Below are 57,671 nucleotides of genomic sequence, written 5' to 3'. Positions count from 1 at the left end.
GGATCTGGCGCAGCTGATCTTTGACCTGAAGCAGGTCAACCCAAACGCGCTGGTGTCGGTAAAACTGGTTTCCGAGCCAGGTGTTGGCACCATCGCCACCGGTGTAGCCAAAGCTTATGCCGATCTGATCACCATCTCCGGTTATGACGGTGGTACGGCCGCCAGCCCACTGACGTCGGTCAAATATGCCGGCTGCCCGTGGGAACTGGGACTGGCGGAAACACAACAGGCGTTAGTCGCCAATGGCCTGCGGCACAAAATCCGCCTGCAAGTCGACGGCGGCTTAAAAACCGGGCTGGATGTAGTCAAAGCCGCCATTCTTGGCGCAGAAAGCTTTGGCTTTGGTACCGCTCCGATGGTGGCGATCGGCTGTAAGTTCCTGCGCATCTGTCACTTAAACAATTGTGCTACCGGCGTGGCAACCCAAGATGAAACGCTGCGCAAAGAATACTTCAAAGGCCTGCCAGAGATGGTGGTCAACTACTTCACCGGCTTAGCGCAGGAAGTTCGCGAGCTGTTGGCGTTGCTGGGAGTGGAGAAACTGACTGACCTTATCGGCCGGACCGATTTACTGGATACCGTCGCCGGGCTCACTGCAAAGCAGACTAAACTTGATCTGTCCGGCATTCTGGAAGCACCGCTCTCCCCCCAAGGGCATCCGCTCTACTGGACCGAGCCTAATGCCCCCTTTGACAAAGCCGTACTAAACCAGAAGATGGTAGAAGACGCCAGCGATGCGATTACGCAGCGCCAGTCTGCCAGCTTCTTCTACAACGTGATCAACACCGATCGTTCCGTAGGCGCCCGCCTCTCAGGAGAAATTGCCCAGCGCTATGGCAATCAGGGCATGGCTGGCACACCAATCAAGGTGCATTTGACCGGCACTGCCGGCCAGTCGTTTGGCGTGTGGAACGCGGGCGGGGTTGAACTATACCTCACCGGGGATGCCAACGATTACGTCGGGAAGGGCATGGCTGGTGGTAAGCTGGTACTCAAACCACACCAGGGCACCGCCTTTAGATGTAATGAGGCGACGATTATCGGTAACACCTGTTTGTACGGCGCAACCGGCGGCAAACTGTTTGCCGCTGGTACGGCCGGCGAGCGCTTTGCTGTACGCAACTCAGGTACCATCGCAGTGATAGAAGGTGCCGGTGATAACGCCTGTGAGTACATGACCGGTGGTATCGTGGCCATTCTTGGTGCAACCGGGGTCAACTTTGGCGCCGGAATGACCGGTGGTTTCGCCTACGTGCTGGATGCAAATCACGACTTCCAGGGACGAGTCAATAATGAATCTGTCGAGGCGATTGCCCTGTCGGATCTCTATATCCATCAAGAACATTTGCGCGGCCTGATCGCCGAGCATCTTGAAGAGACCGGCTCAGTGCATGCAGAAAACATCCTGGCAAACTTTGATGAATGGATTCCAAAATTTTATTTGGTGAAACCACTATCGGCCGATTTGAATACACTGCTGGGTCACCAGAGTCGCAGCTCAGCGGAACTGCGCGTTCAAGCCCAGTAAATCATGGAGGATGTTTGAATCATGAGTCAGAACGTTTACCAATTTATCGATGTTCAACGTGTTGATCCGGCGAAAAAACCGCTCAAAATACGGAAAATTGAGTTCGTTGAAATCTACGAACCTTTTACCCAGCAACAGGCCACGGCACAGGCGGATCGCTGCCTCGATTGCGGCAATCCTTATTGTGAATGGAAGTGCCCGGTGCACAACTACATTCCCCAGTGGCTCAAACTGGCCAACGAAGGACGTATTCTGGAAGCGGTGGAACTGTCACACCAAACCAACAGCCTGCCCGAAGTGTGTGGCCGGGTATGTCCGCAAGATCGTCTGTGCGAAGGCTCGTGCACCCTAAACGATGACTTTGGTGCTGTGACCATTGGTAATATAGAAAAATACATCACTGACAAAGCCTTTGAAATGGGCTGGAAACCGGATATGTCTCAGGTCGATTGGACCGATAAAAAAGTCGCCATCATCGGCGCGGGCCCCGCCGGCCTAGCTGCGGCTGACATTCTGGTTCGCAACGGGGTAAAACCCGTGGTGTTTGACCGCTACCCGGAAATTGGTGGCCTGCTGACCTTCGGTATCCCTTCTTTTAAACTGGAAAAAGGCGTGATGGAAAACCGCCGCCGGGTGTTCAGCGAGATGGGCATAGAATTCCGCTTAAATGTCGAGGTGGGGCAAGACATTAGCATGCAACAGTTGATCGATGACTACGACGCCGTATTCTTAGGGGTCGGCACCTACAAAAACATGCGTGCCGGACTGGAAAATGAAGACGCGCCAGGGGTATTTGATGCCTTGCCGTTTCTGATTTCCAATACCTATCAGGTAATGGGACTTGAACACGATAATCCCTTTATCGATATGTCCGGAAAACGTGTGGTGGTCCTCGGTGGCGGTGATACCGCGATGGACTGTGTGCGCACCTCCATTCGCCAAAACGCCGCCAGTGTGGTCTGCGCTTATCGCCGTGATGAAGAGAACATGCCGGGTTCACGCCGCGAAGTGAAAAATGCCCGGGAAGAAGGGGTCGAGTTTATGTTCAACCTGCAGCCTCTGGGTATCGAGACCGATGCCTCTGGCCAGGTCTGCGGTGTCAAAGTGGTCAAAACCGCATTAGGAGAGCCGGACGAAGCAGGCCGTCGCCGCCCTCAACCAGTAGAAGGCAGTGAACACGTACTGCCGGCAGATGCGGTGATCATGGCATTTGGTTTCCAGCCTCACGCGATGGAATGGCTGACACCGTTTAACGTTAAACTGGATCAGTGGGGCCGGATCAAGGCGCCTGCCGATCAAGCTTTTCAGTATCAAACCAGCAATGAAAAGATCTTTGCCGGCGGGGATGCCGTGCGTGGTTCTGACTTGGTGGTAACGGCCATCGATGAGGGCCGCAAAGCCGCCGAGGGCATTCTTGATTACCTTCAGGTATAGTCTCTTCATAAAAAAGGATCCAGGGAATGGATCCTTTTTTCTTTTATTACATATAATTAGATTCCAAACATAAGGAATAAAATCATGAAGAATGCTGCTCTCCTGATCGTGTTCGGCTTAACTGCATGCAGCCAAGGAGTGACTGAGATGACCGACCGCAGCCAGATCCCGTGTGGTGAAAAACCCAACTGTGTCTCAACCCAAGACCAACGTGACAAATTTCATTTAGCACCATTTAATTTAACCCAGCAGGCAACACTCGACGCCATTGCACAAGCCGCCCTGCAACTGCCCGGCGCCAAGCTCGCCAGCCGTGATGACCCGTACTTAAGAATTGAGTGCACCTCAAAAATCATGCGCTTTGTCGATGATCTGGAACTGAAAATCATCGATCAACAGTTAGCCGTACGCTCAGAGTCCCGGGTCGGTTACTCGGATTTTGGGGTCAACCGCAAACGGGTGGAGCAGTTGCGTACATTACTGACAGATGCCGGGCTCATTAAATAGCCGACACACCAAAGCAGGGAATGGTATACTCTCGCCCATTCAATTGATTGCTAAAAAGAGAGAGCTATGAAAGTTGGTATCATCGGCGCGATGGAACAAGAAGTGACCATTCTGAAACAGGCAATGGCAAACTGCCAAACTGTCAGTAAAGCTGGTTGTACGTTTTATTCTGGTCAAATTAACGATGTAGAAGTCGTGCTGCTTCAATCTGGTATCGGCAAAGTTGCCGCCGCAGTTGGTACGACGATTTTACTTGATGAGTACCAGCCAGAAGTAGTGATCAATACGGGTTCAGCCGGCGGTTTTGATTCCAGCCTCAACCTCGGTGATGTGGTGATTTCTACAGAAGTTCGTCACCACGATGCAGATGTAACGGCATTTGGCTATGAGATGGGCCAGATGGCTGGGCAACCAGCAGCGTTCAAAGCAGATGAAAAACTGATCGACCTGGCAGAGCAAGCGTTGGCTCAGATGGACAACACCCACGCGGTTCGTGGCCTGATCTGCACCGGTGATGCCTTTGTCTGCACCGCGGAACGTCAGGCATTTATCCGTCAGCACTTCCCATCGGTTGTCGCAGTAGAGATGGAAGCGTCAGCGATCGCGCAGACTTGCCACCAGTTCAATACACCATTTGTAGTGGTGCGTGCCATTTCTGACGTCGCGGACAAAGAGTCGCCAATGAGCTTTGAAGAGTTCCTGCCACTCGCAGCGAAAAGCTCTTCTGAGATGGTATTTAAGATGCTGGAGCTGACCAAGTAAGATCTTAAGTCATGCAAGAACTCTTTCAGCAGTTTTATGCCAATGGTGCGCTCCTCGTGATGTGGGGCGCCCTGTTATTTCATTTACTCCTGCCTATTCCTCGGGCGGCGCATCCTGTCACGCTCTGGCACCAATTAGCCAAGCAGCTCGCCGATAAAGTCAATAATAATCACAGCTACTCACAAAGTATTCTATCCGGCAGCCTCGCGTTGTTGTTAATGTTGCTGCCGTGCCTGATATCACTGCTCGCAATGCAACCACTGGTCTGGCAGGCACCTCTGTTTGAACTGGCGCTGCTGCTTATCGCGCTGGACTGGCGCAACAATGAAACGCTGGCAAAACAGCTGATCACCGCCATGTCGAGCGAAGACAAAGTCCGTTGTCGAGACCTGCTCACGCCTTACCTTAACCGTGATACGGATACCTTATCTCTGTTAGGGATTGGTAAAGCCGGGGCTGAAACCCTCATTATGGGTTACGGGCGCAATGTCGTGTGTGTCCTGTTCTGGTATGGATTAGCCGGGGGAATAGGTGCCATCCTATACCGTTTGGCTGCGGAGCTGGCGCGGGTATGGTCGCCGAGTCGGTGTCAATATTCCCCGTTTGGCCGGCCAGCAGTTCAGCTTGTCGCTGCGCTTGAACTGATACCATTACGCCTGTTTGCCCTATTAATCGCACTCGGCAACAACCTGACCACCGTCAGCACAGGGATTCGCCAACAAGCAAAATCCTGGCCCTTACCCGGCCCTGCCTGGTTGTTATGCGCCGTCGGCAATAAATTACAACTTTCTCTCGGTGGTCCGGCACTCTATCACGGCCAACGAACAGAACGCGCCAAAATTGGTGGACGCATCGCCCCTGCGGCGATCCATCTGGCGCAGATTCAAACCTTACTGGTTTGGCGCATCTTTGCCTGGCTGGTTACCCAAAGCCTTATGCTCGGACTGATTTATCAAGGATTCTGATGAACAAACTTTGCTACGCCGTGCCATTTTTTCTTTCGCTTACCGCACTCGCCAACGAACCGGTTCAGCGTGTGATCAGCTTAGCGCCACATGCAACAGAAATCGCCTTTGCTGCCGGTCTTGGCGAACAACTGATTGCGGTCAGCGAAATGAGCGACTACCCGGATCAAGCCAAAACACTTGAGCGCGTAGCCAATTATCAAGGCATCAAACTGGAGCGAATTATTGCGCTGCAACCCGATCTAATCATTGCCTGGCCCGCCGGGAACCCGGCCAAAGAACTGGAAAAACTCAAACAGTTCGGCTTACCCATCTATGAGTCCAGCACTGACTCTCTGGAAGATATTGCCCGCAATATTGAGCAGCTCAGCCGGTACAGCGCAACGCCAGAGGTCGGCCAGCAAGCCGCAGACAAGTTCCGGGCCCAGCTCAAAGCCCTGCAAAGTAAATACCGCACCCAGGACAAAGTCCGTTACTTTTACCAGTTAAGTGATGACCCCATCATCACCGTGGCCGGAGGCAACTGGCCCAGTGAGGTGTTCAGCTTTTGCGGCGGAGAAAACATCTTTGCCCGTGCCAGCGCCCCCTACCCGCAGGTCAGTATTGAGCAAGTGGTGATCCGCCAGCCGGAAGTCTTGTTCACCTCACCTCACGCCACCCAAGAGGACAACCTCTGGTCAAACTGGCACCATGAACTGCCGGCGGTAAAAAAAGGCCAGGTGTGGTCGTTAAATGCAGACTGGATCAATCGCCCGACGCCAAGGACAATAAACGCTCTCACCGAGGTGTGTGAACACTTTGACAGCGTTCGGCAAAAACGCTAACGTTTTCGTTGAAAATACCGTACAATTCTCCACCCATTTCTGTTAGCCACAATTTGTGAAAAGGTACCAAGTAACATGGATTCCATGCTGCTTTATATGATCGATTTATTCGGTACTGCTGTGTTTGCGATTTCCGGCGTATTACTTGCGGGCCGGCTGAAAATGGATCCCTTCGGTGTGACCGTGCTCGGGAGCGTGACGGCCATTGGTGGCGGTACCATTCGTGACATGGCGCTTGGCGCAACCCCGGTATTTTGGATCACGGATACCACTTACCTTTGGGTCATTTTTATCACCTGCCTGTTGACCATGCTGCTGGTTCGTCGCCCGACGCGTCTTCCATGGTGGGTACTGCCGGTATGCGATGCCATTGGTCTGGCGGTATTTGTTGGTATTGGTGTCGAAAAAGCCCTGGCTTACCAGGCTTCGGGCATGGTCGCGGTGATCATGGGGGTAATAACCGGTTGTGGCGGGGGCATCATCCGCGATGTACTCGCACGTGAAGTGCCCATGGTACTTCGCAGCGAAGTGTATGCCACGGCGTGTATTGTTGGCGGTATTTTTCACACCACCGCACTCAGTCTGGGCTACGAGCATTCTACCGCGTTGCTGGCGGGGGTGCTCTCAACCTTGCTTATCCGTTTAGGCGCAATACGCTGGCACCTGTCCCTGCCCACATTTGCTCTTTCCCGCTAACCAGTTCAACATGGCCACCGATGCAAACGTCTGTGGCCATTTTTTGCTCCGCCAGTAGCCAGCCACGCCCAGTCAAGTTACATTAGCTACTCCTATTCCAAATATTCAAGGATTGATATGTTACTTGAAGGTATCGAAACCCTGTTGGTGCTGAGCAAAGAGAAGACCATGAGCCGCACCGGCAGTCAGCTTTACATTAGCCAGTCAGCGGTGAGTAAAAGGATTGCCAATCTGGAAAAGAGACTGGGAAAGAAGCTGATCGAGCCGCATGGCCGGCACATCAGGCTGACCTCCGAAGCACAAGCGCTGATCAATACCATTGAGCCCAGCTTCAACGAGTTGAGAGGACAGATTTACGACCAGCAAGAGCTAGAGGACACCTCCTTGTTGAGGTTAGATTGTTCTGAAACCTTGGTGGCCGGCTACCTGAGCCTGATCATGGAAGAAGTTTTTGCGCAAGATCCCTACTTACGCCTGTCGACCAACCACACGCCGCGAATTATTGAAAATGTCAAATCGGGTAAAACGACCCTGGGAGTATGCGCAGGTTATTTGCCGTCACATCATGGCCTGATGAGTTTACATCTTTGCGATGAACCGTTTTCGATAGTAAGTAAGTATCCACTTACGTCACTTCCGGACAGGATTTTAACCAATGATCTAAGTAACCCGGCCAACACGTATCAGCACGCAATTTTATCTAAATATCGCATCCAGCCCCTGATGGAGATGGACTCCTACACTGCGGCAGCACAGCTGGCGTTAAGGGGAATGGCGCCCGCCCTGATCCCGAAATCGATCATCAATACACTCAACATCAGCGCAAAATATTGCTTTAATTTTGCCGAACTGACTCCGCTAATCAGACCAATCCACATCTGTCTGCGGCACAATAGCTACCGGAGTGAGCGAGTTAAAACAGTGATAGCAGCCATTGCTGATGTTGTTGCCAAAGAAGTTTTGTCGCCATCAACATAGACATCGTTATGACTAAAGGTCGAATCCACTTCTGGCCTTTGGTCACCACCACTTTGGCCCCTAACTGGGCACCAATAAACCCGCCAACCGCCATGGTCAAACCGATTTCCCATACCGGCAAACCAGCGAGAATAAAGAACAACAACGCAGCAATATTTGAAGTGAAATTGAGGATCTTAGTGCGAGCAGTCGCATCCACCAGAGAGAAGTGGCCGAGCGCGACAAAACAGACGGTAAAGATTGAACCGGTCCCCGGTCCGAAGAAGCCATCATAAAAACCGACCCCACCACCGATACACAGCGCAAACATCGCCTCAGACAATTTCGGCTCGCCATGTGCTTTCTTCGTGGTTGGAGCCAGAAGAAAATAAACAGAAATCGCGATAAGCAGCACAGGAATAAGACTGGTCAATATACCCGCATCAATAAACTGTACGGCTTCAGCACCAATTGCGGCCCCGATAAAGGTACAGACGATGGCAACGCGCATCTCTTTGAGACTGACAATGCCATTGCGAACAAAGAACAAGCTGGCAGAAAAACTGCCGAACGAGCTTTGCAGTTTGTTGGTCGCCAAGGCTTGGGTCGGGCTCAGGCCTGCCGCCAACAGAGCCGGAAGGGTTAGCAAGCCCCCACCACCAGCCATCGCATCAATAAACCCAGCCGCTGAGGCGACAAAAAACAGTGCCATTAAAATCTCAAAAGTGATGTCCACCTAACCTTCCTTGTAAAACCGATAGCAAAGAGAAAACAACGGTAGCACTAATAGACATAAGCACAAAAGGAAACGCAAGATATCAACCTATTCCGGCTTTTCATCAATAATCTCAAGTAAAAAAAAGCCCGCTCAAATGAGCGGGCAATGAGGTTGTCATATAAGCCCTATTTACCGGGCTTACTGATTGTTATCTATTACACTTCTAGGCTGGCTTTCACTTTTGCGTGCAGCTCTTGAACCGAAGTTACTGACGCTTTCGCATCAGCAGTGTGAGACATACACGTTGCAAACGCAGCGTTTAGCGTTGTCGTGTAGTTCACTTTCTCTGCCAGTGCACCGCGGCGTAGAACTTTCGAATCTTCAATCGCCTGACGGCCAGCTGCGGTGTTCACGATGTAGGTGTATTCATTGTTCTTGATCCGGTCAAGAATGTGAGGACGACCTTCATGTACCTTGTTAACCAGGCGAGGGTTAATGCCCGCTTCGCCAAGGATAACCGCAGTACCGTGTGTTGCATCCAGTTGGTAGCCAAGCTTGATAAGCTTAGACGCCAGATCTACAACACGTTGCTTGTCGCCTTCACGCACAGACAGCAGTGCACGACCACCTTCAGGGTATACGCTGCCACAACCTAGTTCTGCTTTCGCATACGCTTCTGCGAACGTCGCACCAACCCCCATCACCTCACCGGTTGAGCGCATTTCTGGGCCCAATAGTGGGTCAACACCAGGGAACTTGTTGAACGGTAGTACCACCTCTTTCACTGAGTAGTAAGGTGGAATGATCTCTTTAGTAAAGCCTTGCGACTCCAGAGATTGACCCGCCATTACCCGTGCCGCGATTTTCGCTAGTGGGGCGCCAGTTGCTTTCGATACGAATGGCACGGTACGTGCGGCACGTGGGTTTACTTCGATGAGGTAAACCTCGTTATCTTTCACCGCAAACTGGGTGTTCATCAGGCCGCGTACACCAAGCTCGAATGCCAGTTTCTCTACTTGCTCACGCATCTTGTCCTGGATTTCCTGGCTTAGCGTGTAGGCAGGCAGTGAACAGGCTGAGTCACCTGAGTGAACACCGGCTTGCTCGATGTGCTCCATGATACCGCCAATCACCACGCGCTCACCGTCACAGATAGCATCAATATCGACTTCGGTTGCGTCATCCAGGAAGCGGTCGAGGAGAACCGGAGATTCGTTCGATACGCTTACGGCTTCGTTGAAGTAGCGGCGTAGGTCTTGCTCGTCGTAAACGATTTCCATCGCACGACCACCCAGTACGTAGGATGGACGAACCACTAGCGGGAAGCCGATTTCACGAGATTTTTCAACCGCTTGCTCCATAGCTGTTACGGTCGCGTTTTGTGGCTGTAGCAAGCCTAGACGCTCTACCGCAGCCTGGAAACGCTCACGGTCTTCTGCACGGTCGATTGCATCCGGGCTGGTACCAATGATTGGCACGCCAGCCGCTTCCAGTGCGCGAGCCAGTTTCAGTGGCGTTTGACCACCGTACTGAACGATAACACCTTTTGGTTTTTCAACGCGCGCGATAGACAGGACATCTTCCAGAGTAACCGGCTCGAAGTACAGACGGTCAGAGGTGTCGTAGTCGGTTGATACTGTCTCTGGGTTACAGTTCACCATGATGGTCTCATAGCCGTCTTCACGGAGTGCCAGAGAAGCGTGGACACAGCAGTAGTCAAACTCGATACCTTGACCGATACGGTTAGGACCACCGCCCAGAACCATGATCTTGTCTTTGTCTGTAGGCTGTGCTTCACACTCGTCATCGTAAGATGAGTACATGTAAGCCGTGTCAGACGAGAACTCCGCTGCACACGTATCGACGCGTTTGTAAACTGGGTGGATGTCGAACTGGTCACGCAGGCGGCGGATTTCGCTTTCTGCTACACCGAGCAGTTTAGACAGGCGCGCATCAGAGAAGCCTTTGCGTTTCATTTGACGCAGCACGGCTTGAGTCAGACCTGCAAAACCACCCGCTTTCACTTGTTCTTCCAGTTTCACCAGTTCTTCGATTTGAACCAGGAACCAACGGTCAATTTGGGTTAGGTTGAACACGCCGTCAACTGACATGCCTGCACGGAATGCGTCCGCGATGTACCAAATACGTTCAGCACCCGCTTCTTTCAGCTCGTGACGAATCTTAGTCAGTGCATCCGGCGCATCCAGATCCACCATCTCATCAAAGCCTGTCGCGCCCACTTCCAGACCGCGAAGTGCTTTGTGCAGCGATTCTTGTTGGTTACGACCAATTGCCATCACCTCACCAACAGACTTCATCTGCGTTGTCAGACGGTCGTTAGCACCGGCAAATTTCTCGAAGTTAAAGCGAGGAATCTTAGTGACGACGTAGTCGATGGTTGGCTCGAATGATGCGGGCGTTGCGCCACCAGTGATATCGTTTTGTAGCTCGTCCAGCGTGAAGCCAACTGCCAGCTTCGCGGCAATCTTCGCGATTGGGAAACCTGTTGCTTTCGAAGCCAGCGCCGAAGAGCGAGATACACGTGGGTTCATCTCGATGATAACCATACGGCCATCTTTCGGGTTGATACCAAACTGTACGTTTGAGCCACCCGTTTCAACACCGATTTCACGCAGAACCGCTAAGGATGCATTACGCATTAGCTGGTACTCTTTGTCCGTCAGCGTTTGTGCTGGCGCAACAGTGATCGAGTCACCGGTGTGGATGCCCATTGGGTCGAAGTTTTCGATTGAACAGACGATGATACAGTTGTCCGCTTTGTCACGAACCACTTCCATTTCGTACTCTTTCCAACCGATCAATGATTCATCGATAAGCAGTTCGTTGGTTGGCGACAGATCCAGACCGCGACGACAAATCTCTTCGAACTCTTCTTTGTTGTAAGCGATACCGCCACCAGTACCACCCATGGTAAAAGATGGACGAATGATACACGGGAAGCCAACCATATCTAGTACTTTGTAAGCTTCTTCCATGCTCTTCGCCGTATCTGCGCGAGGACACTCAAGACCGATAGACTTCATAGCTTTATCGAAGCGAGAACGGTCTTCCGCCTTGTCGATGGCGTCTGCTGTTGCACCAATCATTTCTACGCCGAACTCTTCCAGTACGCCGTGTTTTTCCAGGTCCAGAGCACAGTTAAGCGCTGTCTGACCACCCATGGTAGGCAGTACCGCATCTGGACGCTCTTTTTCAATGATCTTGCGCACCACTTCCCACTGGATTGGCTCGATGTAAGTCGCATCCGCCATCTCAGGGTCAGTCATGATGGTCGCAGGGTTAGAGTTTACCAGAATAACCCGGTAACCCTCTTCACGCAGTGCTTTACACGCTTGTGCGCCAGAGTAGTCAAACTCACATGCCTGACCGATAACAATCGGACCAGCACCAAGAATAAGAATACTTTGAATGTCAGTACGTTTTGGCATTATCTACTACTCCGAAATTAAGCGCTGTGTTGTTTAATTAGTTCGATAAAGTGGTCAAATAGCGGTGCCGCGTCGTGTGGACCCGGGCTCGCTTCAGGGTGACCCTGGAAGCTAAATGCTGGCTTGTCTGTGCGGTGAATACCTTGCAGAGAGCCGTCAAATAGCGATACGTGAGTAGCACGTAGATTCTCTGGTAGCGTTGCTTCGTCTGCGGCAAAACCGTGGTTTTGCGAAGTGATCATCACAACATTACGGTCCAAATCTTTTACCGGGTGGTTGGCACCATGGTGGCCAAACTTCATTTTCACGGTTTGCGCCCCCGATGCCAGCGCCAGGATTTGGTGGCCCAGACAGATACCGAAAATTGGCAGACCTTTCTCCAGGAACACTTTGGTCGCTTCAATCGCGTAAGTACATGGCTCCGGGTCACCAGGGCCGTTGGATAGGAAAACGCCATCTGGGTTTAGTGCCAGAACTTCTTCTGCTGAGGTTTCAGCAGGAACAACCGTCAGGCGGCAGCCTCGGTCAACCAACATGCGCAGGATGTTGCGTTTGGCGCCGAAGTCGTAGGCAACGACGTGATATGGCAGTTCGCTGTCTTCTTGCGCCTCAGGAAGGCCACCCTCAAGCGTCCACGAACCTTGTTTCCATTGATACGCTTCTTTTGTTGTAACTTCTTTCGCAAGATCCATACCTTTCAGGCCAGGGAATTCTTTTGCTTTCGCCAGCGCCAAAGCTTCATCTAAGTTGTTACCGGCAACGATACAACCGTTTTGCGCACCTTTTTCACGCAGGATACGAGTCAGTTTACGCGTATCGATGTCTGCAATGCCGACAATGTTTTGCGACTTAAGGTAATCAGAAAGGGACTGTTCATTACGGAAATTAGAAGCGATAAGAGGGAGATCGCGAATCACAAGGCCTTGTGCGTGGATGGAAGCGGATTCTTCGTCTTCGGAATTGGTTCCGGTATTGCCTATGTGAGGATAAGTAAGAGTAACGATTTGTTGAGAATAGGAAGGATCAGTGAGGATTTCTTGATACCCCGTCATCGAGGTATTAAAAACGACTTCACCAACGGATGACCCATCTGCTCCAATGGAAACACCGTGGAACACTGTCCCATCTTCTAGGACTAGCAGTGCTGACTTGCTCAAGACAACCTCCAGAATAAAAATGCATCAAAACTAAATTAAACTGCAAATCTGCCTTCCTTTCCACTCTTTTTTTGCGCTTCAAGGTTATTCAGACAAATTGGCGGTATTCTAATGAGGCACTGGGATACTGTCAACCTTATCGGAAAAATAAATTAACCATTTCTCAAAGGTAGGCGAAATTGAATGCAATAAGCCCCAAAATAGTAAGTTTAAGTAAGCAAAGACTCCATAATCAGCCGCCTTTAGTCATGGCAACTTTTTTTAACACTTCCAAGATCACACTTTTTTTCACCAGCCCTGCGCAAACGTTAACCGCAACAACTAAACCATCATTTTTGAGCTATAGGAACCACATAACCAGCCAACACAGCAAAAACAACACCTAAAGCATCTGTATTTCACATGAATATAAACACAAAATATTTACTTAGTTTTCGACTAATATAAAAAAGCCGGCTTACGCCGGCGAATAATTATGTAATTAAAGATCGTTAAGCCCGAGTACATCGGTCATGGTATAGAACCCCGCAGACTTGCTATTGAGCCATACTGCCGCTTTAACCGCGCCATTGGCAAAAGTCATCCGGTCAGTTGCTTTATGCGTGATCTCAACCCGTTCACCAATATCAGCAAACATCGCGGTATGCTCGCCGATAATGTCCCCGGCGCGGATGGTAGCAAAACCGATTTCATCCCGGCTACGCTCTCCGGTAATCCCTTCACGGGCATATACAGCAACATCACTGAGCTGGTTGCCCATCGCCTCTGCGATCGCCTCCCCCATACCGATGGCAGTGCCGGATGGTGCATCAACCTTATGACGATGGTGCGCTTCAACAATTTCGATATCGCAGTAATCCCCCATCACCCTGGCCGCTTTCTCCAGCAGTTTAAACACCAGATTAACGCCGACTGAGTAGTTGGGAGCCATCACCACTGGGATCTGTTTGGCGGCTTCATCAATCACCATACGCTCCTGCTCGCTGAAACCGGTAGTCCCGATCACAATACTCTTGGCGTGTTGCTGGCACAGTTCAAGGTTCGCCAGCGTGCTTGCCGGAGCGGTGAAATCGATGATGACATCAAAGTTATCCACCTCTTTGGCCAAATCATCGGTCAACAGCACAGAAAATTTTCCGTCGCCACATAACTCTCCGGCATCCACACCAACCAATGACGACTCCGGACGTTCAGAAGCTGCAGCAACGTTCGCCTCCGGATTCAAGTGAGTGGCTTTGATTAGATTACGGCCCATGCGGCCAGCTGCTCCTGCAATTGCAATACGTACCATTGCGCTTAATCTCCATTTTTCGCGGCAGTATCTTCAGATACAACCGTGTTGTTTCGCTGAGTATTTTTAAACTATCAATATTCCGGCAAAGTGGCTAGGAAAACTCTTGCATGACTCGCTGCAAAATCGGGACATTAGCCTGTGGGAAAGTGTAGTCAGCAAGCTCAACAATCCTCACCCACTTCCCTTGTTGGCCCTCTCGGCCATACGGCTGATGTTCAAATGCCGATACCACCATGAAATCGAATTTAAGCGATTTATCCGGATAGTCAAATTCCAGATGCTGAAAATGAGCCTGTTCGGTTACGGTGATCCCCACCTCTTCATCAAGCTCGCGTACCATGGCCTGTTCAACGCTTTCACCGGGCTCAACTTTACCGCCCGGAAACTCCCAAAGCCCACCCTGATGCTTGTCATCCGGACGCTTAGTGATAAAAATTTGCGATTGATCTTGGTTAAAGATGATCGCCGCAACAATGTGAACTCTCTTCATGAAGTTGTTCCTGGCTCGCTTGATACAAAAAGAGCCGCCTAAGCGACTCTTTATTAATAACTTATCAAATTCAACTAGTTGATCTGACCGTGGCACTGTTTGTACTTTTTGCCGCTACCGCATGGACATGGCTCATTACGGCCCACTTTACGATCTTCACGTACCATTGGCTGATGAGCACCTTCTGAGTCCTCACCATCAGCCAGTTGGCTTTGCGCAGAAGCATGCTGGGCTTGAGCACGACGTGCCGCTTCTTCGGCCTGGGCGCGACGCTGCTCTTCCATACGCTCGACTTCTTCTTGCTGCTGCACACGAACACGCGACAACACCATGATCACATCAGACTTGAGTGTTTCCAGCAAACCTTCAAACAGTTCAAACGACTCACGCTTGTACTCTTGCTTCGGGTTCTTCTGTGCGTAACCACGCAGGTGAATCCCCTGACGCAGGTGATCCATCGCTGCCAGGTGCTCTTTCCACAATGTATCCAGTGTCTGGAGCATGACCGATTTCTCGAAGTTACGCAGCACTTGCGCACCGACCACTTGTTCTTTGGCGGTGTAAACTTCTACCGCTTGGCCAATGATCTTCTCACGCAGCGCTTCTTCGTATAACTTGTCGTCTTCCTCAAGCCATTGCTTGATTGGTGCATCCAGATCGAAGTCTGCTTTCAGGCGCTCTTGCAGGCCTTCCACATCCCACATATCTTCCAGAGACTGTGGCGGGATGTACTCATCAATAATGGCGGTCAGTACGTCTTCACGGTTCTGGGCGATCATATCGCTGATGTCATCAACACTCATCAACTCATCACGTAACTCATAGACGACTTTACGTTGGTCATTCGCCACGTCATCGTACTCAAGCAGCTGTTTACGGATATCAAAGTTACGACCTTCAACTTTGCGCTGAGCTTTCTCAATTGAGCGGGACAACATCTTAGATTCGATCGCCTCACCTTCTTCCATACCACTTTGGATCAGGCTAGCCATACGATCAGAAGTGAAGATGCGCAGCAGTGAATCTTCCATCGACAGATAAAAACGAGATGAACCGGCATCACCCTGGCGACCAGAACGACCGCGCAACTGGTTATCGATACGGCGAGATTCATGACGCTCAGTACCGATGATGTGTAGGCCACCTGATTCTAGTACTTGATCGTGAACGTGTTTCCACTCTGCTTTAATTGCATCAATCTGTTCTTGTGTAGGCTCTTGCAGTGCTTCTACTTTAGCTTGCCAACTACCACCCAAGACGATATCGGTACCACGACCGGCCATGTTGGTTGCAATAGTTACCGCGCCAGGTTTACCCGCTTCAGCCACGATTTCTGCTTCTTTCTCGTGGAACTTCGCGTTGAGTACGTTGTGTTTGATCTTGGCTTTCTTCAGCGCATTAGACAGCAGTTCTGATTTCTCAATCGAAACTGTACCCACCAACGTTGGTTGACCTTTGGCTACACGCTCTTTAATATCTTCAATGATCGCGGCAAACTTTTCTGCTTCAGTGCGGTACACCACATCCGCCATATCGTCGCGGATCATTGGCTTGTTAGTTGGGATAACCACCGTTTCCAGACCGTAAATCGACTGGAACTCGAACGCTTCAGTATCGGCGGTACCTGTCATGCCTGACAGTTTCTCGTATAGACGGAAGTAGTTCTGGAAAGTGATCGAAGCCAGTGTTTGGTTCTCGTTCTGAATCTTAACGCCTTCTTTCGCTTCGACTGCCTGATGAAGACCTTCTGACCAACGACGCCCCGGCATGGTACGGCCGGTATGTTCGTCAACGATCACCACTTCACCGTCTTCATTAACGATGTAGTCTACGTTACGTTCAAACAAAACGTGGGCACGCAGTGCCGCGTTCACATGATGCAGCAGGCTGATGTTAGTTGGTGAATACAGCGTATCCCCTTCTTCCATCAGGCCATTTTTAACCAGTAACTCTTCAACAAACTCTTGTCCGGTCTCGGTCAGGTACACTTGCTTGGATTTTTCATCCACCGTGTAATGGCCGTCACCGCGGTATTCTTCTGAGTCTTCCTTATCTTGTTTCTCAAGATACGGGATCAGGGTGTTGATTCGGGTATACAGCTCAGAGCTATCTTCCGCAGGACCGGAAATGATCAACGGAGTACGTGCTTCATCGATCAGGATCGAGTCCACCTCATCGACTACAGCAAAGAAGCGCTCACGTTGCACGCGGTCTTCATTACGAAACGCCATATTGTCTCGCAGGTAGTCAAAGCCAAACTCATTGTTGGTTCCGTACAAAATATCGCTCTGGTACGCCGCTTTCTTCTCTTGAGGTGGCATGTTAGGAATATTGATCCCAACTGTCATACCAAGGAACTCAAACAATGGTCGGTTAGTTTCGGCATCGCGTTTTGCCAGGTAGTCATTGACGGTGACGATGTGAACACCTTTACCGGCAAGGGCATTTAGGTATGCGGGAAGGGTCGCGGTTAAGGTTTTACCTTCACCAGTACGCATTTCAGCAATTTGGCTGGCATTCAGTACCATACCACCAATTAGCTGTACGTCGAAGTGACGCATACCGTAAACACGCTTAGAGGCTTCACGGACTGTCGCAAAAGCTTCTGGCAATAATTGATCAAGAGTTTCACCCTGCTCAAGGCGCTGGCGGAATTCTACCGTTTTTGCTTTCAGTTCTTCATCAGACAGCGTTTCGAACGTCGGTTCGTAATTATTGATCTCTTTTACAATTTTTCTAAGGCGGCGCAGTGTTCGATCGTTGCGACTGCCAATAACCTTTGTCAGTAGCTTAGTTATCATTTTTCGTGAATCTCTCTTTAATCAGACCGTTCCCGATCTACTCATAATGCCTTCAGTCTCTACCAGTTTTGAACTAAGAATACTGAGATAAATCATTTATCTCAGATATTGAGTTAAACCGACCAATTTTCAAGGCTAAAATTTGAAACAATGTGCCATAGTGTAAGGATTTTTGCCAAAGACAACCATCACTAGCCCAATTTGTTTGAAGCACTTGGAAGTTTTTCATCGAATTGCTGACGGATTAGCCACCGCTAGCGCGGTAGTGGTGAATAACAGCGGAAAGCTATTCCTTTTTCAAACACCAAACGCAGGCTGGTTCACTTACATTATGAGTTTCAGGCAAAGCCATCAATGTAAACTATACCTTCTCATAAAGCTGCTCTAGAATAGACTTATCTTAACAAAATTAAATTTTGCCTATGCGTGATCATCGTCCAACCTCTACCGAGGATGTTATTGCCGAGTCTCAGTTTCGCCAGATCCAGGATCATGCCGCCGAGATCCTGCAACTCAATCAGGCGCTGCAGGCCATACTACCGAAAGGGACGGCAGATCATTGCCGAGTGGCAAATGTCCGTCATGGCCACTTATTAATTGATGCGGCCAGTGCTGCGATCAAAATGAAGATCGACTTTGATCGACTGATGATCCTCAATACACTTCGCACCCAGGGCTTTGCCAAACTGATCAGCATCGAAGTACGCATCAACCCGTCTCTCTATCGCAATCAGTTTGCTGCTGACGATCGGCCTAAACGGCCACCGTTAACTGAAGCGGCTGCCGATTCGCTGATGATCATTGCCGATGTGGCGCCGCCGAAGATCCGTGAGCGCTTACAACGCCTGGCCGATATGGCGAAAAAATCCGAATAGGCCCAGTCGGGACATAAAATCCCCGACCAAATAACAAAAAACCAGGCTTAGGCCTGGTTTTTTATTCAATTCTCAATTATCCGTTCAGGATTAAGCGACTACCACGTTTGGTTCCACAAATGTCACCGGAGAGCCCGCTTCTTCTTCAAAGCTTGTCCACTCCCATGCTTCCTGATCAGCCAATACTGCACGCAGTAACTGATTATTCAGGCCATGACCTGATTTGTAAGCACGGAATTCACCGATAATAGCATGGCCACACATATACAAGTCGCCAATCGCATCCAGTACTTTGTGAGTCACAAACTCATTGTCAAACCGCAGGCCTTCTTCGTTCAGGATACGGTAGTCATCCAGGACGATCGCGTTGTCAAAGCTGCCACCTAACACCAGGTTTTGTGACTGAAGGTATTCAATGTCACGCATGAAGCCGAAGGTGCGGGCACGTGAAATCTCACGCACGAAGCCTTGTGATGAAAAATCAAACAGCAAACGCTGCTCATCCGACTCAATCGCTGGATGGTTAAAATCAATCTCGAAATCCATGCGAAAGCCATTGAATGGCACCAATTCAGCCCATTTATCACCATCTTCAAAACGCACTGGTTTCTTAATCCGGATAAAGCGCTTAGGCGTGTTCTGCGTTTCAATACCCGCTTGTTGCAGCAGGTAAACAAACGGACTGGCACTGCCGTCCATAATTGGAATTTCTGGTGCATCGACTTCGATAATGACGTTGTCAATTCCCATCCCCGCCAGTGCCGCACTCAGGTGCTCAACCGTAGAGATGCGTACCCCTTCGTCGTTCACCAATGCCGTACACAGCATAGTATCCCGCACAGAGGCCGGATCGGCCGGAAAATCAACAGGCGGATTCAGGTCAGTACGACGATAAATAATACCGGTATTTGCAGCAGCCGGGCGCAGAGTAAGTGTTACTTTACGACCGGAATGGAGACCCACACCAGTTGTTTTCACTATTTCTTTCAGAGTACGTTGTCTGATCATCTGCTTGCCTCTATCAATGTGCTACAAAACACGGCCGTCTGTAACGTCGACCGTGAATGCTACCATAGTTTTGAGCTATGTCAAACTTCTGGATTAATCCGCCTGGCGACGCAAGAACGCCGGAATATCGAGATAACCGCTCTCTTTTTCCTGCTTAGGCGCAGCGCTTTGGCTGGTTGAAGCGGAAGAAGAAGAGATGCTGTTGCCAGCTTTCGGTGTCACCTGCGGCTTTTCTTGTACTTGCAAAGTTTGTGCCGGTTTTTCTTCCGCTTGGGTAGCTGCCGCGGCCTGCGTTTGCGGTTGTACTTGTGGCGCAGGGGCAACTTTTGCCTTACCACCAGCCACTAAGGTGATATCGGGTTTCTTTTCGTTACCAATACCAGTTGCAACTACGGTCACGCGGATTTCATCCGTCATATCCGGATCCAATGACGTACCGATTACTACGGTGGCATTGTCAGATGCAAACGCCTTGACTGTGTTACCCACGGTTTCGAATTCGTCCAAACGCATATCCAAACCCGCCGTAATGTTCACCAGCACACCACGAGCACCGGCAAGATCGATGTCTTCCAGTAACGGACTAGAGATGGCCATCTCTGCCGCCTCTTCGGCACGATCTTCACCTTTAGCAATACCGCTGCCCATCATCGCGTGACCCATTTCAGACATGACGGTACGAACATCGGCAAAGTCGACGTTGATCATGCCCGGACGGGTAATCAACTCGGCGATACCTTGCACCGCATTCTTCAATACATCGTTCGCGCTGGCAAAAGCTTCCAGTAGTGTGACACCGCGACCCAGTACTTTGAGCAATTTTTCGTTTGGAATTGTGATCAACGAATCAACATGCTTAGACAGCTCATCGATCCCCTGCTCTGCGAAAGCCAAGCGCTTCTTGCCTTCAAAACTGAATGGTTTGGTTACCACAGCAACGGTCAGAATACCGAGCTCTTTAGCCACTTCAGCAATCACAGGTGCAGCCCCAGTACCTGTGCCGCCACCCATCCCGGCCGCGATAAACACCATATCGGCTCCGGTAATGGATTCTTTAATTCTTTCTCTATCTTCGAGAGCTGCGTCACGGCCAACTTGTGGATTAGCACCTGCACCCAGACCTTTAGTGATATCACCACCAATCTGGATAACATTGCCAACGCTTGTCTTACGAAGTGCTTGCGCATCAGTGTTCACGCTGATGAATTCCACACCTTCGATGGATTCACGCACCATGTGTTCAACAGCGTTACCACCGCCGCCACCAACTCCAACGACCTTGATTACTGCATCGTCAGACATTTCCATCATCGGTTCAAACATGTGTTGTCTCCGTTTATCCTGCAACTCAGGTTAAAACTCTTTTTGTATCCAATTACGCAATTTACCAAAGAAGCCAGTGACCGATGAGCGTTTAGGTTCATTATATTCGCCATCATCACCAGACTGCATATCTCTTGCGTAATGAAGTAATCCAACTGCCGTAGAATGATACGGCTCTTTTACATAGTCAGTTAAGCCACTCACTTCCAGCGGCTTACCAACCCTTACTTGGTTGCGGAATACGCGTTCCGCACATTCTACCACCCCTTCCATTTGCGCGGCTCCGCCGGTCAATACGACCCCGGCAGCGAGATGGTGTTTAATCCCCTCTTCACGCAATTTAGCTTGTACAGAGTCGATAGTTTGGTTAACCAGTCCCATCAGCTCAGAGTAGCGAGGTTCAATCACTTCAGCCAAAGTCTGCCGTTGCAGGCTTCGCGAAGGGCGCCCTCCGACACTCGGAACGTTAACCGTGTCATCCTTACTGACCAGTTCACTTAAGGCACAGCCATATTTCACTTTAATTTCTTCAGCATCGCTCACCGGCGTACCAAAAGCAAAAGCGATATCGCTGGTAACGGCATTTCCTGCGTACGAAAATACCTCAGTGTGACGCAGCGCACCGCCGGTCCAGATAGCAACATCCATCGTACCGGCACCGATATCCACCACACAGACCCCAAGCTCTCTTTCATCCTCGGTGATCACCGCATTGCTTGCGGCAAGCCCAGAAAATACCAATTGCTCGACTTTCAACCCACAACGTTCGACCGCCTTAATGATATTGCGCGCCATATCGTTGTGGCAGGAGATCAAATGGACGCTGACTTCCATTCTTACTCCAGACAACCCAAGCGGGTTTTTTATCCCTTCCTGGTAATCGATCGTGAACTCTTGCGGAATAACATGCAAAATACGTTGTTCATCACCGATTTTAATCGACTTGGCGGTATGAATAGCACGATCCATATCTTCCTGAGACACTTCCTCATCCGATATGGTGCCCATGCCTTTTTCAATTCTGCTGGCGATGTGTTTACCTGACAGTGAGATGAATACTCGACTGATTTGGCACTCCGCCATTAATTCGGCCTGATCAATCGCTCGTTGTACCGATTTCACTACCGATTCCAAATCATTCACGCCGCCTTTATCCATGCCACGTGAAGGACTGCTACCTGCGCCAATAATATTGATCTGGCCATCAGGCAGAATCTCACCCACCAGAGCTGATACGGTTGCAGTGCCTATATCAAGACCAACAATAATGTTGTCATCCGCGGCCTTAGTCATCTGTACTCTCTTGTTCTAACTCTTGTTCAGGAAACCATCCGACGGCGGCTCCCGTATCGTACCTGAGATCGATATAGCTGATCTTTTGGGTGTCATTGCCGAGCTTATTGTAAAGCGTAAAAAAACGCTCAATCCGTTCACTCAATGACTCTTTGCCCAGCTCTAAACGAATACCGTTGTCAAGAATGATCTGCCAGGCACGGCGTTCATTCAGCACCAATGACGATATCGCCAGCCCCAGTTGTTCAAACTTAGGCCGCAAGGTGCGGTAGGTTGACAACACTTCCGCGCCACTGTCGGCTGGGCCATATAATTTGACTTTATCTTCTTTCAGTTGCCCAACATCACCGGCAAAAACCGACCCGGCATCATTCAACAGGTCGATGCCGTTCCAGATCGCTGTCGGATGATGCTCAGTCAAAAACACTTTTACTGTATCGGGCCATTGCTTACGAATGGCGGCATGTGCCACCCAAGGCAAGGCCTCTACACTTTGCTGCAGTACATCAATGTCTTGCGACATAAACGTACCGATATGATCAATACGGCCCAAAGCCGCTTGCACATCGTCTGCCGTGACATACTCCAGGCTCCCCTGAAGTACAATTTTGGAGAGAGGTAACCTCTGGTCATCCCACATCCAACTGATCGCAGAATACAAAACGGAGCTGATTAACGTCACAACTAAAACGAAAAACAGTCCGCCTAAAATGGTCTCTTGACGACCTCGGTGCCATTCCGGCTCCGGCCGCACTTCCTTCAGTGCCATATTTAACAATCTTGGTATTCCCTGACTGTTGCCCTGCAGCTATGGCGCTTGTTTATAATGTAAAACAGCAAAAGCATTGATTTTAACCTTGGGATTATACTGAGCTCTTGTAAACTATCAAATACTGATATTCATAAATCACAATGTTAGTGGCACAAAATCGAGATCTACGTCTTTATCTGTACCCTGCGGCCATGCCAGTCGTTAACCACGCATTTTATCAATATCCAGCTGATAGGCTGCCAGCTGCTTGGCTACCTTACCGACATCCCCTGCCCCCTGAGTTAACACCAAGTCACCGTCTTGTATAACGTTAGCTAAAACTGACGGTAGTTGGGTAATTTCTGGCACAAAAATGGGATCCACCTTACCCCGGGCACGGATTGTGCGACATAATGAACGTCCATCAGCTCCGGTTATCGGTTTTTCTCCCGCCGGATACACATCCAGCATGATCAACACATCAACCTGCTCAAGCACGTTAGCAAAATCATCGTATAAATCCCGGGTCCGGCTGTAACGATGCGGCTGAAAGATCATCACCAGGCGTTTTTCTTGCCAGCCATTACGTGCAGCATTGATGGTGACATCCACTTCTGTTGGGTGGTGACCGTAATCGTCGACCAGCATTGCGTGACCATTACCGGTATCGAACTCGCCTAAGTGATCAAAACGCCGACCAGTACCTTGTGTACCAGCCATTGCTTTGAGGATTGCTTCATCACTGATGTCATCTTCCGTCGCAACCGCAATTGCAGCTGAAGCATTGAGTGCATTATGACGACCAGGAATATTGAGTGTGATGTCTAAATTTGCCCGGCCTGCACGAACCACAGTGAACTTACCTTGCTGACCTTCTTGGTGGTAATTCTCGATGCGTACATCGGCATCTTCAGAGAAACCGTAAGTGATCACTTGGCGACTAATGCGTGGAATCAATTCACGAATCACCGGATCGTCAATACATACAATTGCTTGACCGTAAAACGGTAAGTTGTGAAGAAAATCAATGAAAGTCTGCTTCAAGGTTTCGAAATCACCACCGTACGTATCCATATGATCAGCCTCGATGTTCGTCACGATGCTTACCATAGGTTGCAGGTGCAGAAATGAAGCATCACTTTCGTCTGCTTCAGCAATCAGAATTCGGCTAGAACCAAGGCGGGCGTTCGTGCCAGCGCTCTTCACCAGACCACCGTTTACAAACGTTGGATCGAGGCCTGCTTCAGAATAGATTTGAGTTACCAGAGCTGTGGTGGTGGTTTTTCCGTGCGTACCCGCAACAGCAATCCCATGACGGAAACGCATCAACTCAGCCAGCATCTCAGCACGACGCACGATAGGGATACGCAATTCACGCGCCGCCATCACTTCTGGGTTTTCTTCATTGATCGCGGTTGACACCACAACAACACTGGCTTTTTCTACATTGCTTGCTTGGTGGCCGATAAATACCGTCGCACCTTTTGATACCAGGCGCTCGGTCACAGGGTTTTCTGATAGATCAGAACCTGTGATTTGGTAGCCTTCGTTCAACAGCACTTCAGCAATGCCGCTCATGCCCGCACCACCAATACCGATGAAGTGGATGGATTTCACGCGGCGCATCTCTGGCACCATGGCGCGAATCTGAGCTAAGTCTTGTGTATGTTGGATTGTCATCAATTCTATTCTCAATAATTCGTTAACGCTTTTCGGTCAAAGCGACAATGGCTTGTGCGACAACTCGGTCAGCATTCAATTTTGCAGCGCCACGCGCTTGCTCAGCCATTGTTAGTAAAGCTTGTCGATCCAATTGTTGGATCTGTTGAGTCAATGACTCAACGGTTAAATCTGGTTGTTCAATCATTTTCGCCGCACCGCAATCCACCAAGTGATCGGCGTTCAGCGCTTGCTGGCGATCTTTGTGCATAAACGGAACGAAGATCGCGCCGACACCCGCCGCTGAAACTTCAGATACTGTCAGTGCTCCTGAACGACAAACGAGTAAGTCTGCCCATGCATAAGCTTGTGCAACGTCATCAATGAACTCTGTGACTTCTGCATTCGCGACACCATTGGCTTGGTATGCCACGTTCACTTCCTCTGCCGCACCTTTGCCCGCCTGATGACGAACACAGTAATCTCTGCCCAATTTCGCCATCACTTCTGGCAAAGTTTGATTCAGAATGCGTGCACCTTGGCTACCGCCCATCACCAGAATACGAATCGGGCCTTGTCGTTCTTGCATGCGCTCAACTGGGGCTTCCAACTGAGTCACGTCTTCACGAACCGGGTTACCAACCACTTCGGCATTTGGAAAAGCACCTGGGAAAGCCTGGAAAACCTTCTTCGCGATTTTCGATAGCCATTGGTTCGTAAGCCCTGCTACGGCATTTTGCTCGTGCAGTACCACAGGAATTCCGCTCATCCAAGCCGCAATACCACCGGGGCCACTAACGTAACCGCCCATGCCCAGTACTGCATCTGGTTGCCAGCGCTTCATATGAGTACGAGCCTGCATGATGGCATTGATGATCTGAAATGGTGCCGCAAGCAGACGTTTAATACCTTGACCTCGTAAGCCTTTCACGCGGATAAAGTCAATCTCAATACCATGTTTAGGCACCAAATCCGCTTCCATCCGATCTGCGGTACCCAACCAGCGAATTTCCCATCCCTGTTGTTGCAACTGCTTGGCGACGGCTAAGCCCGGGAAAACGTGACCACCGGTGCCTCCGGCCATCACCATTAGACGTTTACTTTTCTTCATGTGTTTTTCGTTCTGTGTTGACTAGTTTGCCCGTTAAACGGCATTCATGATCGATACGCAGCAGTATCGACACGGCGACCGACATGATGATCAGGCTTGAACCACCGTAACTGATCAATGGCAGAGTTAAGCCTTTGGTTGGGACAATACCCGCCGCCGCGCCTACATTGACCAAGGTCTGAAAGGCGAACCAGATGCCGATGCCAAACGCCAGGTAACCACCAAACATTTCACCTTGTTCAAACGCACGTTTACCAATAAAGATCGCTTTCAGCACCAGACTGAAAATCAGTATCAGCACCAGCACTACGCCGATAAAGCCCAGCTCTTCAGCCAGCACGGCAAAAACAAAGTCTGTATGCGCTTCGGGTAAATATTCCAGCTTTTGAATCGAATTACCCAGCCCCTGGCCAAACCATTCACCCCGCCCGAAGGCCATCAGGGATTGCGTCAGCTGATAGCCGCTGCCGAAAGGGTCTTCCCATGGGTCGAGAAAAGAGGTCACACGGCGCATCCGGTATGGTTCAACCAAAATCAAACCGACCACCGCAGCAATGCCTGCCACCATCAGCGCAAGAAACTGAGTCAGTTTAGCTCCGGCGATAAAGAGCATGCCGAACAGGGTCACCAGCATCACCACCACCGTCCCCAAGTCCGGCTGACCAAGCAATAACACCGCAAGAAAGGCAAATACCATGATCGGTTTCATGAAGCCGCCAAAGAAGGTCTGCCTGACTTCGTCCTGCTTGCGCACCAGATAGCTGGACATAAAAATAAACAATGAGAGTTTGGCGATTTCAGCTGGCTGAAGGTTAAACAATCCTAACGGGATCCAGCGTGATGCGCCATTCACCGATTTACCGGCCAGCAATACAATGATCAGCAGGGCAAAGGAGAGCCAGAGCAGGTAATGGCTTTTTTTAAACCATTGCGCCAGCGGTACCTGCAATATCACACAGGAGGTAACCAGAGCCAGAATCAAAAACGTAGCATGGCGAAACATGAAGTGGAAAGGCTGGTCGGTCAGACGCGAGCTGATCGGAAACGAAGCCGACGTCACCATCACCAGCCCGGTCAGCATCAATCCCAGCGCCAGCCAGACTAACTGACGATCAAACAGTGCCTCAGGGGCCGGTTGCCGCAGCCAGTCACGGATTCTCTGTTTCACGTTCACCACACCCACTAATTATAAGCCCTTGCCATTATGCGTATTCGTGCGCAAGTTGAGCAAAAGCATCGCCTCTTGCCATAAAATTGTCGAATTGGTCAAAACTAGCACATGCCGGTGAGAGCATCACCATATCCCCGGATTTTAACTGTGAAGATATTTGCTGAATCACATCTTCCATGGTTGCGAAACGTCGTGCCGACTGATGCAGCGACATAAACGCATCGCCATCCTGACCAAAACAGCACAACTGCAGATCCAAATCCGCCAAAATGGGCTGCAGCGGAGTGAAATCAGCGCCCTTACCCACCCCCCCGACCAGCAGATACAGCCGGCCGGCACAGTCCAACCCCGATAACGCGGCGATGGTACTGGCAATATTGGTGGCCTTGGAATCATTGACCCATTTAATGCCCCGATTATCGGCAACCACCTGGCAACGATGTGTCAGTCCTGTGTAATTTTTCAGTTCCGCCAGTGCCTTGGAGTAATCCACATCCGCTGATTTGAGCAGAGCACACGCCACCAGAACATTCGCCAGATTGTGCTTACCGACCAGCTTAAGCTCATCACTGCTAACGATTCTCTTGCCGTGATCCACTAACCAGGTGCGATCTCCGTCTTGACTGAGACCGAACTCTTGCTCATCCATACCAAAACTGACCAGCGGCATGACTCGCTCAGGATAACTGGCCGGATCATCGCGATTCACCACCGCCAACTTCGCATGCTCAAAGATGCGCAGCTTAGCCCGCCGGTAATCGTCCATGCCCAGATAACGGTCCATGTGATCTTCAGACAAATTAAGGAACGCCGCCGCGCTCAGCTCAAGGCTTGATGTGGTCTCAAGCTGAAAACTGGATAACTCCAGCACATACAGCTCGGCGTCTTGCTCAAGCAAATCCAGCGCCGGTACGCCAATATTCCCGCCGACGCCCACCGTTACCCCGGCGGCGCGTGCCAGCACCCCGGTCAGGTCGGTAACGGTACTTTTACCGTTAGAGCCGGTAATTGCCAGCACCGGTTTACTCACCGCCCAGGCGAACAACTCGATGTCTCCCACTACCGGAATACCACGTTCAAGCACGGCTTGGATCTCCGGCGTGGCTAAAGCTATGCCTGGATTAGCCACAACCAGATCCGCCTCCAACAACCAGCCAGTGTTCCAGCCGCCACTGTGCAGCTCAACATCTTGCGGCAGGCGTTCTTGTCCCGGCGGGTTTGCCCGGGTATCGATGACTTTCACCACCAGCTGTGGTTGTGTTTTCCTGAGGTGTTTAACGACAGAGAGCCCGGTAATACCGAGCCCTGCGACGACCACCTGATGTATATTTTGCCAACGGTCCATATTTGTTCACACAGTTAGTCTTGCCTGATTCCCTGCAGAGGCAGGAGGATTAACGTACTTTCAGCGTCGCCAATCCAATCAGTACCAGCACAATAGAAATAATCCAGAAACGCACAATCACGCGTGGCTCTGGCCAGCCTTTTAACTCGTAATGGTGATGAATCGGTGCCATACGGAAGATACGCTGGCCACGTAACTTGTACGAGCCGACCTGTAAAATCACCGACAGGGTTTCCATCACAAAGACGCCCCCCATGATCACCAACACCAGTTCCTGACGGACCAACACGGCAATCGTGCCTAACGCGCCGCCCAGGGCTAATGAACCGACATCGCCCATAAACACCTGCGCAGGATAGGTGTTAAACCACAAAAAGCCCAGACCGGCTCCCACCATTGCGGTACAAACCACCACCAGCTCAGACGCATGTGGCAGATAAGGAATATGCAGGTACTGGGAAAAATTGACGTTGCCGGTCGCCCAGGCAATTGCTGCAAAACCCGCTGAAACCAGCACTGTCGGCATGATTGCCAGCCCGTCCAGGCCATCAGTCAGGTTGACCGCATTACTGGTGCCGACAATCACAAAGTAAGTCAGAACAATGTACATCAGTCCGAGCTGAGGCATCACGTCTTTGAAAAACGGCACCACCAACTGCGTCGCAGCGCTATCTTTGCCATAGGCGTACAGCGCGAACGCGACAAGCAAAGCGATCAGGGACTGCCAGAAGTATTTCCAGCGCGCGACCAAACCGTCGGTATTTTTACGCACCACTTTCCGGTAGTCATCGACAAACCCAACCGCACCATAACCCAGCAACACCGCCAGAACCGCCCAGACATAAGGGTTGGACAAGTCCGCCCATAACAATACCGTGATCGCAATCGCTGCCAGGATCATGAGCCCGCCCATGGTGGGTGTGCCGCGTTTACTGAAGTGGGACTCTGGGCCGTCATGACGAACGACCTGGCCAATCTGTAGCATCTGCAGACGTTTGATCAAACGTGGCCCCATCCAAAGAGATAAACCCAAAGCGGTCAGTACACTGACGATAGCGCGAAACGACAGGTATTCGAACAAACGGAAAAAAGAAAAGTATGGCTGTAGCAGCTCGGCAAGCCAAATAATCATTAATAATACTCCTTCAAAGCAGCGGCCACTTTAAACATACCGGCACTGTTGGCTCCTTTCACCAGAATGGTATGGTGCTCAGAGGCCGCCTGCTCCAGACGCTGCTTGATGTATTCAATCATCTCTTGATGTGTCTCAAAATGGTTTCCTTGGCAAACATCACTGATGATCTTCGCATCGGCACCGTAGGTAAGCACATGTTCAAATTTTAGTGGGGCAGCATGTTCCCCGACTTGACGGTGAAGTGCAAGACTTTCCTTACCCAATTCAGCCATATTCCCCAAAACCAACCAACGCTGACCTTGAAAAGACGCCAGCAGATCCACCGCAGCCTGCATCGCCGGTACACTGGCATTGTAACTGTCATCAATCAACTTGATCTGGCCGTTGAGCTGCTCTACTTCCACCCGGCCTTTCACCTTAATTAAGTGCTTGAGTCCCAGCTGGATCTCTTCAGCCGTTGCCCCCATCTTTAAGGCTATAATTGACGCAGCGATCGCGTTAGCCACATTGTGCTGGCCAATGATCCCAAGCTGAATATCGATCTGCTGCGCATCATGCTGACAATGCAGAGTAAAGCTCGCCTCTCCTGTCGGGTTGAGGGCCACACCGGAAGCAAAAAAATCAGCCTCACAGTTATTCACCGCAAAGGTCAGAACCTGCTTATCAGCCAATACCGGTTCCCATAACGCTCCGCCGTGGCTGTCGAGGTTAACTAACGCCACCCCGCCGCTGACAAGGCCCTGGTATATTTCACCTTTTGCTTGCTTTACCCCCTCCAGAGAGCCAAAGCCTTCCAGGTGTGCGGCCGCAACATTGTTCACCAAGGCGATATCTGGCTGTACCAACTGGGTTGTGTAAGCTATCTCTCCAATATGGTTCGCCCCCAGCTCAATCACCGCATAGTCATCATCAGGAGATGAGCGCAGCAGGGTTAACGGCACGCCAATATCGTTATTAAAGTTACCGGCAGTAAACAGCACCTTCCCCTTACGCTGCAAGATGCTGGCAACCATCTCTTTCACCGTGGTTTTACCACAGCTGCCAGTGATAGCGACCGTGGGGGTTTGGCAAGATTGATGTACCCAGGCGGCAATTTCTCCCAGCGCAACCCGGCTATCGGCAACTACAATCTGGGGCACTGCCACATCTAAGCGCTTTTGCACCAGCAGTGCGCCAGCACCCGTTTCAATCGCTTGCTGGCAAAAGTCATGAGCATCGAATCGCTCACCCACTAACGCCACAAACAAAGCCCCTTTGGCTAAGGTGCGGGTATCCGTAGAAACGGCATCGACAGTACCATCGTCGCCGACAAGATCACCTCGGGTGATTGCAGCTATTTGCGCAAGCGTCGTAGCGATCATGATGAAAGTCCTAATAACTGCATGGCCGATTCGCGATCAGAATAATGAACGGTCTCACCATTAAGCACTTGATAATCCTCATGCCCTTTACCTGCCAGCAAAATAATATCCTGCGATGTCGCATGCTCCAGCGCGTAACTCAGCGCCTTAAAGCGATCGTGATAGACCACCACATTTTGTGGCTGGGTTAAACCGGCCAACATATCTTTGACAATCAACGCCGGGGCTTCACTGCGCGGGTTATCGTCTGTCAGCACCACATGATCCGCCAAACGTTCGGCAACCTCCGCCATCATCGGCCGTTTACCGCGATCGCGATCACCGCCACAACCGAAAATCGCCCACAGCTTGCCCTGACAATGCACCCGCAGCGCCTGTAACGCTTTCTCAAGTGCGTCCGGGGTGTGGGCATAATCCACCACCACTTTGGCCTTGCCCGGGGCATGAAACAGTTCCATCCGCCCCAATACCGGCTGCAACTGACTGGCGGTGGCCAGCAGTGATGCTTTATCCACGCCTAAACTGAGCAGTGTCGCAAACGCCAGCATCAGGTTGGTGGCATTAAATTCGCCAATTAACGGCGCGTGCAATATACCGTCACCAAAGGCACCATCAAAACCGATGCGGATGCCCGATTCGGTATAAACAATATCGCTAGCCCACAATGCTGTAGCAAACGCGTTGGTGGGTTTCAAAGAGACCGCTACCGCATTATTCAGTGCCGCCGCCCACTGCGCACCGATGTCATCGTCAATATTGATGATTGCCCGGTCGCACTGGTGCTGGGTAAACAGGGTCAGTTTTGCCTGCGCGTATTCTTCCATTGTACCGTGGTAATCAAGATGATCACGGCTCAGGTTGGTAAAAACACCTGCAGCAAACGAAAGGGCTTTGACCCGCCCTTGAGTCAGCCCGTGTGAAGAGACCTCCAGCGCCGTATACTCAGCGTGTTGGCACGCCAGACCAGCGAGGGTTTTCTGGATCTCAACTGCGTTACCGGTAGTATTGACCGCCTGCTGTAAGTCAGACAAAAAGCCATTACCGGTGGTGCCCATGACCGCCGCCTTCTTGCCAATCAACTCTAGCCACTGGGCAATCAGTTGGGTAATGGTTGTTTTACCGTTGGTGCCGGTAACCCCGATCAATGCCATATCCGCATGGTGATAGAGCTGGCCGGCAATCTGCGACAAACGCTGATCCAGAGCTTCGAGATACACCACCGGGATATCATCAATGATCTCGATCTGCCCGTCAGGTTTATTGTGACAAGCCTGGGCAATCACCGCGTTGGCACCTTGCTTAATCGCCGCCGGGATGAACTGGCGGCCATCCACCGCATGGCCGATAATGGCGACAAACGTCATTCCGGGTTGAATGTTACGGCTGTCCAGCTCCAATTCTGAAACAAGAACGGATGAGAGGCTTGGGCAATCTAACCAAGTGCTCAATAAAGCGTCCATTGTGATGGCTGTTGTCATAATCGTCCTCCGAGCTCTGGCTCAGGTTAATCTGAAATTGTGTCAGCAGTCCGTTGCTTTCTCACTGCTGGAATTTGTTTTCGTCCGGGGCGACATTGAGGATCTGCAGTGATCCCTTCATAATTTCTGAAAACACCGGTGATGCGACCGAGCCGCCGTAGTAATCATCGCCTTGCGGTTCATTTACCACCACCACTAAGGCGATGCGCGGGTCACTGACCGGCGCAACCCCGGCGGTATAGGTAATATACTCATCGCTGTATCCACCCGCGGTGGCTTTGCGCGAGGTGCCTGTTTTCGCCCCCACCCGATAGCCGGGAACGGCGGCGCGTCGTGCCGATCCACCCTTCTGGGTCACGGTCTCAAGCATCATCAACACGTCACGCGCATAGCGCTCACTCACGACCTGGCGAGACATATCCTGATCATTGCTTTCGATCATATGTACCGGCTCGTATTTGCCGTAGTTCGCCAGGGTAGCGTAGGCATGGGCCAGTTGGATCGGGGTGACCGATAAGCCGTAACCAAAGGAAATCGTCGCGCGTTCTATCGGCGACCAACGCGTACGTGTCGGGAATATCCCCGTCACTTCGCCGACCAGATTCAGGCCCGACAGTTCGCCCAGGCCAACGGAACTGTACAGCCCCAGTAACGCCTGTACCGGCATCTCCATTGACAGCTTAGTCACACCGATATTACTCGATTTTTTCAGGATCTGAGTCAAATCCGCCTTACCCACTTTCGATACGTCCCGCACCCGGCTACCGCCTAAGCGCAAGATCCCGTTACCGGTATCAATCACTGTATTTTTATCCGCCACCCCATTTTCTAAAGCGGCCAAAATCACAAATGGTTTAATCGTTGAACCCGGCTCCATTGAGTCGGTGATCACCCGGTTACGCATTTTATAACTTTGCCAGTCACTGCGGTTATTCGGGTTGTAAGAAGGGGCATTAACCATCGCCAATACCGCTCCGGTTTTGACATCCAGCATCACCACAGAGCCGGAAGTAGCACGATGATCCGCCACCGCCTGTTTGATCGCCCGGTAGGCAATGGCTTGCAAACGCTGATCGATGGTCAGTTGTAATGACTTGCCTTCTTGCTTCTCTTCCAAAGCAATATTTTCCACCACCCGCCCATAGCGGTCTTTACGAATGGTTTTTTTCCCCGCTTCCCCGGTGAGCCACTTATCATAACTGCGCTCGACACCTTCCAGGCCATGGCCATCGATCCCGGTGACCCCGACCAAGTGAGCACTGACTTCACCGGCAGGATAATAGCGGCGGGATTCCTCGCGCAGCCCGACTCCCGGCAGTTTGAGTTCACGGATGTAATTGGCCATCGCCGGGCTAACCTGGCGCTGCAAATAAATAAAGCGCCGGGATTCGTTTTGTTTGATCTTATCAATCAGACCTTGCCGGTCGAGACCAAGCACATCGGCGAGCGCATACCAACTTTGTGTTTGCGCCAGCGCATTTTGTTTGAAAATGGTCACCGGATCGGCCCACACCGCCTCAACCGGGACGCTGACCGCCAGCGGTTCACCATTGCGATCAGAAATGATCCCCCGCGCGGAAGGAATCGATTTAACTCGTACTGAGCGCAAGTCACCCTGTTTAATCAGGTTGTCCGGTTCAATGATCTGAATGTAAGCCACGCGGCCAACCAACAGCGCAAACGCACAAAAAACAAAAAACAACAGCAAATTAAATCGCCAGCGGATCAAAAAGGGCGTATTTACATGACCTTTTTCACCCGGACTCTGCCCCCCAGCCGACTCTGGATGAGGCGCAGAGTTACCTTTCGCAACTGAGTTGCGTTGCTTGCCTGGCTGGGTGTTATTTTGTCCAATCATTTTAATGTGATAACTACTTCTTTATCGCCATCTGGCCGTTTCATTTCCAGGTCTTTCTTTGCCAGATCCTGCACCCGGCTGTGCTCAGCCAAAGCGGTTTCTTCTAACATCAGATTGCGCCACTCACTGTCCAGCCGCTCACGCTCGACCAGAGTTTGATCTTTTTCTGCTATCGCCTGGCGTGCGTGATGCGTGGCCAGCACTGTCCCCATCGCAGAACCAAAGATCATCAGTAGCAGGAGCAACGGAATGCGACCAACAGTGATCAGGTCCCTGGCAATCAGCTTGGTCAGATTCGGGCTGGCTTGAGTCATGTCGGTTACAGTTTTTCCGCAATTCTCAGCACAGAACTGCGTGAACGGGGATTAAGTTCAATTTCTTGTTTACTTGGCTTTATCGCCTTACTGACGGTTTTCATGTTTGCGCTACCCAGCTCTTTGATTTGCGCTTCTGTCAATGGAATACCGTGCGGCACTTCTGGCCCTTTGCTCTCTTTGCGCATAAAACGTTTTACCATCCGGTCTTCCAGCGAATGAAAGCTGATCACGGATAAACGCCCTTCAGGAGCGAGAATTCTGGCCGCACCTTTTAGTGCTGTATCAATTTCTTCTAACTCACTGTTAATGTAAATGCGGAACGCCTGAAACGCTCTGGTTGCCGGGTGCTTTTTTTCTTTGAAACTTTTTGGCGCGGCATCTGAAATCAGTTTTGCTAACTGTCCGGTACGAGTCAATGGCTCATTCTCTTCATTTTCACGATACGCGACGATGGCTTTAGCAATGCGGCGCGCGTGCTTATCCTCACCAAATTCACGAATGACCCAGGTGATGTCGTCCAGCTCGGCTTCCATCAGCCATTGCGAAACCGGAATACCAGAGGTCGGGTCCATACGCATATCCAGCGGGCCGTCTTTCATGAAACTGAAGCCGCGTTCTGCATCATCGAGTTGCGGCGAAGAGACCCCCAAATCCAGCAGCACACCATCTACTTTACCCACTAACCCATACTCTACTGCGTATTCTGCAATACCAGAAAACGGACCATGGATGATGGTGAAACGCGGATCGTCAATTTTACCGGCTTCGGCGATAGCCTGTGGATCCCGGTCAATCGAGTACAGACGGCCATTTTCTCCCAGCTTAGACAGAATGGTTCGACTGTGACCGCCTCGGCCAAATGTGCCATCGATATAAATACCGTCAGGCTTGATAGCCAGGCCATCAATGGATTCATTTAATAACACAGATATATGCTGAAATGTTTCGGTCATAGCTTTCTCGTTAAGTCTTCTTCAAGCGAGTGGGTTAGAGGTGTCGACCTGCCAGGCAAACCTCTTCTAGTGTACTAATTTCCCATCTCATCGCCACCACTAGTCTACCGTGAGACGTGATTTAACGCTAAGTTTATGGGCAATGACGCTGTTTGCGTCAATAAAAAGCAAAAAACCCATCACTACAAAAAGTAATGATGGGTCTCGAATAGTTGGAGTCGACACATAAGCCGGGTTCTGTTCCGCTTGCGCGGTGGTAGCCATTCGTCTAGGCCAGCAATCGCTCACTGGCTCGAGCAACCTACCCGCTTCCTAACGCGAGCAACGCTATGTGGAAGCCTATTTGGTCTTGCTCCGGGTGGAGTTTACCCTGCTACGAACTGTTGCCAGTCGCACGGTGCGCTCTTACCGCACCCTTTCACCCTTACCTGTGCCCTAAGGCCATCGGCGGTCTTCTCTCTGCTGCACTTGTCGTAGGCTTGCGCCCCCCAGGCGTTACCTGGCACCCTGCTCTATGGAGCCCGGACTTTCCTCCCCTCTGTCAGTCTCCCGAAGGACGTCAACGTCAGTCTCCCAAAGGACTTCAACGTCAGTCTCCCGAAGGACATCAACAAAGCAGCGACTACCCAGTCAACTCCGAGAGCGGATTGTATAGAGTTCTCCAGCCAGTGTCTAGTGAGATCACAAATATGCTGCAATAAGCCGGTAATGTGCGGTTTATTTGCGCGTTCCACCGCCGCTCAAGCGCCACTCCGGTGCCCAACAGGCTGGATTAACCGATGTGCTCCAATCCCCATTTATACAGCGCGTTTTTCTTCAGATTATAAATCTCGGCCGTCAGGGCCGCGGCTTTTTTCAGCGGCAGCTCTTTGGTCATGATGGTCAACGCGCGCGTTGCATCATCCGGCAAACTGTCGTCTGCCTCCTGACGATGGCCGTGGACCAGCAGTACCATCTCGCCCTTTTGCTGATTTTCATCACTTTTTACCCACTCAACCAGTTCTCCAAGAGGCATTCCCTGAATGGTTTCAAAAGTTTTGGTTAACTCACGCGCCATCACCACTTCTCGCTCCGGCCCCAGAACGTCTACCATATCTTGGAGGGAATCGAGAATGCGATGTGGGGACTCATAAAATATACAAGTGCGCTCAACCGAGGCGATCTCGAGAAACTTATCTTTGCGCCCTTTGCTTTTGGCCGGTAAGAACCCCTCAAAGCTGAACCGATCCGACGGCAGCCCGGAAGCACTTAACGCCGTGATCACAGCACACGCACCAGGAAGTGGCACAACTCTTACGCCCGCCTGACGACATTTGGTCACCAAATGATATCCTGGATCGCTGATCAGTGGCGTACCGGCGTCAGAGACCAATGCAATCGACAGTCCCGATTGCAGTTTGTCGACCAATAGCTGGGCTTTCTGCTGTTCATTATGATCATGCAGAGCAAAGGTTTTGGTCGGTATATTGAAGTGAGACAGCAGTTTACCGGTATGTCGTGTATCTTCCGCAGCAATCATGTCTACCGACGACAGAACGTCAATAGCGCGCTGGGTAATATCGGCTAAATTTCCGATCGGAGTCGGTACGATATAGAGAGTTGCACCGTCATTCAGCAACTTATTTTTATCTGTCATTTGTTTACCATCACTTCAACGATTAATATAGAGACAATTTTGTACAAAATTATAGAGAACTCACGGCAATGATGAACCATAAGAGACTCAGTGTACCACGCTTATTCACCCCAGTTGCACTGGCAATTACGCTAGCAGCCTGTTCTACCGCGCCACGGCAGCCTGACAGCGTAGACATTACACTCGAGCCTACCCAGTCTGTACAGAACTACATGATTCAGGCCGACAGCAGTGAAGGCAGTCGCCAGAACGACTGGTTAATTATGGCGGCTAAGGCAGCGATTCACGCCAATGAACTCGAGCAAGCGGAGCTGTTAATCAAACGCCTCGCACGCCAACAACTCAGCGAAGTTCAGCAAGCTGAATGGCAGCTCACCCGCGCAACCTTGCAGCAGAAACAAGGCCAGCATCAGCAACTTTTGCAATTGCTCAACTTTAAGCCTTGGTGGCAACTGCCAGCAAGGCAATGGAAAGACTATCACACGCTGCGGGCCGACGCTTACCAGAGCCTGGACAAGGCTTTTGCTGCCAACCGCGAACTGGTTGCTCTGAGCCAGTATTCTTCAGCGCTCGAGCAAAATGAAATTTCCAACCGGATCTGGATGAACTTTGCCAGCTATTCTGAATATGAACTGACCGCACTACAGGCCGAGCCAAATGAAGAGGTGCTCGACGGCTGGCGGCAACTGGCCATTTACGCCAAGACATTAACCGGCAACATCTCGCAATTAAAAAATAGCCTGGAGCACTGGCTGGAAGAGAACCCCTCACATCCTGCTGCGGTATATACCCCTGAAGCGATTCAAAAAATTCTCGCTCTGGATATTGTCAAACCAACCAATACCGCCTTACTGCTCCCCATGACCGGGAAGCTTGCTACGCAAGGCCAGTTAATCCGTGACGGTTTTTTATTTGCCATGATGAATGATAAGGCACGTGATCCCGCCGCCACGTTAACGGTCATCGACACTCAGGCCTACAGTACCAGCGAAATCAAGCAGCGTCTGCTCGCCGAACAGATCGATTTTATTGTCGGCCCGCTGCAAAAAAAGAATGTTGAATTGCTGCATAGTCAGGCTGATCCAGCGCAGCCCCAGACAGTGATTCCCGCCCTGGCACTGAATATTCCTGAACAGATTCAGCCAGGCCTCGACCTTTGTTACCTGACGCTGTCACCCGAGCAAGAGGTCGCGCAGGCGGCAAAATACCTGTTTAGTCAAGGCTATCAATACCCGCTGATCCTCGCTCCGGAGGGTAACTATGGCCAGCGTGTAGTGGAAGCATTTGATCAGGAATGGAAAAAGTACAGTGCCAATACTGTCACCAACAGTTATTTTGGCAATAAACGTCAGTTACAAAAAAACATCAATACCATTTTCGGTTTACAGGAAAGCCAACAGCGCATTGCGCAAATGTCGTCACTGATGGACCTGCCACTAGAGACCCAGCCACGCAGCCGCCGCGACATTGATGCGGTCTACATCGTGGCAAGAAGCTCAGAACTGACCCTGATCAAACCGTTTATTGAAGTTGCGATTAACCCTGACACTACACCACCAAAACTGTTTTCCAACTCCCGCAGCAACAGCGGCGGAACCACCTATGAAGACTTAACCGGTGTCGTTTACAGTGACATTCCTTTGCTGATCGAGGCCGACCCTGCCATTGAGGCAGAAATGGGACAGCTGTGGCCCGAACAATCTAACATGGAGAAACGCCTGCAAGCGTTGGGAATGGATGCATACAAACTGATGGAAGAACTACCACAGATGAAAGTGGTTCCGGGTAAAACTATTTCCGGACAGACCGGCATTCTCAGCATTGACCAGAACTGTGTCGTGCAACGAGAGTTAAGTTGGGCCGAGCGTGGGGCTCTTTAGCCGGCGGCACATCGGCAACCACTATGAAGCCTTGGCGAAGCGCTACCTGCAACGCCAGGGCCTTAAATTTGTTGCGCAGAATTTTCAGACCAGAGTCGGCGAAATCGATTTAATCTTCCGCCATGGTGAAACCATTGTCTTCATTGAGGTCAAATACCGTAAAAGTGATCATTTTGGTACCGCCGCCGAAATGGTCACCCCGAGCAAAATGCGTAAAATGGTAAAAACCGCACATGTTTGGCTGAGTCAGCAGCATATTTCTGAAAATATGGTAGATTACCGTTTTGATGTTGTCGCCATTCAAGATCAAGGCCGGGACATCAACTGGATACCAAACGCAATCTCCGAAGGATAAGCGATGCTAGAGAGCATTAAAGACAGTTTTAAAGAAAGCATTCAAATTCAAATTGCCGCCGCCGAGGCACTGCCCGATGCCATCACCCACGCGGCCCAAGCGATGGTGACCAGCCTGCTCAACGGCAACAAAATATTGTGTTGCGGTAATGGTGGCAGCGCGGCCAATTCCCAGCAATTCGTTTCGTGTTTACTCAACCGCTTTGAAACCGAGCGCCCGAGCTTACCGGCGATGGCTTTGACCGCTGACAATACGACATTAACTGCCGTAGCCAACGATTATCACTATCAAGAGATTTTCTCTAAACAAGTCCGTGCCTTTGGCCAACCCGGCGATATTCTCCTCGCCATCTCCACCAGTGGTAATAGCAAGAACGTCATTAAGGCGATGGAGGCTGCGGTTACCCGCGATATGACCATCATTGCTTTAACAGGTAAAGACGGTGGTGAAATGGCAGGCCTGCTGGGTGAGCATGACGTTGAGATTCGCATTCCTTCTCACCGTACCGCGCGGATCCATGAAGTACACATGGTGACACTACACTGCTTGTGCGACCTGATCGATCAGGTACTGTTCCCAAGCCACGATGAATAATCGACTGTAAGGTGGTAATCCTATGATACGTAGCTTTATCGTTTTATGTATCGCACTCAGCTTGAGTGGCTGTGCGGGACTGTTTATTGCCGGGGCAGCGACGACAGCCAACATCGTCATTGACACACGTTCAACCAAGCAGATCTGGCAAGACAACAATATTGAATTTGAAGTGGCCGCGCTCGGCAACAAAGCACCTTATAAAGGCAAGGTGCGGGTCATTGCCAGTTCGTACAATGGCAGCATTGTCTTAATGGGTCAGATCCCCAGCCAGGCACTGATGCACGAGTTTGAGCAAAAAGTTCGTGAGTTGGATGGCATTGATACCATCCATAATCAAATTAAGCTCAAGCAACCCCTGTCGATCACAGAAATTAGCAACGACAGTTGGATCACCACCAAAGTCAAATCGGCACTTCTGACAGACGGTGAGCTAAACGGTGTAAAGATCAAGGTCATTACCGAAGACCGCGAAGTATTCCTGTTTGGTTATGTCACCACCACGCAGGCTGATCGCGCTACCGAGGTGGCACGCAATATCTCTGGTGTGAAGCAGGTCATTCGTGGCTTCCAGTATGGTGAACCGACTGCCGAATAACAGTCATTCGTTGTTATAAGAGCAGCGATAAAAAAAGCAGCGTTAAACGCTGCTTTTTTTTTACTTAATCACCCTCAGGCTCGGTCGGCCTTTTGGTCGGGGGATTTCTTGTTCTGGCTCAGCTTCAGTGTCAGCGGGAACACTATCACTCAAACTCGTCAAGCCAACGCTAAAGTCTTCCTCGATATCCGACTCTTGCTCAATATTGGTATAAGCCTCTTCCGGCTCAAACATGGTACCAGCACCATTCTCACGCGCATAAATCGCCTGAATCGCATACACCGGTACAATCACCGAATGAGGTCGGCCACTGAATCGCGCATGGAAGGTCACAGCATCATTGCTTAACTCAAGATGCCCTACCGCTCGCGGTGCGATGTTCAAAATAATCTGCCCATCCTGAACGAATTCAAGTGGTACCCGAACGCCGGGAAGAGTGGCATCCACCACCAAATGTGGCGTCAAGTCGTTATCCACCAACCAGTCATAAAAGGCACGCAGCATATATGGCCGACGGGCTGTCATTTTTGCGATATCCATAACGTTGGCAAACGCCTTAGCGAACCAAACGCATTTCACGCTCAGCTTCGGTCAGAGAAGCCAGGAATGAGTCTCGCTCAAACACACGATTCATGTACACTTTGATCTCTTTCGAACCTGGGCCAACCAGCTCAATACCCAGTTGTGGCAAACGCCATAACAACGGAGCCAGGTAACAGTCGATTAGGCTGAACTCTTCGCTCATGAAATACTCATATTCAGCGAAAATCGGTGCCAGCGTCAGCAGATCATTACGCAGTTTAGTGCGTGCTTTTTCTGCTTCTTCACCATTACCTTTCATGACTTTTTCCGCTAGCGAATACCAGTTGCGCTCAATACGGTACATCATCAAACGGCTATTACCACGAGCAACAGGGTAAACCGGCATCAGCGGTGGATGAGGGAAGCGCTCGTCCAGGTACTCCATGATGATTTTCGAATCATAAAGAGCTAGCTCGCGGTCAACAAGAGTCGGCACGGATTTATATGGGTTTAGCTCTACCAGCTCAGCAGGAAGGTTAGCTTCATCAACAAGCTCAACTTCCACACTTACACCTTTCTCAGCCAGAACAATGCGAACCTGATGGCTATACAAATCTGATGCACTTGAGAAAAGAGTCATCACAGAACGTTTATTGGCAGCTACAGCCATGGAGCCCTCCGTTACACTTACAAATAAAAAAACAATGGAGGCTAAGCCTCCATTGTATATTAATCAAAATTGGGAATTAGCACGGTATGTTAGCACAATTAATGCACATCACGCCAATACTCTTTCTTCAGCAGTACCACGACGATGGTAAACAGCACCAGGAAGCCCATCACCCACCAACCGAGTGCATGACGCTCCAACTGAACCGGATCGCCGGAGTAAACCAGGAAGTTCACTAGATCACCGACCGCTTTGTCGTACTCGCTTGCACTCAGCTCACCAGTACCATCCGTTGCTGTACCCACCACCACTTTGTCTTCTTCCCCATCGACGACATGGGTTTCATAGACAGGGCTCGGGATACCTTGTAGCTCTTCCAACACGTGCGGCATACCGACGCTTGGGAACACAATGTTGTTCACGCCAAATGGACGGGATGGATCCACATAGAAAGAACGCAAATAGGTGTAAAGCCAGTCAGCACCACGAACGCGGGCGACCAGAGTCAAATCGGGCGGTGGTGCACCAAACCAGTTTGCCGCTTGCTTCGCTGGCATGGTATTAACCATCAGATCACCGACTTTTGCTTCAGGATCAAAAATCAGGTTTTCTTTCATCAAGTCAACCGGGATTTCAAGATCGTTCGCCACGCGCTCATAGCGCTGATACTGCGTTGAATGGCAGCCAAAACAGTAGTTCATGAACAGCTTCGCACCATTTTGTAGCGAAGCTTTATCTCTAAGATCAACGTTCGCTTTATCCAGCGGCACATTGGCACCCGCCGCCATCGCAAGAGATGGCAACATGGCAAATAGAATTACAATCCATTTCTTCATTTGAATGTCACCCTCTCTGGTAATGGTTTAGTTGCTTCGTTTTTGCTGTAGAAGAACAACAGGACAAAGAACATGAAATAACCCAAGCTAAAGATTTGAGCCAATAGCGTGTACGTTGGCGTTGCCGGCAACGCACCCAAAATACCCAACGCAATAAAGCTGATGGTGAACTGGATGATATTCAACAAATGGAACCGGCTACGGTAGCGGTATGAGCGTACTTTACAGCGATCCAACCAAGGCAGAATAAACAGCACCGCAATAGAGACGCCCATCAGGATGACCCCCAGCAGCTTATCTGGTACCGCACGCAAAATGGCGTAAAACGGTGTGAAATACCATACCGGTGCGATATGTTCCGGCGTTTTCAGCGGGTTCGCGGCTTCAAAGTTAGGCGGCTCAAGGAAGTATCCACCCATTTCCGGATTGAAGAACAGCACGTAGCAGAACAAGAACAGGAAGCCTGCCACCCCAACCAAATCTTTTACCGTCCCATACGGGTGGAAAGGAATCGAATCAATGATGTCATACTTCTTCGCATAGTAGTCATGGAACTTAAACTGCGTTTTGTAACCCTCGCCCATGCTGCCTTTTGGCAACTTGGTTTCAATCCCGTCAGGGTTATTCGAGCCCACCTCGTGGAGGGCCAATACGTGCAACACCACCAACAGCAGCAGGACGATAGGCAGCGCAATCACGTGCAGGGCGAAGAATCGGTTCAGCGTTGCACCTGAGATAATATAATCACCACGAATCCACAGCGTCAGATCATCGCCAATCACCGGAATAGCGCCAAACAGGGAAATGATCACCTGGGCCCCCCAGTATGACATTTGCCCCCATGGCAGTAAGTAGCCCATGAACGCTTCAGCCATCAGGACCAGGAAGATCAGCATGCCGAAGATCCACAGCAGCTCACGCGGTTTTTGGTAAGAACCATAGATCAAACCACGGAACATGTGCAGGTAGACCACAACAAAGAATGCGGACGCACCGGTTGAATGCATGTAACGCAATAACCAACCGTACTCTACATCACGCATAATATATTCAATAGAAGCAAACGCCCCTTCACCGGAAGGAACATAGTTCATGGTGAGCCAAATCCCGGTCAGGATCTGGTTGACGAGAACCAGCATCGCCAAAGACCCAAAAAGATACCAAAAGTTGAAGTTCTTCGGCATTGGATATTCAGATAAATGCTTTTTATAAGCATTCATCGCTGGAAGTCGTTTTTCAACCCAATCTAGTAGTGCTTGCATTATGCATCCTCCTCGTCAACACCGATAAGAAGCTTAGTGTCACTAAGGTACATGTGCTTAGGTACCACCAGGTTCAGTGGTGCAGGCACCCCCTGAAACACCCGGCCAGCCATATCGAATTTGGAACCATGACAAGGGCAGAAAAAGCCCGACTTAACGCCTTGTACCTGCTCTGAAAATGAGTCTGGCAGGTAGGTCGGAGAACAACCTAAGTGAGTACAGAAGCCAACCGCAACAAAGTACTCAGGCTTGATCGAACGAAACTCGTTCTGAGCATAAACGGGTTGTTGCTCCATTTCTGATTGTGGATCGCGAAGCTGATCTGCGAGCTTTTTAAGGTTATCGATCACTTCTTGTGTGCGGCGGACCACCCATACAGGTTTGCCTTGCCACTCAACACGAACCATTTGACCGGCTTCAATCTTGCTGATATCCACTTCCACCGGTGCCCCGGCCGCTTTGGCTTTGGCACTCGGGTTCCATGATTTGATAAAAGGAACGGCGACGGCAGCTGCCCCTAGACCACCCACAACTGCTGTTGTGGCGGTTAGAAAACGCCTGCGACCGTTATTTAAAGGCGCGTTGCTCATCCAAACATTCTCCCATTTGCTCCCTTTGGATTGTTATTATTCCGCTTTTAAGAGCATGGCTAACAAACAATGTATCTAGTTCTATTTATTGGAAAGAAATGATAAAGAAAACCCTACTTTTTGACAAGATAAAGCTACCTTTTTGTAACATTTGTGAGGCAAATCGCCCGTGTCGTCACAAAAGCAGTGAAATTATAAAAAGTTGGCGTGATTTACAACAAAAAAGGGAGATGAAGAAAGATAGCTACGCCAATCTAGCGCCAATGATTGCTGTTTTTTTCAGTCAGTTAACTTGAGTATTACCCGTCAAACCACAGCTCGCGGCCGATCATACTAGCAAGGTTAGTAGCACATAAAAAACACACAAAGTGAGCGTTGCGCTCAACCTGTCGCTAGCAAAACCATTAGGCAGTGTATATTCACCGTTTAGCGACAATAGAAAGGCTAAAAACAAAAAGCCCGGCATAGAGCCGGGCTTTGAAGCACAGTTTCCAGACCAAGTCTGAAACAGCACCAACTTCCGTAAAAGGAAATTAACGCTTAGAGAACTGTGGACGACGACGTGCTTTACGTAGACCAACTTTCTTACGTTCAACGCAACGTGCGTCACGAGTAACGTAACCAGCTGCACGTAGAGTCGGACGTAGAGACTCATCGTATTCCATTAGAGCGCGAGTGATACCGTGACGGATAGCACCTGCTTGACCAGAAATACCGCCACCTTTAACAGTAACGTATAGGTCTAGTTTCTCAGTTAGTTCAACTAGCTCTAGAGGCTGTTTAACAACCATGCGAGAAGTTGGACGACCGAAGTACTCATCAAGGCTACGCTTGTTGACTACAATGTTGCCGCTGCCTGGTTTAATAAAAACACGTGCAGCTGAGCTTTTGCGACGGCCAGTGCCGTAGTATTGATTCTCTGCCATTTTCGAAATCCCCGATTAGATGTCTAGTACTTGAGGTTGTTGAGCAACATGGTTGTGCTCAGCGCCAGCGTAAACTTTTAGCTTACGGTACATAGCACGGCCTAGAGGACCACGTGGAAGCATGCCTTTAACTGCTAGCTCAAGAACCATCTCAGGTTTACGATCGATCAGCTTATCAAAAGTGATTGATTTTAGACCACCTGGGAACTCAGAGTGACGGTAGTACACTTTGTCTTTAGCTTTGTTACCAGTTACAGCAACTTTCTCAGCGTTGATAACGATGATGTAATCACCTGTGTCAACGTGAGGAGTGTATTCAGCTTTGTGTTTGCCACGTAGGCGAGATGCAATTTCACTTGCTAGACGACCTAGAGTTTTACCCTCTGCGTCTACAACGTACCAGTCGCGTTTTACAGTTTCTGGTTTAGCAACGAAAGTTTTCATGCTAATAATAACCCGTTAATTAGATTTTAAACTTTAAAGGAGCACAACACTGTTGTACTCCCACACTGTCTAAGAGCCCAGTCATCACCCCTTCGAGTGGTTGGCACTCTCGACTCTGATTTCCGAAATAACTTCGATAATTGAGTCTGCAGTAACGGTGGGTTGCAGGATTATAGAGAAGAGCGAAGAAAAAATCACCTTTTTTTGCACTAAATCACTAATTTTTTCTCGGCTTTTTAAAAGTCGTTGCTTTCTCTTACGCCAGATGCTCACGCGTCAGATATTCATGGCTCTGCATCTCGGTCAAACGTGACACACACCGTTTAAATTCAAACTCAAGCTGCCCCTCAGTGTAGAGCGATGCCATCGCTACTTCCGCCGAAATGATCAAGGTAACGTTGCGTTCATAAAACTCATCAACCAACGCAATAAAGCGCCGGGCTGCATCGTCTATTTTGTGGCTCATTTGCTTCACATCCGCCAATAAAACCGTGTGGTACAGCCGTGATATTTCGATGTAGTCGTTCTGACTGCGGGCCGTTTGGCACAACTGGGCAAAAGACGCATGCAGCACCCCATCACTGGCTTCGATCACCTCGATATTGCGATGGTTGATTTCAATCTCGCTTTCCGGAGCTTTGCGCTCACCGATCAACTGCTGGTAGTAGCGATTCAGGTTGAGTGTGGCTTGCTCATCCAGTGGATAATGATAAATTTCAGCCTGTTCTAAGGTTCTTAAGCGATAGTCCACACCACTATCGACATTCAGCACCTCACAACGGGTCATGATCATATCAATGGCCGGCAAAAACTGCGCTCGTTGCAACCCGTTACGGTATAAATGCTGCGGCTCGATATTCGAGGTAGCCACCAACACCATCCGCCGCTTGAACATCTCCTGTAACAGGGTAGCGAGGATCATCGCATCGGTAATATCAGAGACGAAAAACTCATCAAAACAGACAATGTCCGCCTCTTGTTTGAAGATATCAGCGACTTTGCCCAGCGGATTTTCTATATCGCCGATACGCCTCAACTCATCGTGCACCCGGTACATAAAGCGGTGAAAATGCACCCGCATTTTTCTCTGGGTGGGTAATGTGTCAAAAAAGGTATCCATCAGGTAGGTTTTGCCGCGGCCAACGCCGCCCCAAAAATACAACCCTTGAGGGGGTTCAGGCAGCTCGACTTTTTTACCCAGCAACTTTTGCCACCTTGGCAATTCCGGCGCAGGTAAGGCCTGGTATTGGATGATGGCATGGTAGAGGTTATCAAGGGCAAGCACGGCGCGGTACTGGGCGTCATCACGCAGGAAACCATTCTGTGCTATATCTTGTTTATATCGCTTTAGTGGAGTCATTGCTTTGCGTCATATCGTGGGTACAGGAAAATTATCTCACCTCGGGGAAGCTTAGCGTCATAGGAAAAGCCGTGATCACTCCCCGCAAGACATACAGCTATTTTTCTTTATCGGCTGCACAAGCCATAGTAACATGGACAAGCACCACCGTGTAACTAAACAGTAAAAAACTTGTTAAAACAACAATGAGGAGCAGTTATGCCTTGGATTTATGCCATTGTGGGTTTGCTGGTCGGTACCATCGTAGGCGTCGTCATTAGTCGGCTTACCACCCCCGAATACAAGAAACAAAAATCGGTTCAGAAAGAGCTTGAAGCGGCCAAATTTGAACTGGAACAACAGCGCCAGGAACTGGTGGATCACTTTGCACAAACTGCAGAGATGCTGGATACCCTGGGCAAAGACTACACCAAACTTTACCAGCATATGGCCAAAACCTCTTCAGAGCTGCTGCCGCAACTCCCAGAGCAAGACAACCCATTTGACAAGAAAACCGCCATGTCGGCGGAACCGATCACGGAAGATCAACCCGACTGGAATGAGCAGCCCAAAGACTACGCCAGTGGCGCGACCGGCCTGCTGAAAGATGTAGAAAAAGAGATCATTACCACGCCGGACGTGGTCACCGCCAAGGCCTCTTAATCCCACCTCCCTTTCATGGGTCCGTACGTGAAAAATGAATTACCATTTTTGTACTGACCCATGTTGAACTTTTCTCTGCTCACCGCGCTCTAACTTCCCATAATATCAACAAGTCACCGCCCCCTGGACGGTTTGAACATTGTTGCTGAGCCTCTGCCAACGCCTTTTGTTTAATCCAACCAATCCCCATATCACTTATTGGTTAGGAAAACACTTTTTAGGCAGATATGATTTAGAAGGAGTTATCGGATGAAAAAACCTTTGCTTGTCTTAACCGCACTATCTTTAAGTTTAAGTGCCGTCATCACCCCAATGCCAGCCACCGCCGCCCTTCCCCTGAGTATAGACGGGCAACAACTGCCCAGCCTTGCTCCAATGCTGGAGCGCGTAACTCCTGCCGTGGTCAGCATTGCCGTGGAAGGCAAACAGGTCCAAACCAGCCGAATTCCAGAACAGTTCCAGTTCTTCTTTGGTCCTGACTTCCCGACCGAACAAGTCCGTGAACGGCCATTCCGCGGCCTGGGCTCGGGCGTGATTATCAACGCTTCCAAAGGTCATGTCGTGACCAACTACCACGTAATCCGCGGCGCCGATAAAATCAGGGTTCGCTTGCATGATGGCCGGGAGTTTGACGCCGAGCTGGTCGGTGGCGATGAGATGTCAGACATAGCGCTACTCAAACTGGAAGAAGCGAAAAACCTGATCCAAATCAAGGTGGCAGATTCTGACCAGCTGCGTGTGGGCGACTTTACCGTCGCGATCGGTAACCCATTTGGCCTCGGTCAGACGGTGACTTCCGGGATCGTATCGGCATTAGGTCGCAGCGGCTTGAATATTGAAAATTTCGAAAACTTCATCCAAACCGACGCCGCGATTAACAGCGGAAACTCCGGCGGTGCGCTGGTGAACCTGAATGGCGAGTTGATCGGCATCAACACCGCCATTTTAGGCCCGAACGGGGGGAATGTGGGGATCGGTTTTGCCATCCCGTCAAATATGATGAAGAACCTGACCAGCCAAATCCTGGAATTTGGTGAAGTCAAACGCGGTATGCTCGGCGTGCAAGGCGGCGAAGTCACCTCAGAGTTGGCTGAAGCGCTTGGCTATGAATCGAGTAAAGGGGCATTCGTCAGCCAGGTAGTGCCAGACAGCGCCGCAGACAAAGCGGGCCTGCAAGCCGGTGACGTGATCGTGTCGGTCAACGGCAAATCCATCAGTACCTTCTCAGAGCTGCGCGCCAAAGTCGCCACCCTGGGTGCAGGCAAAGAAATCACCCTCGGTGTCGTGCGTGACGGAAAGCAAAAAACATTTGATGTGACGCTGAGCGAATCAAGTTCGGTCAAGGCCAAGGCAGAAAACCTGCACAAAGGCTTAACCGGTGCTGAGCTGAGTAACACCACACCGAGCGACCCGATTCAGGGGATAAAAGTGACTGACGTAGCCGAAAACTCGCCGGCAGCGCAGTATCAGCTACAAAAAGATGATGTGATTATTGGCGTCAATCGCCAACGGGTGAAAAACCTCGCCGAACTGCGTGCCATCGTCGATAAGCACAGTGGGGTGCTCGCTTTAAATATCCAGCGAGGGGAACGTACCATCTATCTGGTAATACGTTAATCATTTGAACAACCTCTATAAAGGGCGGCATCAATCTATGCTGCCCTTTTGTTATTTTCCCGGGTAATGCTATCCTTCACCTTTCTATGCCGTTTTGGCGTAATTTGCATGGAGAGGATATGCTTAGTTTTTTATTACGTTCTGTCTTATTGGGCTTGTTGACAGCAGTAATCGTCCTCTTGGCCGTTCCCTCTTTACGTCATAACGTCATTCCGGTAGCTCTCGATACACCGCCCAAAAACCTGGCCTCTCTGGAAGTATCTTTCAACCAGGCGGTGCGTAAGGCCGCACCGGCAGTGGTGAACATTTATAGCCGCAAATACGTCGAAAACGATCGCAGCAAGCTCTCGACCCAGGGGCTGGGCTCCGGGGTGATTGTCAGTGAAAAAGGCTACATCATCACCAACTACCATGTAGTGGCCCAAGCCGATCAAATCGTGGTTGCCCTGCAGGACGGTCGGGTCGCGGCCGCGCAGCTGGTCGGTACAGACCGTCGAACCGACATCGCAATTTTAAGTGTTGAAGGCTCTAACCTGCCGGTGATCCCACTCAATCAAAACTACAAGCCACAAGTCGGTGATGTGGTCCTGGCAATTGGTAACCCTTATAACTTAGGGCAAACCACCACCTTTGGTATCATTTCCGCCACCGGCCGCTCATCCATCAGCGATGGCCGCCAGGCGTTCATCCAGACGGACGCAGCAATCAATCAGGGCAACTCTGGAGGAGCCCTGGTCAATACTCAGGGTGAGCTGGTCGGGATCAACACCGCCTCTTTCCAGCAAGCCACCGATCTGGAAACTTACGGCATCTCATTTGCGATACCTTACCCGCTGGCGAACAAAATCATGCAGAAAATTATTGCTGACGGCCGGGTGATCCGTGGGTATATCGGCATCGACGGACAAGATATTAATGCCGTGACAGCCCGGCTACTCGGCAACGAGCACATCGGTGGGATCGTCGTACTGGGTATCGACCCCAATGGTCCGGCCAATGCGGCAGGGTTTCAAAAACAGGACATCATCATCAGTATCGGCGGAAAAAAAGTACAAGGGCGACAAAGCGTAATGGATATCGTCACTGACTTAAGGCCGGGAACCAGTATCGAGGTGGGGATCATTCGCCAAGGTCAGGAAATGACCCTGAATGTCACCATCGCGGAAGATAAACAAGAAATGTAAAAAAAATCCCAGCCTGTGGCTGGGATTTTTATTAGCTTATTCTGCTTCAGCGACAGGCGCGTTACTCGCCGGTTCAACTTCAATCGCTGTCACCCGCTGCAACCCACGTGGTAATAAACTCCCCCGGCGGCCGCGCTCACCACGGAAATTATCCAGATCACTCGGTTTGAGGCCAAGTTTACGTTTACCGGCATACAGGGTTAAAGCGGCCCCTTGCGGCAAGGCCATCAAGTGCGACAAGACTTCTTCCCGCTCTTTGGCTTTGGCTGCCGGTATATTAATGATCTTGTTACCTTTACCCTTGGCCAACTGTGGCAAGTCCTTGATAGGGAACAGCAACATTCGGCCCAGGTTGGTGATGGCCAAAATCTCATCCGAATCCAGATCAGCAACCGCATAAGGCGTCATGACCTCAGCGTTAGCCGGTAAGGTCACCAGAGCTTTACCACTGCGGTTTTTCGACAGCAAATCCGAGCCTTTACACACAAAACCATATCCAGCATCGGAACCGATCAGCCACAACTGCTCTTCTTCGCCCATGATCACCTGGCAGATCGCGCTGTTCGGGGTGATATTGAGACGACCGGTGATCGGTTCACCCTGGCTACGGGCAGAAGGCAAGGAGTGAGACTCAAGCGAGTAGCTCCGGCCATCATTGCCAAGGAACACAGCCGGCTGGTTACTCTTACCACGCGCATGCGCCAGATACTTATCACCGGACTTGTAATTGAGGCCTGTTGCGTCGACCTCATGGCCTTTCGCATGACGGATCCAGCCTTTTTCCGACAGCACTACAGTGATCGGTTCACTTGGCACCAGATCACGCTCGGTCAGCGCTTTAGCTTCTGCACGCTCCACCAGTGGTGAGCGGCGCTCATCACCGTACTTCTCAGCATCGGCTTTAATCTCTTTTTTCAGCAAGGTATTCAAGCGACGCTCAGAGCCAAGCAACTGCTCCAGTTTCTGGCGTTCTTTTTCCAGCTCATCCTGCTCACCACGGATCTTCATCTCTTCCAGCTTGGCCAGATGACGAAGTTTGGTATCTAAGATGGCGTCGGCTTGAATATCGGTGATGCCAAAACGTGCCATCAAGACCGCTTTCGGATCATCTTCAGTACGGATGATCTCGATCACTTCATCCAAGTTGAGATAGGCAACCAGTAAACCTTCCAGGATGTGCAGACGCGCCAGCACTTTATCCAGACGGTGCTGCAATCGGCGACGCACCGTGGTTCGGCGGAATTGGATCCACTCAGATAGAATGGCCACCAGACCTTTGACCTGGGGACGGTTGTCCAGGCCAATCATATTGAGGTTAACCCGGTAGTTTTTCTCCAGATCCGTGGATGCAAACAGGTGATTCATCAACTGATCGCAATCAACACGGTTTGAGCGCGGGACAATCACGATCCGGGTCGGGTTCTCATGATCCGATTCATCACGCAGATCCTCGACCATCGGCAGTTTCTTCGCCCGCATCTGGTTGGCAATCTGCTCGAGCAATTTGGCTCCCGATACCTGGTGCGGCAGCGCGGTGATCACTATTTCTGCGCCCTCTTTGTGCCACACTGCGCGCATTTTGATGCTGCCTTTGCCGTTACGGTAAATCTTCTCTAAGTCGGCCTGAGGCGAAATGATCTCGGCTTCGGTTGGATAATCCGGTCCTTTGACAAACTGCATCACCTCAGGCAGTTCCGCCTTCGGATTGTCAATCAGGTGAATGGTCGCCTCAGCCACTTCACGCACGTTGTGTGGCGGGATATCGGTCGCCATACCGACCGCGATACCAGTCACCCCGTTAAGCAAAATGTGCGGCAGGCGGGCTGGTAACATTTGCGGCTCTTTCATTGTGCCGTCAAAGTTCGGTTGCCATTCTACTGTGCCCTGACCCAGCTCACCGAGCAGAACCTCGGCAAACTTGGACAGTTTCGCTTCGGTATAACGCATCGCCGCGAACGATTTCGGATCATCCGGCGCACCCCAGTTGCCCTGACCGTCAACCAGCGGGTAACGGTAAGAGAACGGCTGTGCCATCAACACCATAGCTTCATAACAGGCGGAGTCACCATGGGGATGGTACTTACCCAGTACGTCACCGACGGTACGGGCCGATTTTTTGTATTTTGCTGCCGCAGAGAGGCCGAGCTCTGACATGGCATAGATGATACGACGCTGAACCGGTTTCAGGCCGTCACCGATATACGGCAACGCCCGGTCCATGATAACGTACATCGAATAATTGAGATAAGCGTCTTCAGTGAACTTGCGCATCGGCAACTGTTCAACGCCATCATAAGTAATTTCTGTCGACATTTATTAAACCTCTGCCATATCGCCGTTTTTCTGTAACCAGCTGCGACGATCGTCTGCCCGTTTTTTACCCAGCAGCATATCCATCATATCCATCGTGGCCTGGGAGTCATCGATCGTCAGCTGCACCAGGCGACGGGTATTCGGATCCATGGTGGTTTCACGTAACTGCAGCGGGTTCATCTCACCCAGACCTTTAAAACGCTGCACGTTAACTTTGGCTTTCTTCTTCGATAAACGCTCCAGAATACCGTCTTTCTCGTTATCGTCGAGGGCATAAAACACCTCTTTACCACAGTCGATACGATACAGCGGTGGCATAGCCACATAAATGTGTCCCGCTTCAACCAGCGCGCGGAAATGACGAGTAAACAGCGCACACAGCAGGGTTGCGATGTGCAAGCCGTCGGAGTCCGCATCCGCCAGGATACAAATCTTGCCGTAACGCAGGCTGTCAAGGTTGTCACTGTCCGGGTCGATACCCAGTGCGACTGAGATATCATGCACTTCCTGAGAGGCAAGTACCTGATCAGCAGACACCTCCCAGGTATTGAGAATTTTACCACGCAGCGGCATCACCGCCTGAAACTCACGATCGCGCGCTTGCTTGGCTGAGCCACCCGCCGAGTCACCCTCGACAAAGAATATCTCAGTACGATTAAGGTCCTGGCCGGAACAGTCGGTCAGCTTGCCTGGCAAGGCCGGGCCAGACGCGACTTTCTTACGTACCACCTTTTTACTCGCCCGCATCCGACGATGGGCATTGGCAATGCATACTTCCGCCAGCTGTTCGGCCAGTTGCGGCTTCTCGTTAAGCCACAAGCTGAAAGCATCTTTCACCACCCCAGACACAAACGCGGCAGTCTGGCGCGAGGAAAGTCGCTCTTTGGTCTGGCCGGCAAACTGAGGATCCTGGATTTTAACCGACAGTACATAAGAGCAGCGCTCAAACACATCATCCCCGGTCAGCTTCACCCCGCGCGGTAGCAGGTTGCGGAACTCACAGAACTCACGCATCGCGTCCAACAGCCCCTGGCGCAGACCGTTTACGTGGGTACCGCCCTGTGCGGTCGGGATCAGGTTAACGTAACTTTCGGTGATCATTTCACCGCCTTCTGGCTGCCAGATCACCGCCCAGTTGGCCGCTTCCGTTTCCGCAGAAAAATCGCCAGTAAACGGCGCTTCAGGCAGAACGGTATAACCTTTTACGCCTTCAGCCAGATAGTCTTTCAATCCGTCTTCGTAGCACCACTGATAGTCTTTGCCATTCACTTTATCGGTGAAGGTAATCTCCAATCCGGGACACAGTACGGCTTTAGCACGCAGGTTGTTCACCAGGCGAGTCACAGAGAAATTCTGCGAATCAAAGTATTTGGCATCCGGCCAAAAGTGCACACTGGTCCCCCGGTTGCGGCGACCACAGGTGCCGGTAACCGTGAGATCAGACACTTTTTCACCGTGCTCAAAGGCAATCTCATACACTTGGCCGTCACGGCGAACCGTGACTTCAACCCGCTTAGATAGCGCGTTTACCACCGAGATCCCCACCCCGTGCAGACCACCAGAGAACTGATAGTTTTTATTCGAGAATTTGCCCCCGGCATGCAGCTTACAGAGGATCAGTTCTACACCAGAAACTTTCTCTTCAGGGTGAATATCGACAGGCATGCCACGACCATCATCGATCACTTCCAGTGACTGGTCGGCATGGAGGATGACTTGTACTTTGGAGGCATGTCCGGCTAGCGCTTCATCGACACTGTTATCGATAACCTCTTGACCCAGGTGGTTGGGGCGCACTGTATCCGTATACATCCCTGGTCGGCGACGTACTGGTTCTAAGCCATTCAGTACTTCAATGGCACCAGCATTATATTGTTCAGTCATAATACGGGATTGTTCTCAAAGTTTACCTGTTGCTTGGCCAAAGCGATGGCGCGTCAAGCAACGAAAAAGCCACTTCGTTCGCTCACGCTCAACACTATTCATCGTGATGCGTAACAAAGTCGCTATAGATCTTTTGGGGAAACATAGTCGGAAAGCCCTCCGGCTATGTCAAGAAACGCTTGGATATATCAATAAAAACTATGAGCCTATTCCAATCGCTTCTTACGAGATACACTGGAGTTACAGTTTCAGGAACTCTATGATCTTCGCCGGGTAACGCTCAAATCCGACAAAACTGTGATCTCCGCCTGGCTCTACCGTCTGCCGGGCGTCAACAAACTTGGCCACCGCCTGGCGGTAGTCCAAGACCTCATCACCGGTCTGTTGTAACAACCAGAAAGATTGCGGCAACGCGATGCTTTGTACCTCAAGAGCTTTGAGCTCGTCAATATGGTGGCTTTCAAGTGTATAGCTTTCATTCGTGTAGGGGTTAGTTTGTGACCCCAAATAGTCCAGCAGCAGTTCATAGGGCCTGACGGCAGGGTTGACCACTACCGCGCGGAAACCAAATTGGTCATTTAACCAGGTTGACAGATAGCCCCCCAACGAACTGCCAACCAGGCCGATGTTATAACCATCGATGTATTGCTCAACAATGTCCAGTAAGCACTGGGCGGCTGACTGGGGGAAACACGGCAACTGGGGAATGATCACCTTGATGTCAGGGCGATGCTGCTCACAATAGGCTTTCATCGCGTTAGCCTTAACTGAAAGCGGTGAGCTGTTGAAGCCGTGGATATACAGCAACAATGAAGGTTTGCGCATAAAAGCCTCACGTGAAAACAGTCAGCCCGAACAGAAGGTTCGGGCGGGGTAATGATTAGTATCCGTTTGAGGAAAAATCTGGCTGGAACTGGCCATCTGCCAGGCGATTGACCTCTGTGGTGATATCGCCGTTACTGTGCAACTCTAGTTCCCGCCAGCCCGGCGATTGAGTATCCAGGGCAAAATCGTCTGAATTAGGCTTGAACTGCACACAGGTTGATGGCGTCGCCATCACGCGAATGCCATTATAGAGCACATTCATGTCTTGGTGTACATGACCGCACAGGATCCCCTTTACGTTGTCAAAGCGCTCGACAACCTGCCAGAAAACGTCTGCGTCTTTCAGGGTGTGCTGATCCAGCCAGGCACTGCCCACCAAAAGCGGGTGATGATGGAGCAGCACCAAGGTATGGCGCTCAGAATCAGCCTGCAGTTTCTCTTCCAGAAATGCAAGCTGCGAATCGCTCAGTCGTCCGTGTGGTACACCAACAACTTGCGAGTCCAACAGAATCAGCTGCCATTTATCACCCAGCAACAAGTGCTCGACGGGCTTGATTTGAGGCGACGGCAAGACGCTGCCCATATTTGGCTTGTAGTCATGATTGCCCGGCAGCCAGAAACAATCTTTTTCCAGCGGAGCGATGCCCTGTGCAAAGCGCTGGTAAGATTCGGCGCTGTGATCTTGCGAAATATCGCCGGTTGCCAGAATGTATTCAAACGGCACCTGACGCTGAAGAACCTCGTGTATCACGGCCTGAAAGCTGTCAGCGGTTCTTACGCTCAGCAAGCTGCCCTCATCTGCCGCAAACAGATGAGTATCCGTGATTTGTAATAGCTTTATGCTGTCACTAGATGATTGCAAAATGAAAACCTGATTCGTCCGCTAAATAAATATGTACAACGCTCCAGTTGGTTAAATGGGCGACTTAACTAAAGGCCAGTGGGCTTCTGCTGATCCCACCTCGTAAACAAAACGTCAGCCATTCACCAAGAAACGTATTTAATTGATGCTTTTCATCTTTTTGCATCAACTTGTCGTTGGGATAGTCATATTTGGCACTAATACGAGAAAACTCTCCGCTGGCACACACTTCTGCCACCCTCGCGTCATGGTAGAGCCTGACAGACATTGTCGGTAAAGGAAACAATGGTGTGTCATCACTCTGACATATCTCAACAACCGTGGTGTATTTTGTGATTTCATTCACGGTCAACTGGTAGACCATATTCGCCGCTTGGTAACAGCGCACATCCCCAACCTCAGCAGACGCAGGCAACAGCGCGTTCAGCTTCGCGTAATTGGTCTCATAAGTTCGCATCAACCCCGCTAAGTCGACATGATAACGCTGTTTTTCAGCCACTTGTCTCATTGAGTTTGTCTCCACCGTTTAATTACCAGACTGCCACCGGGAAGATATTTCTCGATGATTAAGCATTAACCACTGCAACGCAATAATCGACGCACCATTTTCAAACCTGCCGTCCTTCACCCATTGATAGGCCAGTTCGCGACTAATCACATGCACCCGAATGTCCTCATCTTCATAGTCTAAACCATGAATGCCGTGCGCTTTAGACGCATCGACCTCACCAATGAACACATCGAGCTTTTCGGAACACCCACCCGAAGAAGGGTAAAATGAGGTCACCGGCACAACCCGCCCGATGGATACGCCAGCCTCTTCCTGTGCTTCACGGCGAATGACTTCTTCCGCACTCTCGCCACGCTCTATCATGCCGGCGACAATTTCCAGTTGCCAGGGGTGCCCCCCTTCCAGTGCACCGACACGAATTTGTTCAATGATCACCACTTGATCGCTAACCGGATCATACGGCAACAGTGCGGCGGCATGGCCTCGTTCGAACATTTCGCGCTCAACGACCTTACTCCAGCCACCATCAAATAATCTATGCTTAAAACGGTATTTGACCATTTTAAAAAAACCCTTGAACAGGGTCTCTTTTGAGATTATTTCCACGTCGTGGGGAGTAAACTCGCCCCGCGGTTTGTCAGAATGTTGCATAGCCCACCTCTCTGAGTGAATCGTGTAGTTTACTCATTGTTGTTGATTTGCTCAAAGGGGATTGCTCAACTTTTTATACAATCCTTATAAAAAAATTAATACGCACACCAAATTTTTATTGCACAATTGGACAATTACATGTAAAAAAGTGCAAAGTTTAGAGTAAAGATTGTCCAAATTGAGTTAAACTACTGAGAATTAACCAATCTATTTACCGCAGGAATAGAAAATGAAAAAACTGCTTCCACTTTTTATTAGTGCAGCGCTAGGTAGCATAAGTACAACGGCT

The 57,671-nt window shown here is 50.5% G+C and carries 51 protein-coding genes, 1 other RNA gene and 1 pseudogene (2 of these 53 cut by a window edge); 17 read left to right on the top strand and 36 right to left on the bottom strand.

Annotated features, from left to right (window positions below; genetic code table 11):
* From gltB to P2G85_RS06355, 8 genes are all read left to right on the top strand, one after another.
* Nucleotides 1–1,528: the 3' portion of a glutamate synthase large subunit gene (gltB, locus tag P2G85_RS06390; protein WP_275863263.1), read on the top strand. It extends 2,936 nt beyond the left edge of the window; only the last 1,528 of its 4,464 coding nucleotides appear in the window; the start codon falls outside the window, past its left edge; the stop codon is at nucleotides 1,526–1,528.
* Nucleotides 1,529–1,549: 21 nt separating this feature from the next.
* Nucleotides 1,550–2,962, top strand: coding sequence for an FAD-dependent oxidoreductase (locus tag P2G85_RS06385; RefSeq protein ID WP_275863262.1), 1,413 nt, complete (start codon nucleotides 1,550–1,552; stop codon nucleotides 2,960–2,962).
* A gap of 84 nt (nucleotides 2,963–3,046) precedes the next feature.
* Complete coding sequence (locus P2G85_RS06380) at nucleotides 3,047–3,469, top strand: DUF1499 domain-containing protein (RefSeq protein WP_275863261.1); 423 nt, start codon at nucleotides 3,047–3,049, stop codon at nucleotides 3,467–3,469.
* 66 nt (nucleotides 3,470–3,535) lie between these two features.
* On the top strand, nucleotides 3,536–4,231 hold the full coding sequence (mtnN, locus tag P2G85_RS06375; protein WP_275863260.1) for a 5'-methylthioadenosine/S-adenosylhomocysteine nucleosidase: 696 nt from the start codon (nucleotides 3,536–3,538) through the stop codon (nucleotides 4,229–4,231).
* Nucleotides 4,232–4,242: 11 nt separating this feature from the next.
* Nucleotides 4,243–5,196, top strand: a complete 954-nt coding sequence (locus tag P2G85_RS06370) for a cobalamin biosynthesis family protein (RefSeq protein ID WP_275863259.1) — start codon at nucleotides 4,243–4,245, stop codon at nucleotides 5,194–5,196.
* On the top strand, nucleotides 5,196–6,020 hold the full coding sequence (gene btuF, locus P2G85_RS06365; protein ID WP_275863258.1) for a vitamin B12 ABC transporter substrate-binding protein BtuF: 825 nt from the start codon (nucleotides 5,196–5,198) through the stop codon (nucleotides 6,018–6,020). Before P2G85_RS06370 ends, btuF begins: the two co-directional genes overlap by 1 nt.
* Before the next feature lie 75 nt (nucleotides 6,021–6,095).
* Nucleotides 6,096–6,716, top strand: coding sequence for a TRIC cation channel family protein (locus tag P2G85_RS06360; protein ID WP_275863257.1), 621 nt, complete (start codon nucleotides 6,096–6,098; stop codon nucleotides 6,714–6,716).
* 117 nt (nucleotides 6,717–6,833) lie between these two features.
* The gene (locus tag P2G85_RS06355) at nucleotides 6,834–7,694 is read left to right on the top strand and encodes a LysR family transcriptional regulator (protein ID WP_275863256.1); all 861 of its coding nucleotides are present in this window, start codon (nucleotides 6,834–6,836) and stop codon (nucleotides 7,692–7,694) included.
* On the opposite strand, the gene P2G85_RS06350 is transcribed toward P2G85_RS06355, so the two are convergent.
* The 6 genes from P2G85_RS06350 to secA form a co-directional block, all read right to left on the bottom strand.
* Nucleotides 7,630–8,409 carry a TSUP family transporter gene (locus P2G85_RS06350; RefSeq protein ID WP_275863255.1) on the bottom strand — a complete coding sequence of 260 codons (780 nt, stop codon included), beginning with the start codon at nucleotides 8,407–8,409 and terminating at the stop codon, nucleotides 7,630–7,632. The two genes, P2G85_RS06355 and P2G85_RS06350, sit on opposite strands and share 65 nt — an antisense overlap.
* 197 nt (nucleotides 8,410–8,606) lie before the next feature.
* Nucleotides 8,607–11,840 carry a carbamoyl-phosphate synthase large subunit gene (carB, locus tag P2G85_RS06345; RefSeq protein ID WP_275863254.1) on the bottom strand — a complete coding sequence of 1,078 codons (3,234 nt, stop codon included), beginning with the start codon at nucleotides 11,838–11,840 and terminating at the stop codon, nucleotides 8,607–8,609.
* Nucleotides 11,841–11,857: 17 nt separating this feature from the next.
* Complete coding sequence (carA, locus tag P2G85_RS06340) at nucleotides 11,858–12,997, bottom strand: glutamine-hydrolyzing carbamoyl-phosphate synthase small subunit (RefSeq protein WP_275863253.1); 1,140 nt, start codon at nucleotides 12,995–12,997, stop codon at nucleotides 11,858–11,860.
* 481 nt (nucleotides 12,998–13,478) lie between these two features.
* Complete coding sequence (dapB, locus tag P2G85_RS06335; protein ID WP_275863252.1) at nucleotides 13,479–14,288, bottom strand: 4-hydroxy-tetrahydrodipicolinate reductase; 810 nt, start codon at nucleotides 14,286–14,288, stop codon at nucleotides 13,479–13,481.
* A 94-nt stretch (nucleotides 14,289–14,382) separates the two neighbouring features.
* Entirely contained in the window at nucleotides 14,383–14,781 is a 399-nt protein-coding gene (gene mutT, locus P2G85_RS06330) for an 8-oxo-dGTP diphosphatase MutT (protein WP_275863251.1), read from the bottom strand.
* 74 nt (nucleotides 14,782–14,855) lie between these two features.
* A complete protein-coding gene (secA, locus tag P2G85_RS06325) occupies nucleotides 14,856–17,582 on the bottom strand; it encodes a preprotein translocase subunit SecA (protein WP_275863250.1) in 2,727 nt (908 codons plus the stop codon).
* A 422-nt stretch (nucleotides 17,583–18,004) separates the two neighbouring features.
* Between secA and P2G85_RS06320 the strand changes: the two genes are divergently transcribed.
* Nucleotides 18,005–18,457, top strand: coding sequence for a DciA family protein (locus P2G85_RS06320; protein WP_275863249.1), 453 nt, complete (start codon nucleotides 18,005–18,007; stop codon nucleotides 18,455–18,457).
* 90 nt (nucleotides 18,458–18,547) lie between these two features.
* Here P2G85_RS06320 and lpxC read toward each other — a convergent pair whose 3' ends face one another.
* From lpxC to rsmI, 16 genes and pseudogenes are all read right to left on the bottom strand, one after another.
* Nucleotides 18,548–19,465 carry a UDP-3-O-acyl-N-acetylglucosamine deacetylase gene (gene lpxC / locus P2G85_RS06315; RefSeq protein WP_275863248.1) on the bottom strand — a complete coding sequence of 306 codons (918 nt, stop codon included), beginning with the start codon at nucleotides 19,463–19,465 and terminating at the stop codon, nucleotides 18,548–18,550.
* A 93-nt stretch (nucleotides 19,466–19,558) separates the two neighbouring features.
* The gene (ftsZ, locus tag P2G85_RS06310; protein WP_275863247.1) at nucleotides 19,559–20,788 is read right to left on the bottom strand and encodes a cell division protein FtsZ; all 1,230 of its coding nucleotides are present in this window, start codon (nucleotides 20,786–20,788) and stop codon (nucleotides 19,559–19,561) included.
* 30 nt (nucleotides 20,789–20,818) lie between these two features.
* The gene (gene ftsA, locus P2G85_RS06305) at nucleotides 20,819–22,081 is read right to left on the bottom strand and encodes a cell division protein FtsA (RefSeq protein ID WP_275863246.1); all 1,263 of its coding nucleotides are present in this window, start codon (nucleotides 22,079–22,081) and stop codon (nucleotides 20,819–20,821) included.
* Complete coding sequence (locus P2G85_RS06300; RefSeq protein WP_275863245.1) at nucleotides 22,074–22,859, bottom strand: cell division protein FtsQ/DivIB; 786 nt, start codon at nucleotides 22,857–22,859, stop codon at nucleotides 22,074–22,076. Before P2G85_RS06300 ends, ftsA begins: the two co-directional genes overlap by 8 nt.
* Before the next feature lie 195 nt (nucleotides 22,860–23,054).
* Nucleotides 23,055–24,512 carry a UDP-N-acetylmuramate--L-alanine ligase gene (gene murC / locus P2G85_RS06295; RefSeq protein WP_275863244.1) on the bottom strand — a complete coding sequence of 486 codons (1,458 nt, stop codon included), beginning with the start codon at nucleotides 24,510–24,512 and terminating at the stop codon, nucleotides 23,055–23,057.
* 22 nt (nucleotides 24,513–24,534) lie between these two features.
* Nucleotides 24,535–25,602, bottom strand: a complete 1,068-nt coding sequence (gene murG, locus P2G85_RS06290; RefSeq protein ID WP_275863243.1) for an undecaprenyldiphospho-muramoylpentapeptide beta-N-acetylglucosaminyltransferase — start codon at nucleotides 25,600–25,602, stop codon at nucleotides 24,535–24,537.
* Entirely contained in the window at nucleotides 25,589–26,785 is a 1,197-nt protein-coding gene (ftsW, locus tag P2G85_RS06285) for a cell division protein FtsW (protein WP_275863242.1), read from the bottom strand. The genes murG and ftsW overlap by 14 nt, the downstream gene beginning before the upstream one ends.
* A 19-nt stretch (nucleotides 26,786–26,804) precedes the next feature.
* The gene (gene murD, locus P2G85_RS06280) at nucleotides 26,805–28,118 is read right to left on the bottom strand and encodes a UDP-N-acetylmuramoyl-L-alanine--D-glutamate ligase (RefSeq protein WP_275863241.1); all 1,314 of its coding nucleotides are present in this window, start codon (nucleotides 28,116–28,118) and stop codon (nucleotides 26,805–26,807) included.
* A 49-nt stretch (nucleotides 28,119–28,167) separates the two neighbouring features.
* Nucleotides 28,168–29,250: a phospho-N-acetylmuramoyl-pentapeptide-transferase gene (gene mraY / locus P2G85_RS06275; protein ID WP_275863240.1), complete on the bottom strand. Its 1,083-nt coding sequence runs from the start codon at nucleotides 29,248–29,250 to the stop codon at nucleotides 28,168–28,170.
* A complete protein-coding gene (murF, locus tag P2G85_RS06270) occupies nucleotides 29,250–30,614 on the bottom strand; it encodes a UDP-N-acetylmuramoyl-tripeptide--D-alanyl-D-alanine ligase (RefSeq protein ID WP_275863239.1) in 1,365 nt (454 codons plus the stop codon). The genes mraY and murF overlap by 1 nt, the downstream gene beginning before the upstream one ends.
* Complete coding sequence (gene murE, locus P2G85_RS06265; protein ID WP_275863238.1) at nucleotides 30,611–32,092, bottom strand: UDP-N-acetylmuramoyl-L-alanyl-D-glutamate--2,6-diaminopimelate ligase; 1,482 nt, start codon at nucleotides 32,090–32,092, stop codon at nucleotides 30,611–30,613. The genes murF and murE overlap by 4 nt, the downstream gene beginning before the upstream one ends.
* A gap of 61 nt (nucleotides 32,093–32,153) precedes the next feature.
* A pseudogene (locus P2G85_RS06260) lies at nucleotides 32,154–33,821 on the bottom strand (penicillin-binding transpeptidase domain-containing protein); the annotation flags it as partial.
* A gap of 125 nt (nucleotides 33,822–33,946) precedes the next feature.
* Nucleotides 33,947–34,264: a cell division protein FtsL gene (ftsL, locus tag P2G85_RS06255; RefSeq protein WP_275863236.1), complete on the bottom strand. Its 318-nt coding sequence runs from the start codon at nucleotides 34,262–34,264 to the stop codon at nucleotides 33,947–33,949.
* 5 nt (nucleotides 34,265–34,269) lie between these two features.
* A complete protein-coding gene (gene rsmH, locus P2G85_RS06250) occupies nucleotides 34,270–35,220 on the bottom strand; it encodes a 16S rRNA (cytosine(1402)-N(4))-methyltransferase RsmH (protein WP_275863235.1) in 951 nt (316 codons plus the stop codon).
* Nucleotides 35,221–35,430: 210 nt separating this feature from the next.
* An RNA gene (rnpB, locus tag P2G85_RS06245) (RNase P RNA component class A) lies at nucleotides 35,431–35,858 on the bottom strand.
* Between the two features lie 134 nt (nucleotides 35,859–35,992).
* Nucleotides 35,993–36,856: a 16S rRNA (cytidine(1402)-2'-O)-methyltransferase gene (rsmI, locus tag P2G85_RS06240; protein ID WP_275863234.1), complete on the bottom strand. Its 864-nt coding sequence runs from the start codon at nucleotides 36,854–36,856 to the stop codon at nucleotides 35,993–35,995.
* A 68-nt stretch (nucleotides 36,857–36,924) separates the two neighbouring features.
* On the opposite strand from rsmI, the gene P2G85_RS06235 reads away from it, so the two are divergent.
* Genes P2G85_RS06235 through P2G85_RS06220 form a run of 4 tightly spaced genes read left to right on the top strand, consistent with a single transcriptional unit; the run spans nucleotide 36,925 to nucleotide 40,283 of the window.
* Nucleotides 36,925–38,736, top strand: coding sequence for a penicillin-binding protein activator (locus tag P2G85_RS06235; protein ID WP_275863233.1), 1,812 nt, complete (start codon nucleotides 36,925–36,927; stop codon nucleotides 38,734–38,736).
* Entirely contained in the window at nucleotides 38,723–39,091 is a 369-nt protein-coding gene (locus P2G85_RS06230; protein ID WP_275863232.1) for a YraN family protein, read from the top strand. Before P2G85_RS06235 ends, P2G85_RS06230 begins: the two co-directional genes overlap by 14 nt.
* Before the next feature lie 3 nt (nucleotides 39,092–39,094).
* Nucleotides 39,095–39,685, top strand: coding sequence for a phosphoheptose isomerase (locus P2G85_RS06225; RefSeq protein ID WP_275863231.1), 591 nt, complete (start codon nucleotides 39,095–39,097; stop codon nucleotides 39,683–39,685).
* A 22-nt stretch (nucleotides 39,686–39,707) separates the two neighbouring features.
* Nucleotides 39,708–40,283 (top strand): BON domain-containing protein, encoded by a 576-nt coding sequence (locus P2G85_RS06220; RefSeq protein ID WP_275863230.1) that lies wholly within the window; start codon nucleotides 39,708–39,710, stop codon nucleotides 40,281–40,283.
* 60 nt (nucleotides 40,284–40,343) lie between these two features.
* Here the strand turns inward: P2G85_RS06220 and sspB are convergent, their stop codons facing one another.
* From sspB to zapE, 8 genes are all read right to left on the bottom strand, one after another.
* On the bottom strand, nucleotides 40,344–40,823 hold the full coding sequence (sspB, locus tag P2G85_RS06215) for a ClpXP protease specificity-enhancing factor (RefSeq protein WP_275863229.1): 480 nt from the start codon (nucleotides 40,821–40,823) through the stop codon (nucleotides 40,344–40,346).
* Between the two features lie 16 nt (nucleotides 40,824–40,839).
* Complete coding sequence (sspA, locus tag P2G85_RS06210) at nucleotides 40,840–41,475, bottom strand: stringent starvation protein SspA (protein ID WP_275863228.1); 636 nt, start codon at nucleotides 41,473–41,475, stop codon at nucleotides 40,840–40,842.
* 98 nt (nucleotides 41,476–41,573) lie between these two features.
* Nucleotides 41,574–42,311, bottom strand: coding sequence for a cytochrome c1 (locus tag P2G85_RS06205; protein ID WP_275863227.1), 738 nt, complete (start codon nucleotides 42,309–42,311; stop codon nucleotides 41,574–41,576).
* On the bottom strand, nucleotides 42,308–43,573 hold the full coding sequence (locus P2G85_RS06200; protein ID WP_275863226.1) for a cytochrome bc complex cytochrome b subunit: 1,266 nt from the start codon (nucleotides 43,571–43,573) through the stop codon (nucleotides 42,308–42,310). The genes P2G85_RS06205 and P2G85_RS06200 overlap by 4 nt, the downstream gene beginning before the upstream one ends.
* Nucleotides 43,573–44,163: a ubiquinol-cytochrome c reductase iron-sulfur subunit gene (gene petA, locus P2G85_RS06195; RefSeq protein WP_275863225.1), complete on the bottom strand. Its 591-nt coding sequence runs from the start codon at nucleotides 44,161–44,163 to the stop codon at nucleotides 43,573–43,575. Before petA ends, P2G85_RS06200 begins: the two co-directional genes overlap by 1 nt.
* Before the next feature lie 533 nt (nucleotides 44,164–44,696).
* On the bottom strand, nucleotides 44,697–45,089 hold the full coding sequence (rpsI, locus tag P2G85_RS06190; protein ID WP_039978832.1) for a 30S ribosomal protein S9: 393 nt from the start codon (nucleotides 45,087–45,089) through the stop codon (nucleotides 44,697–44,699).
* Nucleotides 45,090–45,104: 15 nt separating this feature from the next.
* Nucleotides 45,105–45,533, bottom strand: a complete 429-nt coding sequence (rplM, locus tag P2G85_RS06185) for a 50S ribosomal protein L13 (RefSeq protein ID WP_275863224.1) — start codon at nucleotides 45,531–45,533, stop codon at nucleotides 45,105–45,107.
* A 256-nt stretch (nucleotides 45,534–45,789) separates the two neighbouring features.
* Nucleotides 45,790–46,893, bottom strand: a complete 1,104-nt coding sequence (zapE, locus tag P2G85_RS06180) for a cell division protein ZapE (RefSeq protein WP_275863223.1) — start codon at nucleotides 46,891–46,893, stop codon at nucleotides 45,790–45,792.
* A gap of 198 nt (nucleotides 46,894–47,091) precedes the next feature.
* Here zapE and zapG point away from each other — a divergent pair, with 198 nt between their 5' ends.
* From zapG to degS, 3 genes are all read left to right on the top strand, one after another.
* Nucleotides 47,092–47,535, top strand: coding sequence for a Z-ring associated protein ZapG (gene zapG, locus P2G85_RS06175; protein ID WP_275863222.1), 444 nt, complete (start codon nucleotides 47,092–47,094; stop codon nucleotides 47,533–47,535).
* Between the two features lie 249 nt (nucleotides 47,536–47,784).
* Nucleotides 47,785–49,152, top strand: a complete 1,368-nt coding sequence (locus P2G85_RS06170) for a Do family serine endopeptidase (RefSeq protein ID WP_275863221.1) — start codon at nucleotides 47,785–47,787, stop codon at nucleotides 49,150–49,152.
* A 119-nt stretch (nucleotides 49,153–49,271) separates the two neighbouring features.
* Nucleotides 49,272–50,336, top strand: coding sequence for an outer membrane-stress sensor serine endopeptidase DegS (gene degS, locus P2G85_RS06165; protein ID WP_275863220.1), 1,065 nt, complete (start codon nucleotides 49,272–49,274; stop codon nucleotides 50,334–50,336).
* Nucleotides 50,337–50,372: 36 nt separating this feature from the next.
* Here degS and parC read toward each other — a convergent pair whose 3' ends face one another.
* From parC to nudF, 6 genes are all read right to left on the bottom strand, one after another.
* Nucleotides 50,373–52,649 carry a DNA topoisomerase IV subunit A gene (gene parC, locus P2G85_RS06160; protein ID WP_275863219.1) on the bottom strand — a complete coding sequence of 759 codons (2,277 nt, stop codon included), beginning with the start codon at nucleotides 52,647–52,649 and terminating at the stop codon, nucleotides 50,373–50,375.
* Between the two features lie 3 nt (nucleotides 52,650–52,652).
* Nucleotides 52,653–54,533 (bottom strand): DNA topoisomerase IV subunit B, encoded by a 1,881-nt coding sequence (gene parE / locus P2G85_RS06155; RefSeq protein WP_275863218.1) that lies wholly within the window; start codon nucleotides 54,531–54,533, stop codon nucleotides 52,653–52,655.
* A 240-nt stretch (nucleotides 54,534–54,773) separates the two neighbouring features.
* Nucleotides 54,774–55,358 (bottom strand): esterase YqiA, encoded by a 585-nt coding sequence (gene yqiA / locus P2G85_RS06150; protein ID WP_275863217.1) that lies wholly within the window; start codon nucleotides 55,356–55,358, stop codon nucleotides 54,774–54,776.
* Nucleotides 55,359–55,413: 55 nt separating this feature from the next.
* Complete coding sequence (gene cpdA, locus P2G85_RS06145; protein ID WP_275863216.1) at nucleotides 55,414–56,220, bottom strand: 3',5'-cyclic-AMP phosphodiesterase; 807 nt, start codon at nucleotides 56,218–56,220, stop codon at nucleotides 55,414–55,416.
* Between the two features lie 64 nt (nucleotides 56,221–56,284).
* Complete coding sequence (locus P2G85_RS06140) at nucleotides 56,285–56,728, bottom strand: DUF1249 family protein (RefSeq protein ID WP_275863215.1); 444 nt, start codon at nucleotides 56,726–56,728, stop codon at nucleotides 56,285–56,287.
* An 18-nt stretch (nucleotides 56,729–56,746) separates the two neighbouring features.
* Entirely contained in the window at nucleotides 56,747–57,382 is a 636-nt protein-coding gene (nudF, locus tag P2G85_RS06135; protein WP_275863214.1) for an ADP-ribose diphosphatase, read from the bottom strand.
* A gap of 229 nt (nucleotides 57,383–57,611) precedes the next feature.
* On the opposite strand from nudF, the gene tolC reads away from it, so the two are divergent.
* On the top strand, nucleotides 57,612–57,671 hold the beginning of the coding sequence (gene tolC / locus P2G85_RS06130; RefSeq protein WP_275863213.1) for an outer membrane channel protein TolC. It continues 1,263 nt past the right edge of the window; 60 of the gene's 1,323 nt are visible here — the first part of the coding sequence; the start codon lies at nucleotides 57,612–57,614; its stop codon lies off the right edge, out of view.

The organism is Vibrio sp. CAU 1672 (assembly GCF_029223195.1).
Taxonomy (GTDB): Bacteria; Pseudomonadota; Gammaproteobacteria; order Enterobacterales; family Vibrionaceae; genus Vibrio.
The sequence above is the reverse complement of the archived record's forward strand: the minus strand, read 5'-3'. Positions and strand labels throughout refer to the sequence as shown.

Bases quoted from the DNA above. Each gene is read 5' to 3' on its own strand.
- P2G85_RS06170 (WP_275863221.1), top strand. From the start codon at position 47,785: ATGAAAAAACCTTTGCTTGTCTTAACCGCACTATCTTTAAGTTTAAGT.
- nudF (WP_275863214.1), bottom strand. From the start codon at position 57,382: ATGCAACATTCTGACAAACCGCGGGGCGAGTTTACTCCCCACGACGTG.
- P2G85_RS06355 (WP_275863256.1), top strand. From the start codon at position 6,834: ATGTTACTTGAAGGTATCGAAACCCTGTTGGTGCTGAGCAAAGAGAAG.
- P2G85_RS06380 (WP_275863261.1), top strand. From the start codon at position 3,047: ATGAAGAATGCTGCTCTCCTGATCGTGTTCGGCTTAACTGCATGCAGC.
- yqiA (WP_275863217.1), bottom strand. From the start codon at position 55,358: ATGCGCAAACCTTCATTGTTGCTGTATATCCACGGCTTCAACAGCTCA.
- P2G85_RS06235 (WP_275863233.1), top strand. From the start codon at position 36,925: ATGATGAACCATAAGAGACTCAGTGTACCACGCTTATTCACCCCAGTT.
- dapB (WP_275863252.1), bottom strand. From the start codon at position 14,288: ATGGTACGTATTGCAATTGCAGGAGCAGCTGGCCGCATGGGCCGTAAT.
- P2G85_RS06140 (WP_275863215.1), bottom strand. From the start codon at position 56,728: ATGAGACAAGTGGCTGAAAAACAGCGTTATCATGTCGACTTAGCGGGG.
- P2G85_RS06370 (WP_275863259.1), top strand. From the start codon at position 4,243: ATGCAAGAACTCTTTCAGCAGTTTTATGCCAATGGTGCGCTCCTCGTG.
- mtnN (WP_275863260.1), top strand. From the start codon at position 3,536: ATGAAAGTTGGTATCATCGGCGCGATGGAACAAGAAGTGACCATTCTG.
- P2G85_RS06205 (WP_275863227.1), bottom strand. From the start codon at position 42,311: ATGAAGAAATGGATTGTAATTCTATTTGCCATGTTGCCATCTCTTGCG.
- btuF (WP_275863258.1), top strand. From the start codon at position 5,196: ATGAACAAACTTTGCTACGCCGTGCCATTTTTTCTTTCGCTTACCGCA.
- petA (WP_275863225.1), bottom strand. From the start codon at position 44,163: ATGAGCAACGCGCCTTTAAATAACGGTCGCAGGCGTTTTCTAACCGCC.
- sspB (WP_275863229.1), bottom strand. From the start codon at position 40,823: ATGGATATCGCAAAAATGACAGCCCGTCGGCCATATATGCTGCGTGCC.
- rsmI (WP_275863234.1), bottom strand. From the start codon at position 36,856: ATGACAGATAAAAATAAGTTGCTGAATGACGGTGCAACTCTCTATATC.
- P2G85_RS06360 (WP_275863257.1), top strand. From the start codon at position 6,096: ATGGATTCCATGCTGCTTTATATGATCGATTTATTCGGTACTGCTGTG.
- murD (WP_275863241.1), bottom strand. From the start codon at position 28,118: ATGGACCGTTGGCAAAATATACATCAGGTGGTCGTCGCAGGGCTCGGT.
- P2G85_RS06220 (WP_275863230.1), top strand. From the start codon at position 39,708: ATGATACGTAGCTTTATCGTTTTATGTATCGCACTCAGCTTGAGTGGC.
- sspA (WP_275863228.1), bottom strand. From the start codon at position 41,475: ATGGCTGTAGCTGCCAATAAACGTTCTGTGATGACTCTTTTCTCAAGT.
- parE (WP_275863218.1), bottom strand. From the start codon at position 54,533: ATGACTGAACAATATAATGCTGGTGCCATTGAAGTACTGAATGGCTTA.
- zapE (WP_275863223.1), bottom strand. From the start codon at position 46,893: ATGACTCCACTAAAGCGATATAAACAAGATATAGCACAGAATGGTTTC.
- carB (WP_275863254.1), bottom strand. From the start codon at position 11,840: ATGCCAAAACGTACTGACATTCAAAGTATTCTTATTCTTGGTGCTGGT.
- rsmH (WP_275863235.1), bottom strand. From the start codon at position 35,220: ATGACCGAAACATTTCAGCATATATCTGTGTTATTAAATGAATCCATT.
- parC (WP_275863219.1), bottom strand. From the start codon at position 52,649: ATGTCGACAGAAATTACTTATGATGGCGTTGAACAGTTGCCGATGCGC.
- murF (WP_275863239.1), bottom strand. From the start codon at position 30,614: ATGATCGCTACGACGCTTGCGCAAATAGCTGCAATCACCCGAGGTGAT.
- rplM (WP_275863224.1), bottom strand. From the start codon at position 45,533: ATGAAAACTTTCGTTGCTAAACCAGAAACTGTAAAACGCGACTGGTAC.
- ftsA (WP_275863246.1), bottom strand. From the start codon at position 22,081: ATGACTAAGGCCGCGGATGACAACATTATTGTTGGTCTTGATATAGGC.
- P2G85_RS06320 (WP_275863249.1), top strand. From the start codon at position 18,005: ATGCGTGATCATCGTCCAACCTCTACCGAGGATGTTATTGCCGAGTCT.
- mutT (WP_275863251.1), bottom strand. From the start codon at position 14,781: ATGAAGAGAGTTCACATTGTTGCGGCGATCATCTTTAACCAAGATCAA.
- murC (WP_275863244.1), bottom strand. From the start codon at position 24,512: ATGACAATCCAACATACACAAGACTTAGCTCAGATTCGCGCCATGGTG.
- mraY (WP_275863240.1), bottom strand. From the start codon at position 29,250: ATGATTATTTGGCTTGCCGAGCTGCTACAGCCATACTTTTCTTTTTTC.
- P2G85_RS06385 (WP_275863262.1), top strand. From the start codon at position 1,550: ATGAGTCAGAACGTTTACCAATTTATCGATGTTCAACGTGTTGATCCG.
- murE (WP_275863238.1), bottom strand. From the start codon at position 32,092: ATGACAACAGCCATCACAATGGACGCTTTATTGAGCACTTGGTTAGAT.
- murG (WP_275863243.1), bottom strand. From the start codon at position 25,602: ATGAAGAAAAGTAAACGTCTAATGGTGATGGCCGGAGGCACCGGTGGT.
- degS (WP_275863220.1), top strand. From the start codon at position 49,272: ATGCTTAGTTTTTTATTACGTTCTGTCTTATTGGGCTTGTTGACAGCA.
- secA (WP_275863250.1), bottom strand. From the start codon at position 17,582: ATGATAACTAAGCTACTGACAAAGGTTATTGGCAGTCGCAACGATCGA.
- lpxC (WP_275863248.1), bottom strand. From the start codon at position 19,465: ATGATCAGACAACGTACTCTGAAAGAAATAGTGAAAACAACTGGTGTG.
- ftsZ (WP_275863247.1), bottom strand. From the start codon at position 20,788: ATGTTTGAACCGATGATGGAAATGTCTGACGATGCAGTAATCAAGGTC.
- P2G85_RS06200 (WP_275863226.1), bottom strand. From the start codon at position 43,573: ATGCAAGCACTACTAGATTGGGTTGAAAAACGACTTCCAGCGATGAAT.
- P2G85_RS06225 (WP_275863231.1), top strand. From the start codon at position 39,095: ATGCTAGAGAGCATTAAAGACAGTTTTAAAGAAAGCATTCAAATTCAA.
- ftsL (WP_275863236.1), bottom strand. From the start codon at position 34,264: ATGACTCAAGCCAGCCCGAATCTGACCAAGCTGATTGCCAGGGACCTG.
- rpsI (WP_039978832.1), bottom strand. From the start codon at position 45,089: ATGGCAGAGAATCAATACTACGGCACTGGCCGTCGCAAAAGCTCAGCT.
- zapG (WP_275863222.1), top strand. From the start codon at position 47,092: ATGCCTTGGATTTATGCCATTGTGGGTTTGCTGGTCGGTACCATCGTA.